The organism is Pandoraea sp. PE-S2T-3, assembly GCF_002179965.1.
Classification (GTDB): Bacteria; Pseudomonadota; Gammaproteobacteria; order Burkholderiales; family Burkholderiaceae; genus Pandoraea.
In genome coordinates this window covers 399,793-457,463 of record NZ_NGUQ01000014.1, presented here as the reverse complement: position 1 = coordinate 457,463, position 57,671 = coordinate 399,793, and the positions used below count along the sequence as shown (strand labels likewise).

Here is a 57,671-nt window from a genome sequence, read left to right as displayed (position 1 = left end):
AAGTCGTGGGGCGCGGAGGCGATCTGGTGGAGTTTCCCGCTGGGGTTTGGGGTGTCGCTGGTGATGGCGCTCATCTACTACAAGTGGGGCAACTGGCGTGGCGTGCGGATGTTGCCGCGCGCCGCGCCGCCAGCGGTGGCGCAATCGGCTGACGCCGCGAGTGCCGCCGCCGGGCCGTCACCTGTGCCGGTGCCGCCGGTCGGTGGCGGAAGTGGCGGTGGCAGCGGGCTGACGAAACCCGCCAGTCACGGTGAAAGCGAACGCGACCCTCGCGAGTGAGCTTCGGACTACGCTGCTTCGATTCACACGGCTTAGATCCACAATGCTGCGGACTCGGCCATCGCGCTTCGCAACCACGTCAACAACGCTTGCGTCGCGGGATTCGCATCGAACGATTCGCGCGCGAGCGCCACGTAGGCCGAGCCATCGCGTACGAAGCCGTGCGGTGCGATGAGGCGTCCGGCGCGCAGTTCGTCGCTCACCATGTACACCGAACCGATGGCCGCGCCCAAGCCCGCGCCTGCTGCCTGCAAACTCAAATAAAAGTGCTCGAAGGCCGGTATCGGACTACCGGATGCCCGCGCGCCGTAGCGCCCCGATGCCGGTGCATGGCCTTCGCCTTTCATCGCCCGCTGCCAGTCGTGCCATGCCTGCGGCCGGGTCCGCGTGTGTAACGGTGCCGGGTGTTCTGCCTCGAAGGCGGCTGGCAGACCGACCGGGCCGATCCACTCGTCGGCGAGCGGCTCGGCCACCAGCGAATGTCCCCAGAAGAAATCGTTGCGCCGGATCGCGACGTCCACGCCCGCGCTCGCCAGATCGATCAGTCCGCCGGCCGAATGCAGATGCAGCGCGATGTCGGGGTGCGCTTGCGCAAAAGCGCCCAGACGCGGAATCAGCCAGCGCATGGCCAGCGTCGGTTCACACGAGACCACCAACGTGCGCGAGGCCGCGACCGGTCGCAGGTTCGCCACCGTCTGTGCCAGTTGTTCGAACATCTGCCGCGTCGTGGCGTGCAGACGCTCACCCGCAGGCGTGAGAAAGACGGCGCGGTTGCGGCGTTCGAACAGCGGCAGACCGAGCGCATCTTCGAGCGTGCGTATCTGGCGGCTGACCGCGCCGTGCGTCACGAACAGCCGTTGCGCCGCCCGGGCAAAGCTCAACTCGGTGGCGGCGACATCGAAGACTTGCAGTGCATGAAGGGGCAGGGGACGGTCCATGCGTGAGAAATTATCACGTATCGGCGTGAGAAAGGATCGTTTTTCATAGCGCCTCATGTTCTGCAAAATTTCACTTGCTGGGCTTTGATGGCATCGCCGTGGGGGCGGTCTCCGGCCCGGATACGTGAGTTCTCATCATGCAAGAGTTATTGGCCGTCATGACAATCACCGTGCTGGCCGTGATCAGCCCGGGTGCCGATTTCGCCATGGTCACGCGCGCGAGCTGGCAGCACGGCCGCCGTGCCGGGTTATGGGCGGCACTCGGTATCGCAGCAGGCGTGCAGGTGCATGTCTTCTACACACTGGTCGGCGTCGGGCTACTGATGACGCGGCTGCCGTGGCTGTTCTCGGCCGTCAAATGGGTCGGAGCGGGCTATCTGATCTATATCGGCTGGCGCACCCTGCGAGATCGCTCGCCGGTGGCGGATGCCACGCAAGAAAGCAAGCAAGGCGAGACAGCGCAAGGGGACTCGTCGATATCAACCGCACACTCGCCAGAGGAAGGGCATTCTCACTGGCGCGCCTTCCGGACCGGTTTTTTCACCAACACGTTGAATCCGAAGACGACGCTGTTCGTCGTCAGCACGTTCACGCAGGTGGTGCACGCCGGCACGGGCTGGAAAGTGGGACTCGCCTACGGGGCGTTCATGTCGCTCGCGCACTGGGCTTGGTTCAGTCTGGTGGCGCTGGGCTTCTCGGCGGGGTGGATGCGTGCGGCCATGGTGCGCCGTCAGCACGCGGTTCGCCGTACGATCGGTGGCGCGTTGATGGCGCTGGGGGGATTGCTCGCGTTCGCCAATCGGTGATGGACGCCGGAAAATCGTGACATCGCGCGACATCCGGGCGCGGCGCGGGAATATCGCATCGGAAACACCGGCGCGGGGCGAAGAAAGTGGCAAAGAAGGGCCAAAGAAGCGACGAAAACTGTACATAAAACGTAAAAATCGCCCCGTTTTTCGTATAAGTCACAAATGGTCACAAATTAGTGACCCCGCTGAATCGGCGACGGCGCGGACGATTGGGGTAATGTGAGTGCCCGCTTCGAAGGTTTTGCCGGTGCGGCTTTGGTCAATCGGCAAATGAACGGGTAAAATTGCGCGTTCAGCGCACGCTGGCTACGGTCAGTACGCGCGTTACACGCTACCCCCACTGCCGATGGAATTCCTGCCAAATACGATTTCCCGCATGATTTCCCACCGTGCTCTGCGTCTGGCGCTCGCCGGCATGCTCAGTCTCTGCGCGCTGGTGTCGGGCGCGGCGCACGCTTTCTCGTTCGACGACGTGGCCAAGCAAGCCCGCGCGCTCGCGAATAGTCGCTACAAGCCGACCGATCAGAACCTGCCCAAGGATCTCCAGAACCTCACGTACGACCGCTATCGCGGCATCCGCTTCAAGCCCGAAAAGGCATTGTGGCGTGCACAGAAGCTGCCGTTCGAGCTGATGTTCTTCCACGAGGGCTCGTATTACGACCGGCCGGTCAAGATCAATGAACTCATCGGCAACAGCGTGCGCGAAGTGCGCTACATGCCCGATCAGTTCGATTTCGGCACGGTGAAGGTCGATCCGAAGCAATTGCGCGGGTTGGGCTACGCGGGCTTTCGCATTCACTATGCGGTAAACACCCCCAAGTACAAGGACGAGGTCATGGTGTTCCTCGGCGCGAGCTATTTCCGCGCCTTGGGCAAGAACCAGACCTATGGCCTGTCGGCGCGCGGACTGGCGCTGGACACGGCGCTCAATTCCGGCGAGGAATTTCCGCGCTTCACCGAGTTCTGGATTCAGCGTCCGGCACCGGGCGCCAAGGACCTGACGATCTTCGCGCTGCTCGATTCGCCGCGTGCGACGGGCGCGTATCGCTTCACGCTGCGCCCGGGCGTCGATACCACCGTGGATGTGAAGGCCGAGTTGTTCCTGCGCGAGAACGTGACCAAGCTGGGGTTGGCGCCGCTCACCAGCATGTATTTCTTCGGCGAGAACCAGCAACCGCCGGCGCCGGACTATCGTCCGGAAGTGCATGACTCCGATGGCCTGTCGATCCAGTCGGGCACGGGCGAATGGATCTGGCGTCCGCTCGTCAATCCGAAGCGTTTGCTGGTCTCGTCGTTCTCGCTGTCGAACCCGGCCGGCTTCGGCCTGTTGCAGCGTGATCGCGACTTCAGCAGCTATCAGGATCTGGAAGATCACTACGAGTCGCGCCCGAGCGCCTGGGTCGAGCCCAAGGGCAAGTGGGGACAGGGCCGCGTCGAGCTGGTGCAGATTCCGACGCCCGACGAAACGAACGATAATATCGTCGCCTATTGGGTGCCGGATGCGCCGCCCAAGCCCAAGCAGCCTTATGCGTTCGAGTACAAGCTGTCGTGGCAGAAAGATAACGACAAGCGCCCGCCGATGGCGTGGGTGACACAAAGCCGCCGGGGACATGGCTACCGGGGAAAACCAGACGATAGTCAGCTGTTCGCCATCGATTTCGAAGGACCGGCGTTCAAGAAACTGCCGGACGACGCCAAAGTCGAAGGCAATGTGACGACTGACGCGAACGGCAAGATCCTCGAAGTACAGACGCAGCGCAATGACGTCACGGGAGGCTATCGCGTCATGCTGCGCATGCGCCGCCTCGATTCCGAGAAACCCGTCGAAATGCGCGCTTATCTGCGCAACGGCAGCAATACCCTATCCGAAACGTGGAGCTACCTGTTACCCCCCGAGTGAGCGACCGCTCCGATATCCCGGTCGACGAGCTTTACGTCGACCGGCTGCCCCTGCCCGCCGAAAAGCGCCGCGCATTGCTGGCTCAGGCACAGCGTGACGGCGGCGATTCGCTCGACGTGCTGACCCGTATCCAGCGTCTGCTCACCGCTCGCATTGCGAATGGTGAGGAGGTCGCGGTGGTGCCGCCGAGCGATGTTGCCGCGGACGTTGAGGGCATGGAAGCCAACGATGCCGATGCGGGCGATGCCGCGACCGCGCCAGCGCCAGCGCAAGACGCTGCCGGAACGCAGGCGATTGCCTCGCCGGCAGGCGTGCTGTCGCCCGTTGCGCCGACGGCGTGGCACGCGCCCGATATCGCCGAAATCGAATCCGACAGCGACGCCGTGCTGGCGTCGCAACCGGCGCGTCTTTCGCTCACGGAAGGCGGTTCGCTCGCGGCCGCCGCAGGCCTGAACGAGGTGCGCGGTGTCGAGACGCTGCGCATTGCGCCGCCGGTGCGCCGCACGTCGCTCGTGCCGCGTCCGTGGTCGCTCAATCCGCTGGGACGTCTCTGGCGCGCCATCACGGGCCGTAAAGATCCCGATCCGCTGGTGCGTGACGCCCCCGATCCGAAAGGCCGCTGGTCGCAGGCGGGACGTCGCCGCCGCTGGACGCTGCTCGCGCTGATGATCGCGCAGACGGCGCTCGCCACGCACTTCATGGCGTCGGTGTTGCCGTATCACGGGGCCGATCCGCTCGAATTCGCCGTACTCGCGCTGTTCGTGCTGCTGTTCGGCTGGGTGTCGGCAGGCTTCTGGACCGCGATCTTCGGCTTCTTCGTTCTGCTGGTCGGTGGCGAGCGCCACATGATCTCGAAGATGGCGGCGGGCGACGCGCCGATTGCCGCCGATGCGCGCACCGCCATCGTGATGCCGATCTGTAACGAAGACGTCGGCCGCGTGTTCGCGGGCCTTCGCGCGACGTATGAGTCGCTCGCGAAGACCGATTCGCTGGAGCGGTTCGACTTCTTCATCCTGTCGGATTCGAACGAGGCCGATAACTGTACGGCCGAGGTCGATGCGTGGCAGGCACTGTGCCGCGAAGTCGGGGGGTTCGGCCGCATTTTCTATCGCCGGCGTCAGCGCCGCGTGAAGCGCAAGAGCGGCAACCTCGACGACTTCTGCCGTCGCTGGGGCAGCAACTACCGCTACATGATCGTGCTCGATGCCGACAGCGTGATGAGCGGTGAGTGCCTGACCAAACTCGTGCGCATGATGGAATCGCACCCGAGTGCCGGGTTGATCCAGACCGCACCGCTGGCCGCAGGGCGTGAGACGTTCTATGCGCGCTTGCAGCAGTTTGCCGGGCGCGTGTACGGTCCGCTCTTCACTGCCGGGCTGCATTACTGGCAGTTGGGCGAGTCGCACTACTGGGGCCACAACGCCATCATCCGTCTCAAGCCGTTCATGGAGCACTGCGCGCTCGCGCCGTTGCCGGGCAAGGGCGCATTGTCGGGCGCGATTCTCTCGCACGACTTCGTCGAGGCGGCGCTCATGCGCCGTGCCGGCTGGGGCGTATGGATTGCCTACGATCTGCCGGGCAGCTACGAAGAAATGCCGCCCAACCTGCTCGATGAACTCAAGCGCGACCGCCGCTGGTGTCAGGGCAACCTGATGAACTTCCGGCTGTTTCTCGCCGAGGGGATGCACCCGGTGCACCGCGCCGTGTTCGTGACGGGGGCGATGGCTTATGTCTCCGCGCCGTTGTGGTTCGTGTTCCTGATTCTGTCGACGTGCCTGCTGGCCAAGCACACGCTCGTCGTGCCGGAATACTTCACGGCACCGCGTCAGCTCTTCCCGGTCTGGCCGGAGTGGCATCCCGAGCGGGCGCTGGCGTTGTTCTCGGCGACGGCCACGCTGCTCTTCCTACCGAAGATTCTGGCGGTGCTGCTGATCTGGGTGAAGGGAGCGAAGCGTTTCGGCGGCTGGCTTGCGGTGACGGTGAGCATGTTCATCGAGCTCGTGTTTTCCGCCGTGCTGGCGCCGGTGCGCATGTTGTTCCACACGCAGTTCGTGCTGGCCGCGCTCACCGGGATCGCGATTCAATGGAAATCGCCGCCGCGTGAGGACGCCGAGACGCATTGGGGTGAAGCGATTCGCCGCCACGGTCTGCAAACGATCATCGGCATGGGCTGGGGCGCGTTGGTGTACTGGCTCAATCCCGATTTCATCTGGTGGCTCATGCCGATCGTCGGCTCGATGATGATTTCGATTCCGGTGTCGGTATTCTCCAGTCGCGTGTCGTTGGGACGCGGGCTGAAGCGGGCGCGCCTGTTCCTGATTCCGGAAGAATCGTGGCCGCCGAAAGAACTGCGCATGACGGAGAAGTACACCGATGAGGCGCGCTCGTACGTGAACTTCGTGGATGCGGTGGTCGACCCGATGGCCAATGCGCTGGTGGCCGCGAGCGTGGCGCCGACGCACGACGATCCGAAGCACGACACGATTCGGGCCGGACGCGTCGAAGCCGCGTTGCTCAAGGGACCGGCGAAGCTGACGAACACGCAGAAGTGGGAACTGCTCAACGATCCGCGCGGGCTGGCGGCGTTGCATCTGCTGGTATGGGCCGATCCGCGTGCGCATCGCGATTGGCGCGATGCACGGGCCAATGGGTTGTCGCAGGGGTTTCTGGCGTCGGCCTGAGCGGGCTGCGCTGGCCGATCTGAAGTGACGAGGTTAAGAACAAAGGGCTGAGTCCTGTCTTGCACAGGTCTCAGCCCTTTTGTTTTGTGGCGTGCGCGGTAAGCGCTTGTGACTCGTGATCAGCGCGACGGCAGGAAGTCGCGAGGATTGAACGGCGTGCCCTTCTGACGCACTTCGAAGTGCAGTTTGACGGTGCCGTGAGAGTCGGTGTCTCCCATCTCGGCAATCTTCTGGCCCTTGGTCACGGCCGCACCTTCCTTGACCAGAACGGCGCGGTTGTGGGCATAGGCCGTCAGATAACCGTTGTCGTGCTGCACCATCACCAGATTGCCGTACCCGCGCAAGCCGCTGCCGGCGTACACCACCTTGCCTGCGGCTGCCGCGTAGACCGGGTCACCCGACTTGCCGCCGATATCGACCCCCTTGTTGCTGCTGCCATTGAAATTCGACAGCACGGGGCCGTCGGCGGGCCAGATCATCGGAATTTTGTTGGTTGCCGTGCGCGGCGCGACCGGCGCCGGCGCTGCCTTGGGCGTGGGCTGAGCCTTCGGGCGCGGTTTGGCGGTGCTCCCCGATGATGCGCCACCCGATGCCGCCGCCGGGGCGCTGGACGAGCCGGCCGGTGGCACGACGCGTAGTACCTGACCGACTTCGATCTTGTCGGCGTCGGTCAGGCCGTTCCAGCGCACCAGATCGGCCGTGCTGGCGTTATTGGCGCGGGCAATGCCATAGAGGGTGTCGCCCGACGCCACGCGATAACTGCCTGCGGGGACCGGACCGTACGTCGGCGAGCCTGCGCAGGCGGCCAGCGTGGCGCAGACGGCCAGACTGACGGCGTGCGCACGCCAGCGCGACCAGCCGATGCGCCAATTCGATAATTTGCGAACCGCAGGGACATCGCGTTTGTTACACAAATCGATGGGGTGAGGCGACGCGGCAAGCGGCGTCGGTACTTCAGGTTGCAACCGGGGCGGTCGCACGAGGTGAGTAGGCTCCATCCGTTGGCAGGTTATGGGCCCAGAGGCGGTCGCGAAGCACAGCAGGCAAGGCTGAGCGGGGGTGGCCGAAAGTTGCCTGAAGATCACTTCTGGCAGCACGAAAGGCGGGTCCGAGTGCGCGGCGACGGCATGAGCACGGTGCAAAACGCCCATTGTACGGGCTGCGAGACCCTCTCTGATCGTTGATCAACGCGCAAATTCCCTGCTATATACGAGAAACTGTTACTTAATATGCAGCATATTCCCAGTTGACAAGCGTGCCTTTGCCACGTATAAAACCAATTGCAGATTGTCAAGCCGCGAAGTTGTTGTCAGACGTAGTTTTCCTGCTTCTCGCTGGTTTCTAGTCCTTCATTTTCCCTTGATTGTCAGCGCTGGAGGGGTCATGTCGACCCCAGGCATTATGTTTATTAGGAAAAACATGGAAACCGGTATTGTTAAGTGGTTCAACGACGCTAAGGGCTTCGGCTTCATCACCCCGGACGCCGGCGGTGAAGATCTCTTCGCCCACTTCTCGGAAATCAAGGCAGACGGCTTCAAGTCGCTGGCCGAGAACCAACGCGTTTCGTTCGAAGTGAAGACTGGCCCGAAGGGCAAGCAAGCTGCGAACATCAAGCCGCTGTAATAGCGCTTGATACGTATTCGTGAGCGCCCCCGGTAACGGGACGCTCCACGGAAAAAACAGGCTCGATGACGTAAGTCATCGGGCCTGTTTGTTTTTCCGGATCGTCGATAGTGCCGATAGCCACTGAAACGCGCAGGACGTGCACGCGAACGATGCCACCGCAGCGGTTCGACGCTACAATGCCTGATCGTAATGTGTGAAGCATTTTTCCGAGGCAATCATGAGCCTGCAAACGTGGTGGCTGTACGTGGTCACCGTCTTCTTCGTGTCGGCAACGCCGGGCCCGAACATGCTGCTCGTCATGACGCATGGCGCGCGCCACGGATTACGGCCTGCTGCGGGAACCATGGCCGGTTGCATGACCGCACTCATCGCCATGATGTCGATTTCGGCCGCCGGTCTCGGTGCGGTGCTCAAGGCCTGGCCGATGGTGTTCGACACCCTGCGCTACGCCGGCGCCGCCTATCTCATCTATCTCGGCTACAAAAGCTGGCGCTCGCCGGTCGATACCCGTGACGCTGCCAGTCTGAGCGCCCCCGCCGCTGCGGAGGATTCCAGCTTCGGCAAGCTTTTCAAATCCGGCTTTCTAGTCGCAGCAAGCAACCCGAAGGCGATTCTGTTCGCCGCGGCATTCCTGCCGCAGTTCATCGACCCGGTCGCGGCCAAGCTGCCGCAGTTCTCGATTCTGCTCGGCACGTTTGCCGTCATCGAGATGAGCTGGTATCTGGTGTACGCCACGGGCGGTCTGCGCATTGCACCGTATTTGCGCGAAGCGCGCGTGCTCAAGGCCTTCAACCGGATCAGCGGTGGCGTGTTCATGGGGTTTGGTGCGCTGATGGCTGCGGTACACCGCTAAGCCGATTCCGCAGCGTAATCGCGGAACAGCAAGGTAAGTGGGGTGAAGGTGCTTTCGGGCACCCAAGTGTGGCGTGTGGGTACGGGGAGCAGTTTGCTCACAAGCCGATGCACTCAATATTTCCGGGCGATGGCCGTTAATCACGTGGTGCCACGTAACGTGTCGTCGAGTGCCGTGGAGTTCGTCTCGTCGCCGTCAGGCAGAGTCGCCCGGCCAGTCCCAAGGCTTAATTCGTACGGCTTGTGCGGTCGTATCGGGGATAAATAGAAGATCAGGTATGGAAACGACAGAACCGCAGCTGACGCCGCCGCCCACCGACGACGAGTCCCAACTGCACGACTCGTATCGCATCAGCAATCCGCTTGAAATCGGGGGCGTGTTACGTCACCTGGCCACGCGCGGCGACTTCATGACGGTGTATTTCGCCAACGGGCAGCGTCAGCTCGTCACCCGGCTGCTCAAGGTCGAACCGCAAGCCCGTGGCTTCTATTTCGACTGGGGCGGTGTCGAGACGGAAAACCGCGCACTGCTCGCCAACAAGCGCGCGCTGTTCGTCGGGGTACCGGAAGGCATTCAAGTGCACTTTCCGATCGGCGACATCGAAGAGCGCGAGTACGAAGGCTACCCGGCGTTCTATGCGTCGTATCCGGAATCGCTCGTGCGCTTGCAGCGTCGCGACTATTTCCGCGTGAAGACGCCGATCCTCGATCCGTACCAATGCACGGTCAAGTTCCCGGAAGACGCACCGCTGCGTCTGAACGTCTTCGATCTGTCGCTCGGTGGTTTGGGGCTGCGCACGCGTGCTGAAGTGGCCGCAGAGATTCCGAAGGGCTCGATGCTCATGCACGCCGAGGTCGAACTGCGCGACTACGGTACGGTGCAGGTCGATCTTGAGGTGTGCAATCTGCGCACTGTCCCGCTGCCGAAGGACGTGGAATATCACATCGGCTGCCGCTATATCGCGCTCTCGCGCACGGCCGAATCGCGTCTGCAAAAGCTCATCACCCAACTCGAACTGAACCGCAAGGCGTTCGCACGCGCCTGATGGCGTGTTGTTCGTGTGAGTGACACCGACGAGGCCCGATCCGCGGCCTCGTCGTTCAAATTCCCTTTCGCTTTGCTCGTCGATGCTCGTTGATGCTGGTCATGCCGGCGCGTGAATCCGCAATGCCGGGATGGCATGCAGCAGCCGCAACAGGTCGGCTTGCCGCCGGCACCCCGTCTTGTCGAAGACGTGGCGCAATTGCGTTCTCGCCGTGTTGATGGCCACCTTCGCGTCCATCGCGTACTGCGTCAACTCCGTCCCCTCCGCTAACGCCAGCGCCAGACGTGCCTCGGCGGGCGACAACCCGAACAGCACCTTCAGCGTGTAAGGACTCAACGACACGCGCCGGTCCAGCTCGCCGATGGTCAGCATGGTCATCGGGCGTTGCCACGGCGCAGCGCACGCGTGAGACTCACGCAACGGCAGCGCGGTCACGACCCAGTGCCGCTGATTCTCGCCGTGCAGACGATGGCTGCCGGCCACCGGCATCGGTGCCGTAGCTTGCGTGATCAGGCGCCGCAGCGCCCGCTCGTCGTTCGGCAGCAAGGCACCGAACTTGCCACTGCGGATCGCGATGTTCCTCGTTTCTCCCAGCAACTGGTGCGCTGCCGCGTTCAGATAGTGGGCATGCGCCGTGTCGTCGGTGATGATGACGGCGAGTTCCAGCTGATCGAGCACGGCCATGCCCATCGCAGCCTGCGCTTGCAGGTGCCGTGTGCCCGCGCGCAAGCGAGCGGCACGCGCGAGATGCTGCGTCAGAATTTCGAGTTCGGGGTCGGCGTCCGCGTCTTCAAACGGGACATGATCCGGCGAGCGCAAGATCGCCAGCAACTCGCTGGTGCCGTCGGCGCCTTCAAGATGCAGGCCGTACGTGTAGCGCACGCCGTTGGGAATTAGAAATTCGTTGAACAGTTCGCTGCGCGCAACGTAGCGGTCGCTCAAGTGATGGTGGCAACGCATCGCGTGGCCGATGGGCTGGCGCAGCATCAGGCTCACGCGCGGATCGGACGGCGCAAGCTTTTCCAGAAACTCGCGGATGACTTCCGGCGAGGTTTCCAGTGTGTGAGAGTCGCGTGTCGCGCAGTGGCGTGAGCGGTCCCAGGTGACCGAGTGGAAGCCCATGCCCCCCACCCACCGGTTGATGCCGCGCAGTGCCTCGTCCCAGCGAGCTTCGTCGAGCACCCCGTCGTAGCAGGTGCCGATCAACGCGTCGAGCGTCAACTTCCCCGTGTTCCCCGTGTCGTCCACTTCGGGACTCCCCTGGCCGCAGCCCCAGCCGTACGGCTACGCTCGTCACACGCAAAACAAGCTTAACGAGCCTGACGTACGTAATACCCCCGCAACGCATGCCTTCCTCGATCGGGATTTGGCACTTATAGAGCGTAGTCTGTCGGGGGACATGGCGGGCATCAATCGGGCATCACCCGTCCGTTGTTGCACCGCCACATTCCGGGAAATCCTCAGGGGCTCAAGTAACGCCGGGTGACGTCAGGCGGCGTCGGAGGCCTTGCCACGGGCTTCACGCGTGTCACCGGGCTCGCCAGCTTCACGCACGCCGTCGGGATACACGCGCACGAGCACGATGCGCGGGCCCTGCATCTTCTTGACGACGACCGAGAAGCCGTCGAAGTCGATCTTCTGGCCTTCGCGCGGCAGATAGGCGAGGGCGTCCATGATCAGGCCGCCCACCGATTCAGCGTGCTCGCTGGGGATATCCAGTCCCAGCGCGCGCTCGAGTGTCAGGATCGGCAAGCTGCCGCGCCCGATGAGCGTGCCGTCTTCCATGCGCGTCCAGTCGTCTTCCGTTTGACGGAATTCGTCGCGAATCTTGCCGACGAGTGCCGAGAGCAGGTTGTCGAGCGTGAGAAAGCCGATCGGTTTCTGATCGGGCCATCCGACGATGGCAAAGTGCGGTGCACCCCGGCGAAAACGCTGGAACAGCTCGCGCGCGGGCATGTCCGGCTTCACGCGCTCGACCGGCCGCGCCATGCTGCCGAGGTCCGCAATCGACTGGCCATGGTGTTCTGCGAGGAACAGATCTTTCAGGTGAATCACGCCGAGCACGGTTTCGCCGTCGTTATCGAAGAACGGATAGCGGCTGTAGCGGTGACGGTACGCCGTGTCCATGTTCTCGGTGAACGTCGCGTCGCGTCGAAACGCTGCCACTTCGCTCATCGGACGCATCAGGTCGGACACGGTCAGATCGCTGAAATCGATGGCGTAGGCCACCACGTTCCAGTCGTCGCGCGAGAGTTTTTCACTCGCCGCACCCCCGCGCACGATCAGCTTGATTTCGTCCGCAGAGTAATGCGCTTCGGCGCCGTGCGACGGGTCGAGACCTGTCCAGCGCAGCAGGCGGTTGGCACTGTGGTTCAGCACCCAGATCGCCGGGTACATCATCCAGTAGAAGCCGTAGAGCGGCGCAGCGGTCCACACCGAGACGGCTTCCGGCATGCGCAGCGCCATCGATTTCGGCGCGAGTTCGCCCACGACGATGTGCAGATACGAGATCGTGAAGAACGCGATGAAGAACGCCAGCCCGTGAATCAGCTCGGGCGAGGTGACGCCAATGGCGGCGAACAACGGCGTGAGGACGCGCGCGAAAGCCGGCTCGCCAATCCAGCCCAGGCCGAGCGAGGCGAGGGTGATGCCGAGTTGGCACGCTGAGAGGTAGGTGTCGAGTTGGCCGTGAACCTTGGCCAGGACACGCCCGCGCCAACCGCGTTGGCGGGCAATGATGTGAACGCGCGTCTGGCGCAGTTTGACGAGGCCGAATTCCGCCGCCACGAAAAAGCCGTTAAGAAACACCAGCAGGATCGCAGCGACGATCAGTAAGAAGTTTTCCAAAATATCCGAGATTAGACGACAGGCCCGACAGTATAAGTGACATTTGCAATGGACAATAAATATCCACGGAGTTCCCGTGTTTTGCCGGGTGATTCTGTGCGATTCGTGGGGCTTTCGCAGGGGATGCAAGCAAGTTGCCGTGACCCCGGTCGGGGCCGCGTGCCGGGCGTCAGGGAGCGGTGGCGGGCGCCGCTCAGGGCTGGTCGATCGCGCGCCAGCCCGGCATGGCGAAGGCTTCGACGAGGAAGTCGATCAGCGCGCGCACTTTGGCACTCAGGTATTTGCGGGTCGGGTAGACGGCGTAGATGCCGGTCTCGCCCTGCGTGTACTCGGGCAGAAACTCGATGAGCCGGCCTTCGCGCAACGCATCCTGCACGAGGAAAGCCGGTTGCAGAATCACGCCAGCGCCCGCTTCGGCCGCTGCGAGGCAGGTGTCGCCGTTGTCGGCGATCAGCCGGGCATGGGTTCGCACGGAAACCGGTCCGTCGGGGCCGTCGAAGCGCCACTCGCGACGATGCGAAAAGTAGCTGTAGCCGACGGTTTCATGATGGGCGAGCGCACTCGGATGCTGCGGGGTGCCGTGCTGGGCGAGATAGCCCGGTGACGCGCAGAGCACCATGCGGGTGCCCGCCAGCCGGCGATGCACGAGCGACGAGTCAGGCAGCCGCGTGATGCGGATGGCCAGATCGTAGCCCTCTTCGACGATATCGATCAGACGGTCGCTGAGCGTGATATCGAGCGAAACCTGCGGGTGTTGGGCCAGAAACGTCGGCCAGAGCGGCGCCAGATGGAGCACGCCGAAGGTGTGCGGTGCGTTGATGCGCAGCGGACCGGCGGGCTGCCCATCCTGCTCGCCGGCCATGGCGTCGGCTTCGTCGAGTTCGGAGAGAATCTGGCGGCAGCGCTCCACGTAACGCTGTCCGGGCTCGGTGAGTGACAGGCGGCGTGTCGTGCGTTGCAGGAGCCGCGTGCCCAGCCGCGCTTCAAGATCGGCGACGTAACGCGAGATGGCCGTCTTCGAGATGCCGAGCGCGGCGGCCGCCTTCACGAAGCTGCCTGACTCGACCACGGCGATGAAACACTCGATCTCGCGCAGTTTGTTCATGCCGGGGCGGGGCTCCTGAAGGTGACGGACCGATCGGTGGATCGGTCGGCAAACGTTGACCGCTATTGTGCCAGTGCCGTGACCTCTGCGAGTGACGGGGCGGCATTGCCGAACGCGAAGGCGTCCATGCGCAGCGCGCCGTAGGTCGCTCCGGTATCGAAATGCGTTTGTTTCGCCGCGTTGTCGGCAGCACCCAGCGCCATGTAGAGCGGCAGCAGATGCTCGTCGGTCGGATGCGCGCGCTCGGCATGCGGGGCGCGCGCGCGATAGTCGAAGAGCGCGTCGAGATCCATGGCGGCGAGATGCTCGGTGAACCACGCGACGAATTCAGCCAGATACGGGGCTTCCGCCCGATCCTCGGAGGGTGCGCGAAACACTTCGTGCAGGTTATGCGTGAAGCTGCCGGAAGCGACGATCAGCGCGCCGTCTTGCGCGAGCGGGGCCAACAACTGGCCGACGCGGTAGTGGTACTCGGGACGCATCTGCCGTTGCAGCGACAACTGCGTGACGGGCACGTCGGCATCGGGAAACAGATAGCGCAACGGCACCCACGCGCCGTGATCGAGACCCCATTGATCGTCGGTCGTGGCGGGCAGGTCGGCGGCGCGCAACATCTGCACGGTGCGCTCGGCGAGGGCGGGTGCGCCAGCGGCCGGGTATTGGAGACCGTACAGTTCGCGCGGGAAGCCCCCGAAATCGTGGATGGTGCGTTGTTGCGCGAGATTCCCGACGCGCGGGGTCGGCGTCGACCAGTGCGGCGAGATCACGAGAATTTCACGCGGACGCGGGACTGCACGGCCCAGCGCCGTCAACAACGGGCCGGTGCGACCGGGTTCGAGCGCAAGCAGTGGCGAACCGTGGGAGACGAACAGCGTGGGCAGGGCAGACATGACGATTTCTCCAGCAAAGCATTACGAGCATTACGAGCATTACGAGCATTACGCGGTGCGGGTGCGAGCGGCCGAACGAACCGACCAGGCGCCGTCACCCAGCAGGGCCACCACGAGCAGCGCGACCAGCCAGAACGCGGGGAATTCCCAGCCGCCGCCCTTGTTGGTGAACGCCCAGCCGTTGTGACCGTGCACGCTCACGATGGTGCCGAGCATCAGTGCGGCGAGGGGCAGAGCCGCCCAGCGGGCATAAAAGCCGGTAATCAGCATCAGGCCGCCGACGAGTTCGAGTGCCATCGTGACATACGCCAGGAAGGGCGGCAGACCCAGCGAGCCGAAGAACCCGACAAACCCGGGGATCGTGAACACGAACACTTTCAGCGACAAGTGGGCGAGGAACAGAATGCCCAGCGACACGCGCAGCAACAGCGCGGCGTACGGGGCGGTTTTGGTATCGATCATGACAGGCTCCAGCGAGGGAATCGGTTGTTGTTCAGCGCAACGTTTGGCTTGTCAGCACGACGTTGTGCTGACTTAGCCCCGATTCTAGGGAGTGCGATCGTCCAGATAAACGGGCACGGCCGGGATTGATTGTCCCTGCTGTGGGGATAATCGGCGCTCGGCCGTATCAGTAGGGGTGAGGCCGCCGATCAGATCGGCAGCCTCAGGTCGACATCGTGGGGATGGGGTCAGGCGGGAATCACAACGCGAGCGTCGTCGGGATAGCGTCGTCAGACAGACGTCACTGGGCCGGCGTCATCAGCCGGTCGAGCAACTCGATCCAGTGCTGGACCGGCGCGTGATCACGCGAATGTTCGCCCTTGGCGGTCGCCTGCAAATGGCAGATGCAGCCCACGTTGGCCGATACCACCAGTTCCGGATCGAGAGCGTCGAGCGACTTCCACTTGGCGTCGCGCAGTTGATGCGAGAGCACCGGCTGCGTTACCGAATACGTCCCCGCCGAGCCGCAGCAAATGTGGCTGTCCTGCGGCAGCATCACGTTCACGCCAACCTGCGCGAGCAGCTTCTCCACCACGCCCTTGAGCTGCTGACCGTGCTGCAACGTGCAGGGCGGGTGATAGGCAATCTTGCCGGTCTTCCGGTTCGGCATGCGGCGCTGCAACGCTTCCACGTTATCGAGCATGACTTCCGAGAGATCGCGCGCCAACTCGGAGACACGCTGCGCCTTGCCCGCGTATTGCGCGTCGTGGCGCAGCAGATGGCCGTATTCCTTGATGGTCGCGCCGCAGCCCGACGCGTTGATCACGATGGCCTCGGCACCCGCTTCGATCTCGGGCCACCAGGCGTCGATGTTGCGGCGCGCATCGTCGAGCCCGTCGTCGTGATAGTTCAGATGCAGGCGAATCGCGCCACAACAGCCGGCCGACGACGGACGGACCATCTCGATGCCGAGCGCGTCGAGCACGCGCGCCGTCGCCTTGTTGACGTTCGGCAGCATGGCGGGTTGCACGCAGCCTTCGAGCATCAGCATGCGGCGCGCGTGTTTGCCCTGCGGCCAACTGCCCGAGCGCTGACGGTGCGGCACCTTCTCACGCAGCGATCGGGGCAGCAGCGTGCGGAATTGCTGACCCAGACGCAGCGCCGGTGAAAACAGCGCGCGATTGGGCAGCACGTGGGCGAGCGTCCAGCGCAGCGCGCGCTCACTGGCCGGGCGGCCGACTTTCGCGTCGACGTGGCGGCGGCCGATTTCGGCCAGACGTCCGTATTGCACGCCCGACGGGCAGGTCGATTCGCAACTGCGGCAGGTGAGGCAGCGGTCCAGATGGCGCTGCGTTTCGCGCGTCACGGGCTGGCCTTCGACCATCTGCTTAATGAGGTAGATGCGCCCGCGCGGGCCATCGAGTTCGTCGCCCAGCAACTGGTAAGTCGGGCACGTGGCCGTGCAAAAGCCGCAATGCACGCATTTGCGAAGAATGGCTTCGGCTTCGTCGCCATCCGGTGTGTGGCGGAGGAATTCTGCGAGGTTCGTTTGCATCGTCTTTTAGCAGTACAGCCGGTGGCGGTTGAAGATGCGGCTCGGATCGAAAGCTTGCTGCAAGCGCTCGCCGATGGCTTGTATTGCGGCCGGTTGTGCGGTGAACACACCGGCCGACTTGTCGCCGTGGCGGAACAGCGTAGCATGCCCGCCTGTCGCTGCGGCAATGGCGCGCACTTCGGCAGCGCTGCGCGGTGTAATCCACCACCGTTGCGCACCGCCCCATTCGATCAACTGCTCATCGCCGTGCGCGAGCGGCGGCGTGGTCGGCGGTACCGACAAACGCCAGAGCGCTTCGCCTTGTGCGCCAATCGGTGAGCGTGCGAAGAACGGGTGCGTCTGTTCGCGCAGCGATAGCCAGAACTGCTGCGCTTCGATCACGTCGATCAGTTCGCCGCCCATGGCGCTGCGCGCGGCATCGATGGCGGCCGCCGCGCCGCCCAGACGCACGCTGAGCACGCCGTCGTGCCACGCCGAACCCATCAGCGGCAGCGGCTGGCCGCCCCAGCGATTGAGCTGATCGATGGCCTGCGCTTGCGGCATGGCATAGCGCAACGTAGCTTCGGCGACCGGTTGCGGCAGCACCTTGATCGAGAGTTCGAGCAGCACGCCGAGGGTGCCGAGTGCACCGGCGAGCACGCGCGAAACATCGTAGCCGGCTACGTTCTTCATGACCTGTCCGCCGAAGTGCAACACCTGTCCTTGTCCGTTCATGACCACGGCGCCCAGCACGAAGTCGCGCGGTGCGCCCACGTGCGGGCGGCGAGGGCCGGCCAGACCGGCGGCGATGCAACCGCCCAGCGTCGCGCCCGGGCCGAAGTGCGGCGGCTCGAAGGGCAGGATCTGGCCCTTCTGCGCGAGTGCGGCTTCGATGTCGGCGAGCGGCGTACCGGCGCGCGCGGTGATGACGAGTTCAGCCGGATCGTACGAGACGATGCCCGCGTAGGCGCGCATGTCGAGCGGCTCGCCTGATGGCGGCTGACCGTACCAGCGCTTGGTATTGCCGCCGTGAATGTCGAGCGGTGTCCCCGCAGCGGTGGCCGCGAGCACGCGTGCGCGGATGACGTCGAGTGCCTGCGCTGCATGGCGAGCGGCTTGCGTGTCTTGCGCAATCGGTGCGGCCGTTGCGCCCAACGCTTCAGTGGCGAGAGGGGAAATCGTAGGGGCCTGTGACATCAGAACCTCGGCAAATCAGGGTGCGGCAACAGGCCGTTACGCACGTGCATCTTGCCGTACTCGGCGCAGCGCGCGCGCGTGGGGATCGCCTTGTCGGCGTTGAGCAACCCGGCAGGGTCGAAGGCGCGCTTGATCGCGAAGAACGCATCGCGCTCTTCCGGCGAGAACTGCACGCACATGGAGTTGATCTTTTCGATACCGACGCCGTGCTCGCCGGTGACGGTGCCACCCAGTTCGACACAGGCTTCGAGAATGTCGCTGCCGAACGCTTCGGCGCGATGCCATTCGTCGAGATCGTTGCCGTTGAACAGAATCAGCGGATGCATGTTGCCGTCGCCTGCGTGGAAGACGTTGATGCAGCGCAGGCCGTATTGCCCTTCCATCGCTTCGATCCGCTTGAGCAGCGTGCCGATCGTGCGGCGCGGAATCGTGCCGTCCATGCAGTAGTAGTCGGGCGAGATGCGGCCCGCCGCAGGGAAGGCATTCTTGCGTCCTGACCAGAACCGCAGGCGTTCGGCTTCGGACGTCGACACCTGAATGCGCGTGGCACCGGAGGCGCGCAGCACCGCCGAGACGCGGGCGATTTCTTCGGCGACTTCTTCCGCGGTGCCGTCGGATTCGCTTAGCAGGATGGCCGCAGCGTTCAGATCGTAGCCCGCGTGGACGAACTCTTCGACGGCCTGCGTTGCCGGCTTGTCCATCATTTCGAGACCCGCCGGGATGATGCCCGCGGCAATGATCGCGGCCACGGCGTTGCCGCCCGCTTCCACGTCGTCGAAGCTCGCCATGACGACTTGCGCCACTTGCGGTTTCGGCACGAGCTTGACCGTGATCTCGGTCACGACGCAGAACATGCCTTCACTGCCGATAAACACGGAGAGCAGATCGAGGCCCGGTGAATCGAGCGCATGCGAGCCGAATTCCACGACGTCGCCATCCATCGTCACGGCACGCACGCGCAACACGTTGTGCACGGTGAGGCCGTATTTCAGGCAGTGCACGCCGCCGGAGTTCTCGGAGACGTTTCCGCCAATCGTGCAGGCGATCTGCGAGGAGGGATCGGGGGCGTAGTACAAGCCGTAAGGCGCGGCGGCTTCCGACACGGCGAGGTTGCGCACGCCGGGTTGGACGGTGGCTGTTCGCGCGTACGCGTCGACGTCGAGAATGCGTTTGAACTTCGCCAGCGAGAGCACGATGCCGTCGGTAATCGGCATCGCACCGCCCGACAATCCGGTGCCCGCGCCCCGTGGCACGACCGGGACCTGATGCGCGCGGCAGGCACGCAGAATGCGGCACACCTGATCTTCGTCCGACGGCAGGACCACCGCCAGCGGCAAGCGGCGGTAGGCCGCCAGACCGTCGCACTCATACGGCGTGATCTGTTCGCGGTCGGTGAGCCACAGGGCGTCGGGGACGGCGGCGCGCAAGGCCGCAAGCCTGGCTGCGCGCTGGTGCTCGTCGACTGCCGGGAAGACAGGTTCGGCCGACACGATGGGCAAGCCAGCGGCGTTGGCGGCACCGGCAGTGCCGGTCGGGGGCGTGTCGTGGCGAAGCGTGTCCGGCGCCGCCGGTCCGGCCGAGGCGGGCGGACTGCGTGTCGGTTGAGGATTCGAAGCCATGGGCGTCTCGTGCTCGAAGGGTCGTTGACGGTTATTATGTTCTATCTGGTCTACTGGTAGACTGGTCGACCAGTTGTCCGATGACGTCATCCTAAAGGGAATGGTCTTATTTCGACTACCGGGTTAACCCTTGGTTTGAGGGCAATTCCCAGTCAACCGCTTAGTGAGGACGTCCGGGGCGGCGCTGGCCTGCCCCGGCGCGAGTGCCATCCTGTATCGTTGCGTCTCTGAGTATTTTTCGTCGAGAACCCCAGCCGACATGTCGTCTACCGAGCCGTCTCTGCCTATGTCCACTGTATCCACCAGCGATATTCCGGGTGCCGTCGCGAGCTTTGCGCCGGTCACGCCGCCGCCGCGTCTGCGGCTGTCCGACATGGTCTACGAGCAACTGGAGACGATGGTCGTCGAAGGGCGTCTGGCCCCCGGTTCGGCGCTGCCGTCGGAGCGCGATCTGGCCCAGCAGATGGGCGTATCGCGGCCCTCGTTGCGTGAGGCGTTGCTGCGGTTGGAGTCGCGCGGCCTGATCGTCGGACGCGCCGGCGGCGGGTATCTGGTCGCCAACGCCAGTCAGCCACTGCTCGCCGAACCGCTCTCGCAACTGATGTCGCGCCACAGCAAGACGGTCGACGACGTGCTGGAAATGCGGGAAGTGCTCGAAGCCAAGGCCGTCGAACTGGCGGCCGAGCGTGCCACGCCCGAGGACATTGCCCGGCTGGCGCAGGCGCTCGAGGCGCTGGAGGCGGCTTATGCGGCCGGGCGTGATGGACATGATGGACTCGATGGTCAAGACGGTGACGCCCGTGGCGCGTCGCTGCTGACCCGGGTGCCGGAACTCGACGCCCATTTCCATCTGGCGCTTGCGGAAGCTACGCACAACCTCGTGCTGGTTCACCTGATGCACGCCATCTTCGAATTGCTGCGCGGCTCGGTCGTGGACAACTACCGCGCCATCGTCGGTCACGGCGCCGATCTGGCCGAACTGATCGATCAGCATCGCCGCATCTTCAATGCCGTGGCGTCGCATGATGGCGCCAGCGCGCAGCGCTCGCTGCGCGAACACCTCGCTTTCATCCGCGACAACTCGGGCGACACCGGCGCCGTCTGACCGACTGGGCGGCGGGCGGCATCGCCAATGTCGTCCGCCATCGGCCGCAACTAGCCACCACCCGCCACGACTGACCACAGCGGGTCGCCTCGGGCGTCACCGGCCACGCCAAACGAGCGTCTTTCGAACGCTCGCATCACCTGTCAAAACGTCATCGTTTTCCCTGACCTTGTGCTGTGCGTCGCCACGCCGCGACGGCACGGGGACACGCGTCTCAGTCCACCTGTCACCCCATCCCCGTAAGGCTGCCGTGCGTTTCGCGGTTATCAAGTGCTCACGTCGCACGCCTACGCAAACCCTCGTTCACGCGCTGACCGACACCCGAAAGCGGGCGCACTCGGGTTGACAGTGCTTCAGGCATCGACTACTTTTGGAACCATAAAAAATACTTAATTCGATATATTGAATCTTGTATATCAGATTCAATTTGTCGGAGCGGCCACCAAAGTTTCGCAAAAATCCGGGGAAATCCGGATGCAGCGAGACCCTCCGGAGTGAACCGGAAGGCGTTTGGACAGGCCGCGGCACAAGTCGGAGACACAAGTTGGGTAAGCACACCTTTCCTTTCGGGCAGCCTCAGTGCGGCGTTTGCACCGCACTGGCTGGCCAGTCGTATCCGTCGCCCATGTCCTCACGATGGCCGTGGGGCACCCGGCGGTCCTCATCTCCCTGCCGCCCGTCGTGGGCAGGCGATTCGGCGATCACGCGTCCGCGAGGCGCGCCCGCCTGAGTGACGGGGGACGGCCTGTCAGGTGACTTCGGCAAACCGACAGCACCGCAGACCCGTGACCCGCACTCGAATTCTTCACCGTAGCCACCCTTCGGCAGTCGGCAACTTGCCGGCACGGGCCAAACGCCTGTGCCGCCGCGCCGAAGCGGGGGCCGGAAGTGTCCTTTGGCGCTTCCGCAAGTCAGTCAGCCGGGGCCCGAGCCCCGCGAGCGCGCCGCCAGGCGACGCTCCAGGATCAAGCGGCCAACCATGAGCCGCATGCAACGCCAGGAGGCGTGCCGTACGCGCTGTCACCCAAGCCGTGACGCGCGACGACACGCGATGACGGTGGTACCCCCTTCACTGCGCGCAGGTGCGTGCGATCGGGCGGGCCGCCGGCAATCGTCTGACAGGAACAGGAGGCAAGTCATGCAAGCAGCTGCGCAACCGGAGGAGAAAACCTCTTTTCTGGGAGGGCGCTGGTCACAACTGGTGATCGGCATCATCTGTATGGGCCTGGTGGCCAATCTGCAATATTCGTGGACGCTGTTCGTCGAGCCGATGGAGGCCAAGAATCATTGGGGCATCGCGGCGATTCAGGTCGCATTCTCGATCTTCATCGTGGTGGAAACCTGGCTCGTGCCGATCGAAGGCTGGCTCGTCGATCGCTTCGGGCCCCGTCCGGTCGTTGCGGGCGGCGCTATCTGCGTGGCGCTCTCGTGGATCATGTACTCGTACGCCACGACGCTGACCGTGCTTTATACGGCGGCCGTCATCGCCGGTATCGGTGCCGGTTGCGTGTACGGCACCTGCGTGGGTAACGCCCTCAAGTGGTTCCCGGACAAGCGCGGTCTCGCGGCTGGCCTCACGGCGGCCGGCTTCGGTGCGGGGGCGGCGCTGACGGTGATTCCGATTGCGAACATGATTCGCGAGTCGGGCTACGAAGCGGCGTTCTTCAACTTCGGCATCGTGCAGGGCGTGGCGATCTTCATCCTCGCGCTGCTGATGGTCAAGCCGCGTGCGCCGAAGGGTGTCACCGTGTCGCGCCGCAATCTGGCGACCAAGGTCGACTACACCTCGGGTCAGATGATTCGCACGCCGGTGTTTTGGGTGATCTATGTGTGCTTCGTGGCGGTGGCCGCAGGCGGCCTGATGGCCACGGCGCAGATCGGCCCGATTGCGAAGGACTACGGCATTGCTTCGATGCCGATGACGCTCTTCGGTGCGACCCTGCCGCTGCTCACGATGACGCTGTCGATCGACAACCTGTGCAACGGCTTTACGCGTCCGCTGTGTGGTTTCGTGTCGGACAAGATCGGTCGTGAAAACGCGATGTTCATCATCTTCCTCGGCGAAGGGGTGGCGATGCTGGGCCTGATGCACTTCGGTCAGAACCCGTACATGTTCGTGTTCTTCGCTGCGATGACGTTCCTGTGCTGGGGCGAGATCTTCTCGATCTTCCCGGCGCTGTGTGCCGACACGTTCGGTGGCAAGAATGCCGCGTCGAACGCCGGTACGCTGTACACCGCAAAGGGAACGGCAGCGCTGCTGGTGCCGCTCGCGTCGGTGCTCGCCGTGGGTGGTCACTGGGACCGTGTGTTCATCGCCGCAGCCGTGATCAGCATCGCGGCCGCCATTGCGGCGAAGTTCCTGCTCCAGCCGATGCGCCGTCGCTGGATCGAGAGCGTGAACAGTCCGGAAACGCTCAGTTCGCACGTGCCGCCGATCGGGGCACCCGCCAGCGAGTAAGTCCGTGCTGGTGTGACTGACAAGGACGGGGTACCGGAAACGGTGCCCCGTTTTTTTATTGGGTGTCGCGTTGGGGCGGCAGTATTGAGCGGACGAGCGACGGCGTTCGGTGGTGCTCGAGAGGGGAAAGCGGGGGAGGTGGCGAACGCGAATGTCGTTGCCGCAAACAAAAAAGCCTCGCCGATTGGCGAGGCTTTCTGCGTCTTTGGCTCCTCGACCTGGGTTCGAACCAGGGACCTACGGATTAACAGTCCGGCGCTCTACCAACTGAGCTATCGAGGATCAAACTGGGGTGTCATGCATCGCTGTAACGGTGCATCGACTAAAACAAAAGCCTCGCGTGCGCGAGGCCATCGCTTCGGTAATTCTTGGCTCCCCGACCTGGGCTCGAACCAGGGACCTACGGATTAACAGTCCGGCGCTCTACCAACTGAGCTATCGGGGATCAAAAGAGAAAGCGATTATAGTGGCGATTTTCAGACACTGTCAACACTCGAAATGCACTTTTTCTGCATCGAATGTGGCTGCCACCGCTGGAATCAGCGCTCCAGCAGCTTGAGCTTGTCGGCCACGTCTTTCCACTGATCGGCGTCGGCCAGCGGGGCCTTGGTCTTCGTGATGCTCGGCCACAGCGGCGAGAGTTCGGCGTTCAACGCGATGAATTCCTGTTGATCGCCCGGGACGTCCTCTTCGGCATAGATGGCGTTCGCCGGACACTCGGCCACACAGACCGCGCAATCGATGCACTCGTCCGGATCGATGGCCAGAAAGTTCGGGCCTTCGCGGAAGCAATCGACGGGACAAACGTCGACACAATCCGTGTATCGACACTTGATGCAGTTTTCGGTGACAACGTGGGTCATGCCAACTCCAGAACGTAGGGCGCAACGGCTTCGATCGGCCGTTAAAACGCGTATTGTAGCGCAGCCCGGGGTCGTGGGTGAGGCTGCCCGGCGACTTGTGACAGGTGTTGCCGGCGTCATATGGGCCGCGGCTTTGCGGTACCATCGAGCGTGCCCTTGCTAGGCCGGTGACGTCTCATCTGCCTTGCAAGGACGGAAATTCGCTCGCGTGCGGTGCGCGATGTGGGAGATGACTCCCATGCGTCGTGCACCCATCGCCGATATGCAGCGTTCGCTGCTTCTGTGCGTGCTCCCGCCGGGGCCTGTCGTCATGATCATCACGTCGCTGCTCGATACCGATCTCTACAAATTCACGATGATGCAGGTAGTGCTGCATCACTTTCCTGCGGCGCAGGTGGAATATCGCTTCAAATGCCGCACGGAAGGCGTCGATCTCACGCCCTACGTCGACGAGATTCGCGACGAAATCCGGCTGCTGTGCGGCCTGCGGTTCACGGAGTCGGAGCTGAGCTATCTCGGCGCCATGCGCTTCATCAAGAGCGACTTCATCGACTTCCTCGATCTCTTCCATCTCAACGAGAAGTACGTCACTGTGCAGCCCTCGTCCAAGGGCAACGGTGAGATCGACATCACGATTCAGGGGCCGTGGCTGCACACGATCCTGTTTGAAATTCCGGTGCTCGCGATCGTCAACGAGGTGTATTTCCGCAATACCCAGCGCGTGCCTGCCTATGAAGAAGGGCGTCAGCGGCTGCGCGACAAGATTCGTATGCTGGCCGAGCCGGTGGACTATCGCGATTGCAAAATCGCCGATTACGGCACGCGCCGCCGCTTCTCCAAGGAGTGGCACGAGGAAGTCATTCTCACGTTGCGCGAGGAATTGGGCGAACAGTTCGCGGGCACGAGCAACGTCTACTACGCATCGAAACTGGGGCTGACCCCGTTGGGCACGATGGCGCACGAGTATCTTCAGGCGTGTCAGGCATTGGGGCCGCGCCTGCGCGATTCGCAGATATTCGGCTTCGAGACGTGGGCCAAGGAATATCGCGGCGACCTTGGGATTGCGCTCTCCGACGTGTACGGCATGTCGGCGTTTCTGCGCGATTTCGACATGTACTTTTGCAAGCTTTTCGACGGCGCACGCCACGATTCTGGCGATCCGTTCGCCTGGGGCGAGCGCCTGTTGCAGCACTACAGCGAGAACCGTGTCGACGCGCATACCAAGACGATGATCTTCTCGGACGGACTCGACATCCCCAAGGTGCTGCAACTGTTCGAGCGCTTTCGCGATCGCTGCAAGCTGGCGTTTGGTGTCGGCACGAATCTCACCAACGACCTCGGTTATCAGCCGTTGCAGATCGTCATCAAGATGGTGCGCTGCAATGGCCAGCCGGTGGCCAAACTGTCGGATTCGCCGGGCAAGAATATGTGCGACGACGATGCGTATCTGGCCTATCTGCGCCAGGTGTTCGAGATTGCACCGGAGCCGGCGCCCAGCCGGGGCTGAATCGCGTGGCGAGTGGCGCATCGGCGTTGATTTGGGCCTCGTCCGAGCGCGGGGACAGACCATTCCGATAGTGCGCGAATGCCCGGTGCGCGGGCATCGCGTGCCGCTATAATTGCGCATCGCCCGCTGGACTCGTGCCAGCGGCCACACGACACCCACGAAACAAACGACACGACGCCGGCCATGTACCGGTGTGCCGGCCTCTCAGGACGCAGCCATGGATACCACCGACGCCCGCAATCGCATCTTCGCCCGCATTCGCAACGCCCAGCATCGCCCTGATGCGGCGCGCGAGAACGAGCAGGCGGCGGCCGAGGACTATCTGGCGCGTCATCCGCAAGGACCGCGCCCGGCGATGCCGGACGATCTCGTGGCCACGTTCATCGGCAAGGCCGAAGCGCTCTCGACCACGATTGCCCGCGTGCCGGCGATGCAGGATGTGCCGGCCGCTGCCGCGCAGTACCTGCAAGCGAACGGGCTCGTGACGCAAGCGGTGGCGTGGCCGACGTTGCGAGCACTGGATTGGGCGGGCGTCGGTTGCCACGTCGAATATCGCAAGCCGCTCGGCGAAGATCTCGTCGGCATTACCGGCTGCTTCTGCGCAGTGGCGGAAACGGGCGCACTGATGATGATGTCCGGTCCCGAGACGTTTGCTTCGGCGACGTTGCTGCCCGAGACGCACATCGCTGTCGTACCGGCCTCGCGCATCGTCGCGGGGCATGAAGATGCCTTCGGGCTGATGCGCACCGAACGCGGACAACTCTCGCGTGCGACCAATTTCATCGCCGGGCCGTCGCGGACGGCCGACATCGAACAGACGCTGGTGCTGGGTGCCCACGGGCCCTACCGCGTTCACGTCATCATCGTCGACGGCGCCTGAATGGGGCGCTGACTGAGGCACCCGCCGAGACCACGCTTTCCGATCTCGTTTTTTCGTACAAGGGGTGTGAGACAACAGTCGAATTGCTCACGAAGGCCGCTTCAGGCTTGTCGTATTGGGCCTTTCGAGCGGTTGTTTCGGATCCAAATAGGAAATATCCCAAGCTTTTGCCGCTTCGGGCACTCCTTCGAGAGGGGCGACTCGTAATAGATCGTCCATCAAACAACAGGAACCAGAAACCATGCAGAAGGGCATTTGGGGAGTAGTCGCCGCCGTGGGGCTGACGTTGATCAGTCCTGCCGCGCTTGCCGCAGGAGGCGGCCCGGACGGTGCACAACTCGTCGCGTGGTGGGGCTTGCCGTTCGCAGGCTTGCTGCTGTCGATCGCGCTCGGCCCGTTGATCGCACCAGCGTTCTGGCATCACCACTTCGGCAAGATCGCGGCGTTCTGGGGCGCAGCATTTCTGCTGCCGTTTGCGCTGGTGTATGGCGCAGGTGCGGCCTGGCACGGCGCGGTACACGCGCTGATCGCCGAATACATTCCCTTTGTCGTACTGCTGACGGCACTCTTCACGACCGCCGGTGGTATTTGCCTGCACGGCAACCTGCGTGGCGGGCCGTGGCTCAACACGGGGCTGCTGGGGCTTGGCACGGTGCTCGCCAGCATCATGGGCACGACCGGGGCGGCCATGCTACTCATCCGCCCGCTGATTCGCGCAAACGACAACCGCAAGCACAACGTTCACGTGGTGGTGTTCTTCATCTTCCTGGTGGCGAACGCGGGCGGCTCACTCACGCCGCTGGGCGATCCGCCGTTGTTCCTCGGTTTTCTGCAAGGCGTCGAGTTTTTCTGGACGACGCGCCACCTCTGGCCCGAAACGCTGATGGCCTGCGCCATCCTGCTGGTGCTTTTCTTCCTGATCGATTCGTACTACTTCCGCCAGAAGGTGGAGGCAAAGATCGAGGAACTCGATCCGACGCCGCATGCCGCGCCGCTTCGTCTCGAAGGCAAGCGCAACTTCGTGCTGCTCGCGGTCGCCGTGGGCCTGGTGCTGATGAGCGGCATCTGGAAGCCGGGCGTTGTGTTCGACGTATTCGGCACACCGCTGACGCTCGAGAATCTGGCGCGGGATGTGGGACTTCTCGTCGTGACGGTGATTTCGCTCGTCATCACGCCGCGCACGGCGCGCGTCGGCAACGACTTCAACTGGGAGCCGATGAAAGAGGTCGGTAAGCTCTTCGCGGGCATCTTCCTGACGATTATTCCGGTGGTGGCGATTCTGCGTGCCGGTGAAGCCGGAGCGCTCGGCTGGGTGATCCGGCTGGTGACCGGTCCGGGCGGTGCACCGGACAACGTCATGTACTTCTGGGCGACGGGCATCCTGTCGTCGTTCCTCGACAATGCGCCGACATACCTCGTGTTCTTCAATACGGCGGGTGGCGACGCCGCAACGCTCATGACGTCGGGGGCGGCCACACTGGCGGCCATTTCCGCGGGTGCCGTATTCATGGGGGCGAACACGTACATCGGCAATGCGCCCAACTTCATGGTCAAGGCCATTGCAGAGCAACGCGGCATTCGCATGCCAAGCTTCTTTGGTTATATGCTGTGGTCGGGCGCGATTTTGCTGCCGCTGTTCGTACTGATGACCTTGATTTTCTTCTGAGCCGCAACGCAATAACGCTATGGCGCCAAGGCGCCGTAGCGTTGTCATGTGATGAGCGGCCAACTCCTGCGAGACGATAGGTGAAACCGAAGATTCTGGTGGCCCGCGCCATTTTTCCGGACGTGATCGAACGGTTGGCGCAGTACTTTGAGGTCGAGCGCAACGACGCCGACACCGTGTATTCAAGCGACGAGTTGCGCGCGCGCCTGGCCGACAAGGCGGGCGCGATCACGACCGCGAGCGAGCGTATCGATGCGTCGGTGCTCGCGGGGGCACCGCATTTGCGGGTGGTCGCCAATATGGCGGTGGGTTACAACAACTTCGACATCGAAGCGATGACCGCCGCTGGCGTGATGGCGACCAATACGCCCGACGTGCTCAACGAGACGACGGCGGACTTCGGTTGGGCGCTGTTGATGGCCACCGCTCGGCGTGTCACGGAGTCGGAGCGCTGGCTGCGTGAGGGCCACTGGAACAAGTGGGCCTACGACATGTTTCTGGGGGCCGACCTGCACGGCAGCACGCTCGGGATCATTGGCATGGGACGCATCGGACAGGCGATTGCGCGTCGTGCCATGGGCTTCAATATGCGGGTGGTGTATCACAACCGCTCGCGTCTCGATGCCGCCACCGAGGCCGCGTGCAAGGCGTCATACGTCGACAAGAACACGCTGCTGGCGACGGCGGATCACGTCATTCTCGTGCTGCCCTATTCAGCGGCAACGCACCACACGATCGGCGCGGCGGAGCTCGCCGCCATGAAACCGACGGCCACGCTGGTGAATCTGGCGCGGGGCGGCATCGTCGACGATGCGGCACTGGCGCAGGCACTGGCCAGCAAGCGAATTGCGGCGGCAGGGCTCGACGTGTTCGAAGGCGAGCCGAGTGTGCATCCCGAGTTGCTCAACGTACCGAATGTCGTGCTGACGCCGCATATCGCGAGCGCTTCGGCCGCAACCCGCCGTGGAATGGCGAGTCTGGCAGCAGATAACCTGATTGCTGCGTTGGGGTTCGGATCGGCGCCGGGCAAACCGCCCTGCCTGCTCAACCCCGCCGCGCGTAAGGCCTAAGGAGGTAAGTGTGGAGATGGTGTTGGTAGCGCTGGCAGCGCTAAATCTGCTGGTGATGATCGTGATCGCCGTGAAGGTGTGGCAACGCAATGGCGATGCCGGCCTGCGCGCGACGCTCGTCGATTCGCTCACGAACGCGCGTGATGACATTCTGCGCGCGGCCGAACGTAGTGAGCGCGGCCTGCGTCAGGAGTTTGCGGAGACGGCACGTGCCGGGCGAGGCGAGCAGAGCGCGCAGATGGCGCAGTTTCAGCAGACGCTTGCCGCGCAGATGACGAGCGTGGCGACGGTGCAGAACAATCAGATCGATGGCTTTGCGCAGCAGTTGGCGAAGTTGACCGAATCGAACGCAGCCCAACTCGACGCGGTGCGCCAGAGCCTTGTGCTCAATGGCCAGCAGATGCGCGAAGAACAGACCTCGGCGCTGCGTCGCTTTGGCGAGGCACAGCATCAGCAACTGACGCAACTTGCCGAGGGTAACGAGCGGCGTCTTGGTGAAGTGCGCGCGACGCTCGAACAAAAGCTCAAGGACATCGAGGTCAACAATTCGACGAAGCTCGAAGAGATGCGCCGCACGGTGGACGAGAAGCTGCACGCGACGCTGGAGCAGCGGCTTGGCGAGTCGTTCAAGCTGGTGTCGGATCGACTGGAACAGGTGCACCGCGGACTCGGCGAGATGCAGACGCTCGCGGCCGGTGTGGGCGATCTCAAGCGCGTGCTGACGAACGTGAAGACGCGCGGTATCTGGGGCGAAGTGCAGTTGCAGGCGCTGCTTGAACAGTTGCTGACGGCGGATCAGTTTGCCAAAAACGTGGCCACGAAACCGGGCAGCAGCGAGCGCGTGGAATTCGCCATCGCGCTGCCGGGCCAAAACGGCGACAGCGGCACGCCGGTGTACCTGCCGATCGATGCCAAGTTTCCGCGCGAGGACTACGAGCGTCTGCTCGACGCACAGGAACGGGCAGATCCGGTCGCGGTGGAAGAAGCGTCCAAGGCCCTTGAGACGCGCATTCGTCTGGAGGCCAAGACCATTGCCGAGAAGTATCTGGCGCCGCCGCACACGACGGACTTCGCGTTGCTGTTCCTGCCGACCGAAGGACTCTACGCAGAAGTCTTGCGCCGTCCGGGGCTGTCGGACCTGCTCCAGCGCGAGTATCGCGTAACGGTCGCGGGACCGACCACGCTGACGGCGTTGCTCAATAGCTTGCAGATGGGTTTCCGCACGCTCGCCATCGAGCGACGTTCGAGCGAGGTCTGGCAGGTATTGGGCGCGGTGAAGACCGAATTCACCAAGTTCGGTGATGTGCTGGCCAGAACCAAGTCACAGCTGGAGACGGTGACGCGTTCGATCGATCAGGCGGAAGTGCGTACGCGTCAGATGGCGCGCAAGCTCAAGACCGTCGAAGCGTTACCGGGTGAAGAGGCGACGCAGTTGCTGGGTGTGGAGATCGGGGCTGACGAGGAGTGAGCTTCTGGGCCGTAAGCCCATCAGCTCACATCAGCCCACATCAAGCCCATAGGTTCGAAAGCCCCGGGCCGGAGGCGCGTCAGGCGTCGCCTTCGGCAAACTGCGTGAGCGAGTCACCCGCCATGCGAACGACACGCCATTCCGGCAGTACCGTCGCGCCCTGCGCGGTATAGAAATCAATCGCCGGCTGGTTCCAGTCGAGCACCGTCCATTCGAAGCGTCCACAGCCGCGCTGCACCGCGATGCGGGCCAGGCGTCGAAGCAAGGCTTGTCCGACACCCTTGCCGCGCATCGTCGGCTGCACGTAGACATCTTCCAGATACAGACCACGGCGTCCGAGAAACGTCGAGAAGTTGTGGAAGAACAGCGCATAGCCAACCGGCTTGCCATCCCATTCCGCCATCAGACATTCCGCCGCCGGCGTGGCGCCGAACAAGGCGTCATGCACGCTGGCCGGTGTCGCTTCGAAAATATCGAGCAGTTTCTCGAAGACGGCCAATTCCCGCATCAAGCCGTGAATGGCATCGACGTCGTTCGGGGTGGCCGCACGCAGGTTCAAGGACATGGTGGGAATCTCGTCAGTCGGAATGTTCGGGGATTTCGGCGTGCGCAGGACGTCACTCGTCTTCTTCGTCGGGCACGTCGCCGAGCGCGATCTCAATGCCGCCGAAACGCTCGGCCACCCAGTTGTAAGCATGGCAGGCGATCCAGAGCAGCACGAAGCCGAGGATGGCGTTCAGGACCAAGGCGGAAATGAACGCGAGGCCCGGCAGATCGCCGTAGCGCAGGAATGCCGCCAGAAACGCGAGCAGCACCAGCGGAATACTGAAGGTGAGGTAGACCAGTACCAGCGCTTTGGCCGTCTGACCGGGACTGATGTAAGTGATCTGTTTGCGGATTGTCATTGCGCGTGTGTGTTTGCAGGTTTGTTGTGTAAAGCAGGCTGTCGATGTGCAGCCTGCGGGTATTTCGGTGTGTTGTCTTTCGAAACTCGCGTCGACCCGGACCCTAGACCAGTCCGTCGAACACGATCACGTCGACCAGTTCGCCCGCTGCGACATTGCCGCGTGACGTGTCTAACGTGACGAAGCAGTTGGCTTCGCTCATCGTGCGCAGGATGCCGGCGCTTTGCGCGTCGGCCACCGTGACCTGCCAGCGGCCTTGCGCATCGGCGGCCAGAATGCCGCGCAGGAATTCGGTGCGGCCCGGGCGCTTGGCAATGGCGCTTGTCGTCGGCACGGGCAGGCGCGGCGTGGCTTGCGGCTCGGCACCCATCAGGCTGAAGAGTCCGTCGCGCACCAGGTGGTAGAACGACGCCATCACGGCTGCGGGGTTGCCCGGCAGCCCGAAAAGCAGGGCGCGATGACCGTCGCTTTCCAGTTCGCCAAACGCAAACGGACGGCCCGGGCGCATGGCCATCTTCCAGAAAACGACATTGCCCAGACGCGTCATCATTTCGCGCGTGTAGTCGGCCTCACCGACGGACACGCCGCCCGAGGTGATCACCGCGTCGGCGTCACGGCAAGCGGTGCGCAACGTGTCTTCAATGGCTTGCGGATCGTCCCGCACCACGCCCAGATCGAGAATCTCGATACCGAGGCGCTGGAGCATGCCGTACAGCGTGTAGCGATTGCTGTCGTAGAGATTGCCCGGCACGAGCGGTTCGCCGACCGAGCGCAGTTCGTCGCCGGTCGAGAAGAACGCGACACGAATGCGTCGACGTACCGGTACTTCGGCGATGCCGAGCGAGGCGAGCAAACCGAGCGCGGCAGGGCGCAGGCGCTTGCCCGCGAGCAATGCCGGTTGACCGGTCGCAAGATCTTCCCCGATATGGCGGACATGGCGGCCCGGCGTGACGGCGTCGGCCGCGAAAGTCACGATTTCCGTGTCGCCTTCGCGTTGCACCAGTTCTTGAGGAATGACGGTGTCGCAACCGGCGGGCAGCAGCGCACCCGTCATGATGCGCACGCATTCGCCCGGGCCTGCGACGCCGTCGAACGGGCGTCCGGCAAACGATCGGCCTGCCACGCGCAAACGCACCTTGCCGCCCGCGGCCAGCGCGGTGCCGGAGAAGGCGTAGCCATCCATCGCGGCATTTTCGAAAGCGGGAACGTCGAGCGGGGAGATGACATCGCGGCCGAGCACGCGACCCAGTGCGCTGCGTACGGCAATTTGTTCGATAGCGGCGACGGGCTGGGCGGTACGCGCAATGATCGTGCGCGCCAACTCGACTGTCATGTCGTCAGGGTCGTACGCCGGCAAGCCGGCCAGGGCTTCGTTCAGTGTTGTCATCGGTATGGCGTCGTCATCGGACATCGGGCGATGGCGGCGGGTCGGGCCGCATCTGTGCCCGTCAGTCAGTGCCCGGAATCCCGGGGGGCGCGCGGCGTATCGGTATGGAGCTCATCAAGCGTGTTCACATTGTAAAACGGACGCTCATCACCGAAGTGAACTTGTACGGCCTTGTGGCGTGCCAGCCACGCTCTCACGCGATGCTCGCCCGCGGCCAGTGTCGCGGCCAGATCGTCGGCCAGCGAACGATGCAATAACGCGAAAACCGGATGCGGACCTTCCGAGGTGACGGCGTAGGCGGCAAGGGCAAGCGGTGAGGATACGGGTGCTGACGAGGTTTGCGATGGCGCCGCTTGGGGCGGAATGTCCTCTGCGGATGGCGAATCGACGGCCGGATCGGCAGAGGCGGGGATGTCGGGAGCACCGGGAGCAACAAGCGCTGCGGCAAGGCGTGCCGCCAGATCGTCCGGCAACAGCGGTGAATCGCACGGCGCTGTCAGCACGTACTCAGTTTTGGCGGCGCGCAGCCCGGCGAGCATGCCGGCCAGCGGCCCCGCGAAATCCTGCGTCTCGTCGGAGACGACGTCGGCCCCCAGCGCTGCATACGCCGCGTGATTCCGATTGGCACTGATCAGCAGCGTGCCGACTTGCGGCTGCAATCGCGCAAGCACATGCGCTGCCAACGGCTGTCCGTCGAAAAGCTGCAACCCTTTATCTCGTCCGCCCATGCGCTGCCCACGCCCGCCCGCGAGAATCAGGCCGGTAATGGCGTCGCGGGCAATGGGCGGGTTAGGCATGAGATTTCCGTTATGAACGGTTGAGTGCGATGACGCGTCCGGTGGCGTCAAACCAGACGGCGCCGTCGCCGAGCATCACACCTTGGTCGCGCGCAAACATCAGGCGCGGCACGGCGGCGCCGATGGCGCGCACGTAGCTGTCGGTGAAGATTTCGTTGTAACGCGCCAGCAGCGACTTCGGATTACGCAGAATCAGCGTCTTGCCGCGCAGCGACACGCGCACGGGATAGCGAATCGATTGAGCAACGACATCGCGTCGATCGTCGAGCACGCCCTTGCGGAACATGCCCGCCGCGCGATTGATCGTCTCGTCGTCGTTGGCACCGGCCGCGCCGTACAGGTGATCGATCTTGCCGGTCTGAATGTTCGACATCGCCAGCTCGAAAGGCACCGTACGCCCGTTGCGCAGGTCTTTCCATTGGCCGGAGATCACTTCGCAGCTGCCCGAGGCGCCACCGCGCTGGCGGTTGATGTCGTCGTGCGAGGCGAATTCGCCCTCGAACGTGGCACGCGGCATGCCGCCCGCGTCGAATTCCGTCAGGTGCAGGCGCGACTTGTTCTCGAGCTTGCCGGTAAGCACGGTGTCGCTCTGCGACGAGGCGTTCGCGTAACGGCCTTCGAGCTTGCCGCCCGAGGACGTACGCAGCACAAGCCGCAGTGGATTGCGCTCGCCGAGTTGACCGCTATAGGTGATGAGATGGTTCGCGATCTCGCGCTCCGACGGGTCGCAATCGGCATGGGCCAACGATGGCATCCATGCCACGCAAAGCATCGCCAGCGTGGCGAGTCCGATGGCCACCGCGCGCAGGCGAAGGCGGCGTGGGCGTGTCGCCGGGGGTGTCGTCGTACGGCGCGACGTTGCGCCCACACGTTCAGGCAAAGCGAAAGAGTCTCGGGCGCAACTAGCGTCCGGGGCAGCAGCAATCATGAGTTGAGTTCAGGAATTCGGATTCGGGCAGCGTGGCGAGGTGTCTCGGGGTATCTCGTGGTGCCGGGGGCATTCGACGCATGTTGCGCATCGGGGGCACCACACCCGCTGCCGGTGATCATCCGCCGATATAGGACATTTCCACTTTCGGCGGCGCATCTTCGGGCAAGCCCGTCGCGGCCGTGCGCAAGGCCGAGTAGCGGTCGGTACGATCGTGCCAGATATCGCCGATGGCGGTCGAAATCTGCGCGTCGCTCGCGCCGTTGCGCAACAGCGTGCGCAGGTCGTAACCCGAACTCGCGAACAGGCACAGGTACAACTTGCCTTCCGTAGACAGTCGCGCACGCGAACAAGTGCCGCAAAACGCACGCGTCACTGACGAAATGACGCCGACTTCGCCGCCACCATCGCGATATTGCCAACGTTGGGCGGTTTCGCCGGGATAGTTCGCTTCGAGCGGTTCGACCGGTAAGGCTTCGTTCAGGCGGGCAATCACTTCGGCCGACGGCAGCACTTCATCCATGCGCCAGCCGTTCGAGGTGCCCACGTCCATGTATTCGATAAAGCGCAGTACGACGCCGCTGCCGTGGAAATGGCGCGCCATCGGCACGATATCGCCGTCGTTAGTGCCGCGTTTGACGACCATGTTGACCTTCACCGGCCCCAAACCGACGTGCTGCGCTTCGGCAATGCCTTCGAGCACATTGACGACCGGGAAGTCGACGTCGTTCATCTGGCGGAAGATCGTGTCGTCAAGGCTGTCCAGACTGACCGTCACACGCGTCAGCCCCGCATCCTTGAGCGACTGGGCCCGGCGCTTGAGCAACGAGCCGTTGGTCGTGAGCGTGATGTCGAGCGGCTTGCCCGAGGGCGTGCGCAGGCGGGCGAGCATCTCGATGAGACGCTCCAGATGCTTGCGCAGCAGCGGCTCGCCGCCCGTCAGACGCAGCTTTTCCACGCCATGTTCGACGAACAGGCGCGCAGCACGCTCGATTTCTTCAAAGGAAAGCAGGGAGGATTGCGGCAGGAAGGTGTAGTCCTTGTCGAACACGTCCTTCGGCATGCAATACACACAGCGGAAGTTGCAACGATCGGTCACCGAAATCCGCAGATCGTGCAGCGGCCTGGCCAGCGCATCCTGAAGATGGCCGGTGGCTGCGCGCACTTGTGCGGGGATCTGCGGCGTATGCGTCGCATATCGCGCGTCGGTGCGCAGATCGGTGAGTCGGATAATCGTTTCGGTCATGGTGGGGCCTTGGCTTGCGTCTCCATTCTAGCGAATTGGCATGTTCGCCGCCGAAACCGGGATTTTTGGACGGAATTACCGTCGCGCCGGCATTCGGGCAGCAACCAGTTCGATGCGGGACATCAAGCCAGTGTCAGGCATCACGATACGGGCAGTGCGTCGCACGCACAAGTCGGGACAACACGAGGATGTCCCGATATTCGCGTGAGTCGCTGCCACGCTATGTCTTTGCGTTTATGGGCGTCACCAATGGAAAAGGGGGCCGAAGCCCCCTTTTTTGGCGTCACGGCAGTTGCCTGACGTTGGCCGATATTGCTTCCGTTACCCGATGCAGTATCGCCCTCTTCAGGACAACGTCATGCGATCTCAGGCACCGTGATCCGACGAAGTCTGCGTTTCCACTTGCTCCATCGGGCCGGTGTTGACCGGTGCTGCCGTACGACGCTGACGTTGCACGCGCGGTGCCGGTGCGGCTTGCGCCGCGGCTTCCTTGGCTGCGCGATGCTTGTCGGCGTCGGTGTGGACCCACACCAGACCCACGCTCTGGAGCGTGCTTTCCAACGCACCTTGCTCCACAACCGGCGTCGCGCTGACCGACACAGGCTTCTGCGTCACGACTTCCGTGACCGCAGCGGCCGCTTCCGGCTGTGCCGGGGCGGTCGGTGCCACGTAGGCGGGCGCTTGCGTGGTGACTTCTACCGGCTTGGCAGTTTCCACCGGGGCCACTTGCACCGGCACCGGTTCCACCGGCGCGCTGGCGCTGGCGGCCGTTGCGGCGATTTCGGTCAGTGCTTCGGCCGGTACCGTCGGTTGTGCCGGGGCCGGCGTTGCTGCCGGCAGCGGCGTGCTGACCGGCGGCACGATCGGTGCGGCAGCTTCCACGGCGGGCAGCGGCGCAACGTTCACGGGCACGACGGGGGCGGCCGGAGCGACCGGCGTGACCGGTTGCGCCACGACTTGCACCGGCACTTCCGGCGTTGCCACCGGGGCGGCTTCGCTCACCGTTGCGACGGCCACTGCCGGCGCTGCGGGGGCGACCGGGGCCGCTTGGGTTTGCACCTGCTCCAGCGTCGGCGTTGCGACGGCGGGTTTGGTTTCAACCGGTTGGAACGTCTGAGCGGGTGCCTGCGCAGGTTCGGCGTGAACCTGTGCGGCAGCAACCGTGGCGGCGGCTACGACTGCCGGTGCAACGGCTTGCGGTGCCACATGCTCGGCGCGCTCTTCCGTCACTGCCGGCGTCGCAGCGTATTCCGATGCTGCGCTGCCTGCATGACCTGCATCACCAGCATTGCCCACGTTTTCCGAACCTTCGCCTTGCTCGCCGTCAGCATGCAGTTGCTGCTCACCGGCTTCGCGTTCACGACGGCCACCACGACGACCACGACGACGGCTGCGGCGACGCTCTTCGTTCGCCTGTTCGCTCTCGTCACCGGCCACGCCTTGGGCGCCTTCGGCTTGCGCACCTTGTGCTGCCAAACGGTCGTGCTGATCGTACTCGGCGTCTTCACCAGCGCTCAGCGGGGCAGCCACTTGCGCCGCGCGTTGCGGAGCCGCTGCTTGTTGACCCTCGGCACCTTCGGTCTGACGGCGGTTGCGATCGCGGCGGTTGCCACGTTCGCGGCCTTCACGCGGTTCGCGACCGTCTTCAGCGCGCACTTCCTGCGCCGGTTGACGTTGTGCATCGTCGCGCTCGCGCTTGTCGCGGCCTTCTTGACGCTCGTTACGATCGCCACGCTCATTGCGGTCATTACGTTCGGTGCGCTCATTGCGCTCCGTACGGTCGCCGCGTTCGTTGCGATCATTGCGCTCGTTGCGGTCATTACGATCGGCACGTTGCTCGTTACGGTCCGTGCGCTCGGCACGTTCCGGACGCGCTGCACGGCCTTCGCGTGCCGGTTGGCCCGCGTTGTCCTTGCCGGTCTTGTTCTCGTCACGGGCGTTGCCGCGGCGATTACGGTTTTGCTGATGCGGACGATCATGACGCTCGCGCGGCGGACGTGCTGCCGGCTTGGCCGGGGCTTCGTCCTTCACCGGTGCCGGTGCGGCAGGCTCAAGGCCCAGCAAGCGCTTCACGAAACCGATGAAACCACCGCTGCGCACCGGGGCTGCCGGGGCAGGCGTTGCGGCGACCGGTTCCGGGCGCGGCTGCGCTGCCGGGGCCGGCTGCTCGGGCGTGATGCCCTTGACGGCGGCTTCCTGACGCGGACGCACGTCTTCCTTCTTCTTGCTGTAACCGGCCGGATCGTCTTCCGATGCGCGGGCGGCTTCCTCGGCGAGCGCGTAGCTGGCCTTGGGCGCGTCCAGACGCGGGTCGTCGAAGCGCAGGCGCTCCAGCTTGTAATGCGGCGTCTCGAGGTGCTTGTTCGGGATCAGCAGCACGCCAACCTTGAAGCGCGCTTCGATCTTGTTGATTTCCTGACGCTTTTCATTGAGCAGGAAGGCGGCGACTTCGACCGGCACCTGGCAGTGAATCGCTGCCGTGTGCTCCTTCATCGCTTCTTCCTGGATGATGCGCAGGACTTGCAGTGCCGACGATTCGGCGTCGCGGATGTGGCCGGTGCCGTTGCAACGCGGGCAGGTCACGTGCGTGCCTTCCGAGAGCGACGGACGCAGGCGCTGACGCGAGAGTTCCATCAGGCCGAAACGCGAGATCTTGCCCATCTGGACGCGGGCACGGTCGTGCTTGAGCGCATCCTTCACACGTTGTTCGACTTCACGCTGGCTCTTGGCCGACTCCATGTCGATGAAGTCGATCACGATCAGGCCGCCGAGGTCACGCAGACGCAACTGGCGCGCGACTTCGTCGGCAGCTTCCAGGTTGGTGCGCAGGGCGGTTTCTTCGATGTCCGCACCCTTCGTGGCGCGTGCCGAGTTCACGTCGATCGACACCAGTGCTTCGGTGTGGTCGATCACGATGGCGCCACCCGAGGGCAGCGGCACCTGACGCGAGTAAGCCGTTTCGATCTGGTGTTCGATCTGGAAACGCGAGAACAGGGGCACGTCGTCGCGGTACTGCTTCACGCGATTGAGATGGTCGGGCATGACCACCTGCATGAAGTTGCGGGCCTGTTCGGAAATTTCTTCCGTATCGATGAGAATTTCACCGATATCCGGTTGGAAATAGTCACGGATGGCGCGGATGACCAGGCTCGATTCGAGATAGATCAGCGCCGAGTCGCGCGGCAGTTCGATGGTGTTGGCGGCGCCTTCGACGGCGTGCCACAGTTGCAGCAGGTAGTTCAGGTCCCACTGGAGCTCTTCGGCCGAGCGGCCGATACCGGCCGTGCGGGCGATGATGCTCATGCCTTCGGGCAGTTCGAGCTGCCCCATCGTCTCGCGCAGTTCCTGACGATCTTCACCCTCGATGCGGCGCGACACGCCACCGCCACGGGGGTTGTTCGGCATCAGCACGAGGTAACGGCCGGCCAGCGAGATGAACGTGGTCAGGGCTGCGCCCTTGTTACCGCGCTCTTCCTTTTCCACCTGAACGATGAGTTCCTGACCTTCGGACAGGGCATCCTGAATGCGCGCATTGCGCACATCGGCGCCGTCGCGGAAGTACGCGCGAGCGACTTCCTTGAACGGCAGGAAGCCGTGGCGGCCTTCGCCGTAATTGACGAAGCAGGCTTCGAGGGAGGGTTCGATACGGGTGATGACACCCTTGTAGATGTTGCCTTTACGCTGTTCGCGTCCGGCCGTCTCGATATCGATGTCGATGAGTTTTTGCCCATCGACAATGGCCACGCGCAGTTCTTCCTGCTGCGTGGCGTTGAACAACATGCGTTTCATGAAAACGACTCCCACCCGCCGCTAATGCGAATGCGCAGAGCGTCGGGCACGTATCACTCGAGTTATCCAACACGCGAGGTTCGAGCCGGAGGTGGAAGAATTGCCGGGGAGGTCCGGGCGATGAGGCCCACGGACGCAAAGGCGCCTGCGAATACGCTAACGCGCTCGCCCGGAACCGCCGAAGTGCCATATAACGCCGGCACAGCGCGGATTACTTCGGGTTTGCAGTCCGTAACACGAGAAACTTCATCAGCATTTTCTCGGGGCGCCTGCCGACACTTATTCTTATTGTGGCGGCGCCTCAATCTCGACTTTTGCGCGAACGATATTCACAAAGCGATCAGCCTGAAAGAATGGACTCCAGTCTGACCGCCAAAAAATTCTATAACCACCAACTCTATCCGCGTCATGCGCGCTGCGACCGAAGCGGCCTATGGGCCAGACTTCCTGCCGACGCTGCGTGACGTGCGTGCGCTCGCTGCTCCAGGGTCACCGGACGAGCAGCCTGCCCGGGGTGCAAGTAAAATACCGTTTTGGGGTATGCACCAGCAGAGGTGTGGATTTGGCACGATTCCCGCTACCGCCACCTCTGTCGGACAAATTATATTCATAATGAATGAGTTAGGCAAAAGTCGGCACAAAATGGTTGCGCCGGCACCCGCACCACAGGTGCGGTTGGTCGAAGTCGATGACGGCTCGGCCGGTCAGCGGATCGATAATTTCCTCCTGCGTGAGTGCAAAGGGGTACCGAAAAGTCACGTTTATCGGATTCTTCGCAGCGGCGAAGTCCGCGTAAACAAAGGGCGAGTAGACGCAGCCTATCGACTTGTCCTGGGCGATATCATCCGTATCCCCCCGGTCCGCGTGGCCGCTGGTTCCAACGAACCCCAGACCCACGTTCCCGCCGCCACATTCCCCGTCCTGTTCGAAGACGACTACCTGCTGGCCATCAACAAACCGTCCGGCGTGGCCGTGCACGGTGGCAGCGGCGTGTCGTTCGGTGTGATCGAGCAATTGCGCCGCGCCATGCCGCAACTGAAGTTTCTCGAGCTGGTGCACCGCCTCGACCGGGATACCTCGGGCATTCTGCTGCTTGCCAAGAAGCGCGCCGCGTTGGTCGGCATGCACGAGCAGATTCGCCACAACCGGATGGACAAGCGTTATCTGGCTTGTGTCACCGGCGAATGGCGCGACAAGCTGCGGGCGGTCAAGGCGCCGCTATATAAATACGTCACGTCCGAGGGGGAGCGCCGCGTCCGGGTGCAGGAAGACGGCCAGCAGTCGCACACCGTATTTCGCATGGTGGAATCATTTCCGCCTTATACCTTGCTGGAAGCGGAACTGAAAACGGGACGAACCCATCAGATACGCGTTCATCTGGCACACTGCGGCACCCCGATCGTGGGAGACGACAAGTACGGCGACTTCACGCTGAACAAGAATCTCGCCCGTCCCGGCGCCAAGCCCGGTATCAAACGCATGTTCCTGCACGCCTGGCGGTTGAAGTTCACGCATCCCGTGCTCGATACGCCGATTGCACTGGAAGCGGCGTTGCCGCCAGAATGTGAGCAATTCCTGAATCAACTTCGAGGCGCTCCCGCCGATGCCAAGCCCTGAGTTCGACCTGGTCGTTTTCGACTGGGACGGGACGTTGATGGATTCGACGCCCACTATTACCCGCTGTATCCAGGCGGCTTGCCGCGATCTTGGGTTGCCTGTGCCGACCGACGAGCTGGCCAGCCATGTCATCGGTCTGGGGCTGCGTGACGCCCTGCAAATGGCGGTTCCGACGCTCGACCCTGCGCACTATCCGCGTCTTTCTGAACGCTATCGCTTTCATTACTTGATAGGCGATAAAGCCACCGTGTTGTTTCCCGGCGTACGAGAATTGCTGGAAGAACTGCGCTCGCGCGGTCGATTCCTGGCAGTGGCGACCGGTAAGTCGCGCGTTGGCCTGAACCGCGCGCTCGAATCGGCAGGCCTGATGCGCACGTTCGACGCGACACGTTGCGCGGATGAGACATTCTCGAAGCCCCATCCGGCCATGCTCCAGGAACTCACCCGTGAGCTTGGGCAAGACCTGCGCCGCACGGTCATGATCGGCGACACCACGCACGACTTGCAGATGGCGCACAGCGCCGGGGCCGCGAGCGTGGCCGTGGCCTATGGTGGCGCGCATCCGCGTGATCAGCTTGAGGCGCTTGCGCCTGCGTTCTGTGCGGGCAGCGTGGCGGAGTTGCGCGAGTGGCTGCTGGAGCGGGTGTGAGCGAAACCGTCGCGCCGCAGCCGATCTGTGCCGGTACCGCGCTGGTGGACGGCGGACTCGGCGTGCGCTTCGAGGTGCTAGTCGGCGGACATCGCACGCCAGCCTTCGTGATTCGCTACGACGGGCAGGTGTATGGCTACCTCAATCAGTGCGCCCACGTGCCCATGGAGCTGGACTGGTCCGAGGGGCAGTTCTTCGAGACGTCCGGCTTATACTTGATGTGCGCTACGCATGGCGCGACGTATGAGCCCAATACGGGTCATTGCGTCGGCGGCCCATGCCGTGGCGGTGCATTGCAGCCGGTGCGGGTCGAGGAACAGTTGGCCCTGACTGACGGGGCGCCGTCGGGTGGCGCTGCTGCCGCGACGACGGTTGTGTGGTGGCCGGACGCCTATATACAAGTGCCCGATGCGCCGGCGTCGGCCGCGTGACGAGATCTGCGAATGACCGACGCGACCTGAACGCGACGACAGCCGAACTTCTACCGCCTTTTCCTAAAGCTTCTCTGGACAACGTATGGCCGACGCCCTCCCGCCCGATTCGCCCCGCACCGAACCCGGTTTTCCGCCACCCGGCGGGCGTCCCCCTTCGGGAGGTGGTGGGAGTCCGCGTGACCCTCGCGAAGTGAAGCCGTGGGAGCGCGAGATGCTCGAAAAGGTGCTGATGGCCGGCATCAAGGAGCAGCGGGCTGCGCGCCGCTGGAAAATCTTCTTTCGCCTGCTGATGCTCGCGATCGTTGCGCTCGTCGTGTGGTCGATTTTCGATATCGATGGGAGCAGCAGCACATCGTCCGCTGGCGGTTCCGGCAAGCACACGGCACTCGTGACGCTGAGCGGCGAAATTGCCCCGGATGGTCAGGCCAGTGCTGAAAAGATCAACTCGGCACTCGAATCGGCGTTCGAGGATTCCTCGGCTGCGGGGGTGATCCTGCGGATCAACAGCCCGGGCGGCAGTCCGGTGCAGGCCGGTATGATCTATGACGATATCGCCCGTTTGCGCGCGAAATATCCGAAGAAGCCGTTGTACGTCGTGGTCGAGGAAATTTGTGCGTCCGGCGGCTATTACGTGGCGGCGGCTGCCGACAAGATTTACGTCGACAAGGCGAGCATCGTCGGGTCCATCGGCGTGTTGATGGACGGTTTCGGTTTCACGGGGCTCATGGACAAGCTCGGCGTCGAGCGGCGTTTGCTGACGGCCGGGCGCAACAAGGGCTTCCTCGATCCGTTCTCGCCGCAGACCGATCAGCAAAAGACGTACGCGCTCGACATGCTTGAGCAGGTACATCAGCAGTTCATCGGTGCGGTCAAGAAGGGGCGCGGCAATCGCCTGAAGGACGACCCGGATCTGTTCAGTGGGCTGTTCTGGACGGGCCAGCGTGCCATCGAATTGGGGTTGGCCGACGGCACGGGCACGGTGGATTCAGTCGCCCGCGATGTGCTGAAAGCGCCTGATCTGGTTGACTACACCGTCAAGGAAAACCTGCCCGAGCGCATGGCGCGCCGATTCGGTGCGGCGGTCGGCACTGCGGCCATGAAGACGATGATGATGGGCTCGTCGCTGTCGTTGAAGTAAAACTGGATTTTCGATGCGAAATCGATGAAAAACCCCACGGAAACGGCCGTTTTCGTGGGGTTTTCGTTTTACTGCGCGAGGAACAGGAAAATCGCGGGGCGCTTGTGTAGCTCCACGGTGTTCTGCGGCCAGCCTTTCACGCGATGCGCGACGATCTGCTCCGCATCCTGCGTCACATCGACGGCCACGCACAGCAGCGTCGATGCGTCGCAATTTTGCAGCAGCGCATCGAGCATGGCCTTGTTGCGGTAGGGTGTCTCGATGAAGATCTGCGTCTGCTTTTCCTTACGCGAGCGCTGTTCGAGTTCGCGCAGCCGTTTGGCGCGCTCGCCCGCATCCGTCGGCAAGTAGCCGTGAAACGCGAAACTCTGGCCGTTCAGACCGCTGGCCATCAGAGCAAGCAGAATCGAGCTCGGACCGACGAAAGGCACCACGCGGACGCCTTTCTCGTGGGCGCGCCGCACCAGCAGGGCCCCCGGATCGGCCACCGCCGGGCAGCCCGCCTCCGATACGAGGCCGCCGTCGGCACCCGCCAGAATCGGTGCCAGCAGAGCATCAATGGCGGCTGGCGGCGTGTTGACGTTCAACTCGCGGATTTCGATTTCCTGAATCGGCGTGCTCACTCCGACCAGTTTCAGAAAGGCGCGCGTGCTCTTGGCCTGTTCGCCGACGAAGTACGTCAGGCCGGCCGTCACCGTGCGGACCTCTTCGGGCAGCACGGCGGGCAAGCCGCCACGCGTGTCGGTGCCGAGGGTGTTCGGAATCAGGTACAGCGTGCCGCTCATGCCTTGGCTCCCGAAGCACCTTGTTGATGTACGGTCTGCGGCACGATTGATACGCCCGCCTGCATCAACATGGTCGTGAGCGCGATCATCGGCAGGCCGATGAGGGCGGTGGGATCGTCGTTCTCGATGGTTTCGAGCAGCATGATGCCCAGCCCCTCGGACTTGGCGCTCCCGGCGCAGTCATAGGGCGTTTCGGCGTGAAGATAGGCGGCGAGCACGTCATCGGGCAAGTCACGGAACTTCACACGGGTTACCACGTCTGTGGCTTGGCTGCGGTCGTGGCGAGCATCGTGCAGACAGAGTGCGGAGTGAAATTCCACGACTTTGCCGCGCATGTCGCGCAACTGCGCCATGGCGTTCTCGAAATTGCCGGGCTTGCCGATCTGGCGGCCTTCGAAGGTGGCGACCTGATCGGAGCCGATGATGAGGGCGTCGGGGTGAAGGGCGGCGACAGCCTGCGCTTTCTCGCGCGACAGGCGCAGGGAGGTGTCGTGCGGGGTTTCGCCAGGTGCCGGGGTTTCGTCGATGTTCGGGACGACGACCGTGAACGGCAGGCGCAGGCGCTCAAGCAGTTCACGGCGATAGCGCGATCCGGAGGCCAGGATCAACGGTGGCAGGGGCTGTGCGGTCATCGGGTTTAAGTGTTTGACGAGAAACGAAAAACTATTTAGAATTCACGGCTTTTGCAATCTGGCGCTCGGTCCCGCCAGTCTGCGCGATCAGGGTTCGAACACCGGAAAACGGCGTCGGATCAAGGCGCTGCGAGGGCAAGGGACGTTGAAAAGCAGTCAGATGCGCCAAGGCAAGGATGAGCGTGATGAACGAATATATCGTCGATCTGTTCGAATTCGCGCGTACCGGCCGGGTGGCGGAAGGTGACGTGCAACTTGCGGCTTTGCCGCGCATGGTAACCGAAGTGCCTCCTGAAGTCTCGGAGGCCGCCCGTACGAAAGGCGTGTTCCATTGGCGTGCCGAGGGCAGCGAAAAGCAGGTGTTGCGTGCGGATGGCAAGCCCACCGTTGCGCAGTTTCTGACGCTGTCGGTCGAAGGCCCGATGTGGCTGGAGTGCCAACGCTGCCTGACGCCGTACCAGGAGCCGCTGGACTCGGAGACGACGTTTGAAGTCGTGCGCGACGATGCGGCTGCTGAAGCCCGTCCGCTCGACGAAGACGAGCTCGAAGCGCTGGTCGGCTCGAAGCATTTCGATCTGCGCGAGCTGGTCGAGGAAGAATTGTTGTTGGCTTTGCCGATTGTGCCCAAACACGAGGTTTGTCCGAGTGTGCACGACGCGCTGGCCACGGGCAGCGACGGGTTGACCGAACCGGAACCCGAGCCCGAAGAAGAGGATAAGCCGTCTCCGTTCGCGGCGCTGGCAGCGCTCAAGCGCTCGCCGGACAAGGACGGAAAGTAAAGTGCGGCCGGGTTTCCGGCTCACCAAAGTACATGTTTGCGTTAGTCGCACAGGTCGGGCCGACAGGCCGACACCGTAGGGCGGCGCTCGAACTGTGTTAAAATTTCGCGATATTTTGAGGAGTTATCATGGCCGTTCAACAGAACAAGAAGTCGCCGTCGAAGCGCGGCATGCACCGTTCGCACGATTTCCTGACCGCACCGTCGACCGCCGTCGAACCGACGTCGGGTGAGACGCATCTGCGTCACCACATTTCGCCGAACGGTTTCTACCGTGGTCGTAAGGTCATCAAGACCAAGAACGACTAATTCGGCCCGACAGACGACACGCGCCCATCATGGCGCTGTTTGATCGTCCGATGTGGCAAAAGCGGCACTTATCCTGCCGCTTTTTTTGTTACCTGTACCGCAAGCCAATCACGTCGACATGACAGTCACCCTGACGATCGATTGTATGGGCGGTGACCATGGCCCATCGGTGACGGTGCCGGCCGCGGTTCACTTCGTACAATCCACCGACGATGTCGAGCTCGTGCTGGTCGGGCAGCAGGACGCCATCAATGCGCAGCTCGCAAAGTTGCGCATGACGGATCACCCGCGCCTGTCCGTCGTCAATGCGACCGAAGTTGTCGCCATGGACGACTCGGTCGAGACCGCGCTTCGCAAGAAGAAAGACTCTTCGATGCGTGTGGCGTTGAATCTGGTCAAGGAAGCGCGCGCGCAGGCTTGCGTGTCCGCCGGGAATACCGGTGCGCTGATGGCCGTTTCGCGCTACGTGCTCAAGACGTTGCCGGGTATCGAACGTCCCGCCATTGCCACGGTGCTGCCTAATCAGAAGGCCGGCTACACCACGATGCTCGATCTGGGCGCCAACGTGGACTGCGAGCCGACCCACCTGCTGCAATTCGCCGAAATGGGCCACGCGCTCGTCGCGGCGGTCGACGGGAAGGACCATCCGTCGATCGGTCTGCTCAACATCGGCGAAGAAGTTATCAAGGGCAACGACGTCATCAAGCAGGCAGGCGAGCTGTTGCGCGCCTCCACGCTGAACTTCTACGGCAACGTGGAAGGCAACGATATCTATCGCGGCACCACCGACATCGTGGTCTGCGACGGTTTCGTCGGTAACGTCGCGCTCAAGACCTCCGAAGGCCTGGCGCAAATGCTCGGCGACATGATCAGAGAGGAATTCACCCGTACGTGGTGGGCCAAAGTGATCGCTGTTGTCGCGCTGCCGATTCTCACCCGCTTCAAGAACCGCGTCGATCACCGTCGTTATAACGGTGCGGCGTTGCTCGGGTTGCGTGCACTTGTCATCAAGAGCCACGGCTCGGCCGACGCCTACTCGTTTGAATGGGCTATCAAACGCGGCTATGATGCAGTTCGCAATGGTGTGCTCGACCGCTTGTCGCACGCCATGCAGGAGAATCAAACCAAGCTCCAGGACAACAAGCCGGCGAGCGCCATTCCGGCGCTTTGATGCCGACGGCCTGCCCTGGCGCGCTAACTGATCTTAAGATGACCCAGTCCGCGATTCATTCCCGTGTCATCGGTACCGGCAGCTATCTGCCGGCACGACGCGTGACCAACCAGCAGCTGGCCGACGAGCTTGCCACGCGCGGCATCGAGACGAGCGACGAGTGGATCGTCGCGCGCACCGGTATCAAGGCCCGGCATTTCGCGGCGCCTGATCAGAGCAGCAGCGACATGGCCACCGAGGCCGCGAAGCGCGCGCTCGACATGGCCGGACTCGACGCCAACCAGCTCGATCTGATCATCGTTGCCACCTCCACACCCGACTTCGTGTTTCCGAGCACTGCCTGCCTCGTGCAGAACAAGCTCGGCATCACCAATGGATGTGCGGCGTTCGATGTGCAGGCTGTTTGCTCGGGCTTCGCTTACGCGATGGCCACGGCGCATAACTTCATTCGCGCCGGCGCCCACCGCAATGTGCTGGTGATCGGTGCCGAGACGTTCTCGCGGATTCTCGATTTCAACGATCGCACCACCTGCGTGCTGTTCGGCGATGGTGCCGGCGCGGTCGTGCTGCAAGCCTCCGACGAGCCGGGCATTCTGTCGAGTGCGCTGCACGCCGACGGCAGCCACTCGAACATTTTGTGCGTGCCGGGCAATGTGAATGCCGGTGCGGTGCAGGGTGAGGCGTTCCTCTATATGGATGGCCAGGCGGTGTTCAAGCTGGCCGTCAAGGTGCTGGAGAAAGTGGCCCACGAGGCCCTGGAGAAGGCCGGACTGGAGCAGTCGGCGATCGACTGGCTGATTCCGCATCAGGCCAACCTGCGCATCATGACGAGCACGGCCCGCAAGCTGGGTCTGCCCGAAGAAAAAATGGTCGTCACCGTCGACCAGCATGGCAATACCTCGGCCGCCTCGATTCCGCTCGCGCTTGACGTGGCGGTTCGCGATGGCCGCATCAAGCCCGGCCAGAACGTCATGATCGAAGGCGTTGGCGGCGGCTTTACCTGGGGCGCGGTGCTGTTCCGCATGTAAAAGCCCTCCGGCGCAGTGGCGTCGCGCGCGTGTCGGTTATTCCGTCGAGGAATGCCGCTCACGCAGCGATGCCGCCTCGCGCGTCACGACGACGCGCGACAATGCGCCGCGTTATTTCCTGAATCTGACTGCAAACCCAAGCGCCATGACATTCGCTTTCGTTTTCCCGGGACAAGGATCCCAATCGGTGGGCATGCTGGACGCCTTCGGTGACAACACCGTTGTGCGCGAGACGCTCGCCGAAGCTTCGGACGCCCTCGGGCAGGATATGGCCAAGCTGATCGCCGCTGGCCCCGCCGAAGATCTGAACCTCACCACCAATACCCAGCCGGTCATGCTCAGTGCCGCCTACGCGATGTACCGCGCGTGGCTGGCCGAGGGCGGTGCCGTGCCGGCGTTCGTGGCAGGCCACAGCCTTGGTGAATACACCGCGCTTGTGGCTGCCGGTGTGATCGCCTTCAAGGATGCCGTGCCGCTCGTGCGTTTCCGCGCGCAAGCCATGCAGGAAGCCGTGCCGGTCGGTCAGGGTGGCATGGCCGCCATTCTGGGTCTGGACGACGACACCGTGCGCAACGTTTGCGCCGAAGCGTCGGCCGCCGGCGTGGTCGAGGCGGTCAATTTCAACGCCCCGGCGCAAGTGGTCATCGCGGGTGCCAAGGCCGGCGTCGAAAAGGCGTGCGAACTGGCCAAGGCCGCGGGCGCCAAGCGCGCACTCGTGCTGCCGGTGTCGGCACCGTTCCACTCGTCGCTGCTCAAGCCGGCGTCGGATCGCCTGCGCGAGTATCTGGCGGGCGTGACGTTCAATGCACCGCAAATCCCGCTGGTCAATAACGTGGATGTGGCCGTCGAGACCGACGTCGCCCGCATCAAGGACGCGCTGGTCCGTCAGGCTGCTGCCCCGGTGCGATGGGTCGAGTCGGTCAAGTGGCTCGCCGGTCAAGGTGTGACGCAAGTGGTCGAGTGCGGTCCGGGCAAGGTGCTCACCGGTCTGACCAAGCGTATCGACGGCAACCTCACGGGACTGGCGATCACCGATCCGGCATCGCTCGCCGACGTGCGCGGCCAGCTCTCGTAAGCACTCAGCCAAGAACAGGCAAAGGTATTCCTCTCATGAGCAAGCAACTCGACAATCACGTGGCGCTGGTGACTGGTGCCTCGCGCGGCATCGGCCGTGCCATCGCTCTCGAACTGGCCCGTCAGGGCGCGACCGTCGTCGGTACCGCCACGAGCGAAGCCGGCGCGAAGGGCATTGACGCGTATTTCGCCGAAGCCGGTATTTCGGGAAAAGGCATCGTTCTGAACGTGACCGACGCTGAAGGCGTGGCCGCGGCGCTCGACGACATTCTCAAGCAATACGGAAAGCTCGACATCCTCGTCAACAATGCCGGCATCACGCGCGACAACCTCGCGATGCGCATGAAGGACGACGAGTGGGACGACGTCATCGACACGAATCTGAAGGCGATCTTCCGTCTGTCGCGTGCCGTAATCAAGCCGATGATGAAGGCCCGCAACGGCCGCATCATCAACGTGACCTCGGTGGTCGGCTCGGCCGGCAATCCGGGGCAGGCCAACTACGCCGCTGCCAAGGCGGGTGTGGCAGGCATGTCGCGTTCGTTGGCCGCTGAGATCGGCAGCCGAAACATCACGGTCAATTGCGTGGCGCCGGGTTTCATCGATACCGATATGACCAAGGCGTTGGGCGAAGCCCAGCACGAAGCCCTGAAGTCGCGAATTCCGTTGGGCCGTCTGGGCGCGCCGGAAGATATCGCGAATGCCGTAGCGTTCCTCGCGTCGCCGCAGGCCGGTTACATCACCGGCACCACGCTGCACGTGAATGGCGGCATGTTCATGAATTAACGGCAGGTCGCGTAAAAAGCGGTGGAATTACGTGATTTTGCGCGACATTGAACATTATTTGGCGCATGGTAACTTTGCTTGGCAAACCTGTTAAAATGCGCGCACTTGTCTGAACTAACTACCCCGGAGAGTTTGCATGGAAAACATTGATCAACGCGTCAAGAAGATCGTCGCGGAACAACTTGGCGTTGCCGAAGCAGAAATCAAGAACGAATCGAGCTTCGTGAATGACCTGGGTGCCGACTCGCTCGATACGGTCGAGCTGGTGATGGCCCTGGAAGAAGAGTTCGGCATGGAAATTCCGGACGAAGAAGCCGAAAAGATCACCACCGTGCAGCAAGCGATCGATTACGCAAGCGCGCACGTCAAGGCCTAAACAGGGCCTACGGATCGCCTGGCCGGCCGGAGTGCCGACCGGTTCCCGGCGCCAGGGATGCCTGTCAGCCGCAGGGAGCACGGGGTCGGACCCTGTCGCCTCTGTGGCTTTTGTTTTGTATGACCCAGCAGAAGAAGGGGAGTATCGTGAGTCGTCGTCGCGTCGTCATTACTGGTCTGGGCCTGATCTCGCCGGTCGGCAATACTGTTGCTGAAGGTTGGGAAAATCTGGTCGCCGGCCGCTCGGGCATCGCCAACATCACGAAGTTCGATTCGACCAACCATCGGGTGCACTTCGCGGGCGAAGTCAAGAACTTCGAGACCGAGAAGTACATTTCCGCGAAGGAAGCCCGCCGTATGGATACGTTTATCCATTACGGGCTTGCTGCCGGCATTCAAGCGTTCGAAGACAGTGGCCTCGCAGTGACCGAAGCCAATGCCGAGCGTATTGGTGTGCTGGTCGGTTCGGGCATCGGCGGTCTGCCGATGATCGAGGACACCGATAAGTCGCTTATCGAAGGCGGTCCGCGCAAGATTTCCCCGTTCTTCGTGCCGGGTTCGATCATCAACATGATCTCGGGTCACCTGTCGATCAAGTTCGGCCTGAAAGGCCCGAACCTTGCCATCGTCACGGCCTGCACGACGGGTCTGCACTGTATTGGTCAAGCCGCGCGCATGATCCAGTACGGCGATGCGGACGCCGTGCTCGCCGGTGGTGCCGAGTCGACCGTTTCGCCGCTGGGCATCGGTGGCTTTGCCGCCATGAAGGCCCTGTCGGAGCGTAACGACGATCCGGCGACGGCGAGCCGTCCGTGGGACCGCGATCGTGACGGCTTCGTGCTGGGCGAAGGCGCCGGCGTGATGATGGTCGAAGAGTACGAGCACGCCAAGGCGCGCGGCGCGAAGATCTACGCCGAGCTGACTGGCTTCGGCATGAGCGCCGACGCGTACCACATGACCGCACCGTGCGAAGACGGCGACGGCGCACTGCGTTCGATGAAGAACGCCTTGCGCGACGCCGGTATCAACGCCGACGTGGTGAACTACGTCAACGCACACGGCACGTCGACGCCGCTGGGCGATATCGCCGAAACGGTCGCTGTGAAGCGCCTGATGGGCGATGCGGCCAAGCAAGTCGTGGTGAATTCGACCAAATCGATGACCGGTCACCTTTTGGGTGGCGCCGGTGGTCTGGAGTCGGTGTTTACCGTGTTGGCCGTGCACCATCAAAAGTCGCCGCCGACGATCAATATCTTCAATCAGGACCCCGCTTGCGATCTGGATTACTGCGCAAACGTGGCCCGAGACATGAAAATTGACGTCGCATTGAAGAACTCTTTCGGTTTTGGCGGGACTAACGGCACGCTGGTCTTCCAGCGAGTCTAAGTTCGCGGGACGCCGCGCAGGCGTCCCGTTCCGCTACCCACGCGCCGGTGAGTGTGCCCGGGCGTGCGGCGTACAAGACACATCCAACTGTGGCGGCAAGTGCCGCCATGGTGCAATCAGATCCGACCGGATCTGGCAGCCAGAGAAAAAACGGATCCATATCAGGTGAGTGAACGAGAAATCGACCAGGCGCTCGTCGAGCGCGTGCAAAAAGGCGACAAAGCCGCCTTCGAGCTGCTGGTTGCGAAATATCACCGCAAGATCATCCGCCTCGTATCGCGGCTCGTGCGCGATCACGCTGAGGTCGAGGATGTGACGCAGGAGGCCTTTATCAAGGCCTACCGCGCCTTGCCGCAGTTTCGCGGCGAGTCGGCGTTCTATACCTGGCTGTATCGTATTGCTGTCAACACGGCGAAGAACCACCTGGCCACGCAGGGGCGCCGTGCACCGACTTCGACTGAAGCAAACGCTGAAGAAGCGGAAACTTTTGCCGAGGCCGATCAACTAAGGGATATCAACACGCCTGAGTCGATGCTGATGAGCAAGCAGATTGCTCAAACGGTCAACGCGGCGATGGAGGCTTTGCCCGATGAACTTCGGACGGCAATTACCCTGCGAGAAATCGAGGGTTTGAGCTACGAAGAGATCGCCGAAGCCATGGGGTGCCCGATCGGAACGGTCCGTTCGCGAATTTTCCGGGCGCGTGAAGCGATTGCCAGCCGGCTTAGGCCGCTGCTGGACACGCCTGACGGTAAGCGCTGGTGAGCGCGCCGCCGGGGAAGTTATTTTCGTTGGGGGATATCATGGGATCAGCGACGGTGCAAACGCAGCGGGGGCTGCAAGCCGAGCGGATTTCCGCGTTGGTTGACGGGGAATTCGATGCGGACGAGTTGGCAGCCCTGCTGGATGAGGCTGACACTTCGGGCCGGCCTCTGTGGGACGACTACCACCTGATCGGGGACGCACTGCGTTCCGATGAATTGGCACTACCGCGTTCGGAATCGGCCTTCATGGCCTCGTTCGCCGCACGCCTCGAAGCCGAGCCGCATCTGCTCGCACCGGCCGCTCTGGCCGATGTGCAGGCAAGCACCGCGCAAGCGGCACGCACTGCCGGCTCGCGCATTACCCGAATCAATCCGTTCCTGCGTGTGCGTCGCGTTCTGCCGACGGCCGCTGCCGCCGCGGCGGTCGCTGCGCTGTCGTGGGTCGTGGTGCCGCGTTTGCAGGATCACCCGGCCGGCGGTGCACAACCGCAGGTGCTGGCACAGACGGCGGCGCCGTCGGCTGCCACGGGTGGTGCGAACCTGACCCGTGTGACGCTCACGCAGCAGCCGCAAGCCGCTGTGGCCGCGGCCGCCAACGGCGCAGGTCCGAACGATCTGATCGTGCTGCGCGATGCGCGCCTGGACCAGTACCTGGCCGCGCATCAGCAATACGCTCCGGCGCCGATCGGCCAGAGCGTGTCTCCTTATATGCGAGCCTCGGCGCAAGCGGATGAATAAATGCAGCGCCTGAGTATCGAATCCTTGCCGCGTGCGCCCTTGGGGCGCACTTTCTTCCTCTTTGCCTTCCTGCTGGTCTCCACGCTGCAATCGCAGGCGTGGGCACAGGCGTCGGCACCGTCCGCCGACCCATTGGTCGAGCGGCGCGAAGTCAGCGCGTGGCTCAACAAGATCCACCGCGCCGCGCAGACCCAGAATTACGTCGGCACCTTCGTCTATCAGCGTGGTTCGACCATGCGATCGTCGAAGATCAGTCACTTTGCCGACAAGGGTAACGAGTACGAAGAACTCGAAACCCTCGATGGGCGCCAGCGCCGCATTCTCCGGCAGAACGAAGACGTCTACACGCTGATTCCTGAACAGAAGACCGTCTTCCAGGAAAAGCGCGAGAGCAAGGATTCGTTCCCGGCATTGCTCGCAACGCCCAATCGCGACGTTCTCGATTTCTACACGCCGAAGCTGCTGCCGAACGAGCGCATGGCCGGGTTCGATTGCGTGGTGATCGAGCTCACGCCGAAGGACGAGTACCGTTTCGGCTACCGGCTGTGGGCAGATCGCAACACGGGGTTGCTGTTGCGTGCGCAGACCATCGATGCGGACGGCCACATGCTCGAGCAGGCTGCGTTCTCGCAAATCTCGATTGCTGTGCCGAGCGAGAAGGCGCGCATCGTGCATGCCATTCAGGCAACGCACGGCTGGCACGTCATCAAGCCGCAAATTGCACCGACGCATCTGTCCGATGCGGGCTGGAGCATCGACGTCGACAAGAAGGTGCCGGGCTTCAAGGCCGTGCGCGAAGTGCGTCGCACGATGCGTTCGACGGCCGATGGCAAACCGCTGGATGTCCAGCAGGTGGTATATTCCGACGGCATGGCAGGACTTTCGGTGTTTATCGAGCCGGCCACGCGTGACCGCAAGGAAGGCCACGGCAGCGCTGGGGCGACCAACATCCTCATCAAGCGCCACGGCGACTATTGGCTGACCTTGCTCGGCGAAGTGCCGCAGGCCACCCTGCAACAGTTCGCTGCAAGTATCGAATTCAAGCAGCCGGCGAAGTAAGCGGCTGCCGGGCGGGCCGCCACCGGTGACGGAGCGGCCCGGGCAGCGAGGTGCGCATGGCAGCGATAGCCGTGTGCATGACAGCGTTGCCCTCAGGGATTCCCAGACTATCGCGCACTACGATCTTCCAATGAAGAAGACTCTCCTGCTTCGTGTCATGCTCGGCGGCGTTATGACCGCCTCGTTGGCGGGAGCTCCCGCCGCCTTTGCCGCGCCGGCCTCAGCACCCGCCAGCGGACCGGCAGCGCCGGCCGCCCTCGCGCCGCTGACCAACCTCCCCGATTTCACTCAGCTTGTCGATCGCGTCGGCCCTGCCGTCGTGAACATTCGTACGACCGAGCGCGTCAGCCGCAGTCAGCGCGGCATGCCGCCGGGCATGGACGACGACATGGCCGAGCTGTTCCGGCGCTTCTTCGGTGTGCCGATGCCGCAGCCGGGCCCGAAGGGCGGTGCGCCCAAGCGGGGTCAGCCGCAGCCGGACGAAGAGCAGAACAGCGGCGTGGGTTCGGGTTTCATCGTGTCCGCCGACGGCTACATCATGACCAACGCGCACGTGGTCGATGGTGCCGACAGCATTTACGTCACGCTGACCGACAAGCGCGAATTCAAGGCCAAGCTGGTCGGGGCCGACAAACGCACCGATGTTGCGGTGGTCAAGGTCGAAGCCAAGGATCTGCCGACGGTACCGATCGGCGACTCGAACAAGTTGCGCGTCGGTGAATGGGTCGTGGCCATCGGTTCGCCGTTCGGGCTGGAAAACACCGTGACGGCCGGGATCGTCTCGGCGAAAGGCCGCGACACCGGCGACTACCTGCCGTTCATCCAGACCGACGTGGCCGTGAACCCCGGTAACTCGGGTGGTCCGCTGATCAATATGCGCGGTGAGGTCGTCGGTATCAATTCGATGATCTACAGCCAGACGGGCGGCTTCATGGGCATTTCGTTCGCGATTCCGATCGACGAAGTGATGCGCGTGGCCGACCAGCTCAAGAAGACCGGCAAGGTCGTGCGCGGCCGTATCGGCGTGGCGATCAGCGAGGTCAGCAAGGATGTGGCGGATTCGCTGGGCTTGCCGCGTGCACAGGGCGCGCTGGTGCGCAGCATCGAACCGGGCAGCCCGGCCGAAAAGGCGGGTGTGCAGCCGGGCGACATCATCATGAAGTTCGATGGCCGCCCTGTCGATCACGCGACGGACTTGCCGCGGATGGTGGGTGACACCAAGCCGGGCGCGAGTGCGACGCTGCAAGTGCTGCGCAAGGGCAAGAACCAGGATCTGCGTATTACGATCGCCGAGGCCGATGTCGACACGCCGAAGGCGTCGAAAGCACAAAGCGGCAGCGCCGATACCCCGCACCCCAATGCCTTGGGTCTGGTGGTGTCCGATCTGAGCGATGCGCAGAAGAAGGACTTGAAGTTGCGCGGCGGCGTGCAAGTCGAGTTGTCGGAAGGTCCGGCCGGCCGCGCCGGTCTGCAACAGGGGGACATCATCCTGCGTGTGGGCGATACCGACGTGACGAGCGCGAAGCAGTTCGAAGAGGTGGTCAAGGCGCTGGATCCGAAGCGTCTGGTGCCGATTCTCGTGCGCCGTGGCGATGCTACACAGTTCGTGCCGTTGCGCCCGCGCGCACCGGCCACCGGCAAGTAATCCGGTCGCGATTGACGGATTTGACGGCAATGACCGCGCCGGCGCTGACCCTCTATGGCCGCAAATGGTGTCATCTGTGCGATGACATGCTTGCGGCACTGGAGGCCATGCGCCCGGCGTGGGACTTCTCCGTAACGGTCGTGGACGTCGACAGCGATCCGGCGCTGGAAGCGAAATACGACGAAATCGTGCCAGTACTGGCGTTAGGCGAGCGCGAATTGTGCCGTTATCGTTTTGACGCTGCCGCCGTGCAAGCGGCGTTGCGCGCACCGTAGGTCAACGATCCGCAGAGCCACCCCGACGATATGGGGGCAGCTCCCCCAACCTCACCGATGAAACGCCGCGATGCACGCGATTTCGGCCGGAATGACCGCGCTTTCGGCTAAAATGTCGTGTTAGCCGATTCTCTCGAAAGCCGCTGCCGAGCCGAATCTTCATGGCACCGACTTTTCTCTAGCCCCGCCTCATGGACCATATCCGCAATTTTTCGATCATCGCCCACATCGACCATGGGAAATCGACCCTGGCCGATCGCATCATCCAGCTGAGCGGCGGTTTGTCCGATCGTGAAATGGAATCCCGAGTTCTCGACTCGATGGACCTTGAGCGCGAGCGTGGCATCACCATCAAGGCACAGACCGCAGCGCTGCAATACAAGGCGCGCGACGGCAAAATCTACAACCTGAACCTGATCGACACGCCGGGACACGTCGACTTTTCGTATGAAGTAAGCCGCTCGCTGTCCGCTTGCGAAGGCGCGCTGCTCGTGGTCGACGCCTCGCAAGGCGTGGAAGCGCAAACGGTTGCCAACTGCTACACCGCCATTGAACTGGGCGTGGAAGTGGTGCCGGTGCTCAACAAGATCGATTTGCCGTCGGCCGAACCCGAGAACGCGATTCAGGAAATCGAAGACGTCATCGGCATCGAAGCGACCGACGCCGTGCGCTGCTCGGCCAAGACGGGCCTGGGTGTGGAAGAGGTGCTCGAAGCCCTCATCGCCAAGGTGCCGCCGCCCAAGGGCGACGCGACGGCCGCGCTGCAAGCATTGATCATCGACTCGTGGTTCGACAACTACGTGGGCGTCGTGATGCTGGTGCGCGTGGTCAACGGCACGCTCAAGCCGAAGGAAAAGATTCAACTGATGGCCACCGGCGCGACCTATCCGGTCGAGCAGGTCGGTGTGTTCACACCGCGTTCGCAGCAGCGCGAGTCGCTGTCGGCCGGTCAAGTGGGCTTCATCATCTCGGGCATCAAGGAGCTGGACGCGGCCAAGGTCGGCGACACCGTCACGCACGCCGTGACCACGACGACCAAGCCGGCGGCCGAACCGCTGCCGGGCTTCAAGGAAGTGAAGCCGCAGGTGTTCGCGGGTCTGTATCCGGTGGAAGCCAACCAGTACGACGCACTGCGCGAATCGCTCGAGAAGCTCAAGCTCAATGACGCCTCGCTGCAATACGAGCCGGAAGTTTC

The 57,671-nt window shown here is 63.3% G+C and carries 52 protein-coding genes and 2 tRNA genes (2 of these 54 only partly in view); 32 read left to right on the top strand and 22 right to left on the bottom strand.

Features of this window, described 5'->3' with window-relative positions; genetic code table 11:
* A protein-coding gene (locus CDV46_RS11810; protein ID WP_087691230.1) for an MATE family efflux transporter crosses the window boundary here: on the top strand, window positions 1–279 show its 3' portion. It extends 1,242 nt beyond the left edge of the window; only the last 279 of its 1,521 coding nucleotides appear in the window; its start codon lies off the left edge, out of view; the stop codon is at window positions 277–279.
* 32 nt (window positions 280–311) lie between these two features.
* Here CDV46_RS11810 and CDV46_RS11805 read toward each other — a convergent pair whose 3' ends face one another.
* Window positions 312–1,217, bottom strand: a complete 906-nt coding sequence (locus CDV46_RS11805; protein ID WP_087722628.1) for a LysR substrate-binding domain-containing protein — start codon at window positions 1,215–1,217, stop codon at window positions 312–314.
* A 137-nt stretch (window positions 1,218–1,354) separates the two neighbouring features.
* Here CDV46_RS11805 and CDV46_RS11800 point away from each other — a divergent pair, with 137 nt between their 5' ends.
* The 3 genes from CDV46_RS11800 to mdoH all read left to right on the top strand — a co-directional run bounded on the left by CDV46_RS11800 (window position 1,355) and on the right by mdoH (window position 6,607).
* Window positions 1,355–2,023, top strand: a complete 669-nt coding sequence (locus CDV46_RS11800; protein WP_087691232.1) for a LysE family translocator — start codon at window positions 1,355–1,357, stop codon at window positions 2,021–2,023.
* 379 nt (window positions 2,024–2,402) lie between these two features.
* Window positions 2,403–3,926, top strand: coding sequence for a glucan biosynthesis protein G (locus tag CDV46_RS11795; protein ID WP_087722626.1), 1,524 nt, complete (start codon window positions 2,403–2,405; stop codon window positions 3,924–3,926).
* 215 nt (window positions 3,927–4,141) lie between these two features.
* Window positions 4,142–6,607 (top strand): glucans biosynthesis glucosyltransferase MdoH, encoded by a 2,466-nt coding sequence (gene mdoH / locus CDV46_RS11790; RefSeq protein WP_087722776.1) that lies wholly within the window; start codon window positions 4,142–4,144, stop codon window positions 6,605–6,607.
* Window positions 6,608–6,726: 119 nt separating this feature from the next.
* Here the strand turns inward: mdoH and CDV46_RS11785 are convergent, their stop codons facing one another.
* Window positions 6,727–7,470, bottom strand: coding sequence for a peptidoglycan DD-metalloendopeptidase family protein (locus CDV46_RS11785; RefSeq protein ID WP_369597106.1), 744 nt, complete (start codon window positions 7,468–7,470; stop codon window positions 6,727–6,729).
* Window positions 7,471–8,026: 556 nt separating this feature from the next.
* Between CDV46_RS11785 and CDV46_RS11780 the strand changes: the two genes are divergently transcribed.
* From CDV46_RS11780 to CDV46_RS11770, 3 genes are all read left to right on the top strand, one after another.
* Window positions 8,027–8,230, top strand: coding sequence for a cold-shock protein (locus tag CDV46_RS11780; RefSeq protein ID WP_087691235.1), 204 nt, complete (start codon window positions 8,027–8,029; stop codon window positions 8,228–8,230).
* 220 nt (window positions 8,231–8,450) lie between these two features.
* Complete coding sequence (locus CDV46_RS11775; protein WP_087691236.1) at window positions 8,451–9,086, top strand: LysE family translocator; 636 nt, start codon at window positions 8,451–8,453, stop codon at window positions 9,084–9,086.
* Window positions 9,087–9,363: 277 nt separating this feature from the next.
* Window positions 9,364–10,131, top strand: coding sequence for a flagellar brake protein (locus CDV46_RS11770; protein WP_058375975.1), 768 nt, complete (start codon window positions 9,364–9,366; stop codon window positions 10,129–10,131).
* 99 nt (window positions 10,132–10,230) lie between these two features.
* Here the strand turns inward: CDV46_RS11770 and CDV46_RS11765 are convergent, their stop codons facing one another.
* The 8 genes from CDV46_RS11765 to CDV46_RS11730 form a co-directional block, all read right to left on the bottom strand.
* The gene (locus CDV46_RS11765; protein ID WP_087691237.1) at window positions 10,231–11,379 is read right to left on the bottom strand and encodes a hypothetical protein; all 1,149 of its coding nucleotides are present in this window, start codon (window positions 11,377–11,379) and stop codon (window positions 10,231–10,233) included.
* A gap of 240 nt (window positions 11,380–11,619) precedes the next feature.
* Window positions 11,620–12,978 (bottom strand): hemolysin family protein, encoded by a 1,359-nt coding sequence (locus CDV46_RS11760; protein ID WP_087722624.1) that lies wholly within the window; start codon window positions 12,976–12,978, stop codon window positions 11,620–11,622.
* 193 nt (window positions 12,979–13,171) lie between these two features.
* Window positions 13,172–14,083, bottom strand: a complete 912-nt coding sequence (locus tag CDV46_RS11755) for a LysR family transcriptional regulator (RefSeq protein ID WP_087722622.1) — start codon at window positions 14,081–14,083, stop codon at window positions 13,172–13,174.
* A 62-nt stretch (window positions 14,084–14,145) separates the two neighbouring features.
* On the bottom strand, window positions 14,146–14,973 hold the full coding sequence (locus tag CDV46_RS11750) for a dioxygenase family protein (RefSeq protein WP_087722620.1): 828 nt from the start codon (window positions 14,971–14,973) through the stop codon (window positions 14,146–14,148).
* 48 nt (window positions 14,974–15,021) lie between these two features.
* Window positions 15,022–15,435, bottom strand: coding sequence for a DoxX family protein (locus CDV46_RS11745; RefSeq protein ID WP_087722618.1), 414 nt, complete (start codon window positions 15,433–15,435; stop codon window positions 15,022–15,024).
* A 280-nt stretch (window positions 15,436–15,715) separates the two neighbouring features.
* Entirely contained in the window at window positions 15,716–16,969 is a 1,254-nt protein-coding gene (gene glcF / locus CDV46_RS11740; protein WP_087691242.1) for a glycolate oxidase subunit GlcF, read from the bottom strand.
* A 6-nt stretch (window positions 16,970–16,975) separates the two neighbouring features.
* Window positions 16,976–18,145, bottom strand: coding sequence for a glycolate oxidase subunit GlcE (glcE, locus tag CDV46_RS11735; RefSeq protein ID WP_087722616.1), 1,170 nt, complete (start codon window positions 18,143–18,145; stop codon window positions 16,976–16,978).
* The gene (locus CDV46_RS11730) at window positions 18,145–19,764 is read right to left on the bottom strand and encodes an FAD-linked oxidase C-terminal domain-containing protein (protein ID WP_254916020.1); all 1,620 of its coding nucleotides are present in this window, start codon (window positions 19,762–19,764) and stop codon (window positions 18,145–18,147) included. Before CDV46_RS11730 ends, glcE begins: the two co-directional genes overlap by 1 nt.
* Window positions 19,765–20,050: 286 nt before the next feature.
* Here CDV46_RS11730 and CDV46_RS11725 point away from each other — a divergent pair, with 286 nt between their 5' ends.
* Together CDV46_RS11725 and oxlT are read left to right on the top strand one after the other, a co-directional pair.
* Complete coding sequence (locus CDV46_RS11725) at window positions 20,051–20,869, top strand: FadR/GntR family transcriptional regulator (RefSeq protein WP_176399061.1); 819 nt, start codon at window positions 20,051–20,053, stop codon at window positions 20,867–20,869.
* 1,138 nt (window positions 20,870–22,007) lie between these two features.
* The gene (oxlT, locus tag CDV46_RS11720; protein WP_058375968.1) at window positions 22,008–23,327 is read left to right on the top strand and encodes an oxalate/formate MFS antiporter; all 1,320 of its coding nucleotides are present in this window, start codon (window positions 22,008–22,010) and stop codon (window positions 23,325–23,327) included.
* Between the two features lie 206 nt (window positions 23,328–23,533).
* Here oxlT and CDV46_RS11715 read toward each other — a convergent pair.
* From CDV46_RS11715 to fdxA, 3 genes are all read right to left on the bottom strand, one after another.
* Window positions 23,534–23,609: transfer RNA gene (locus CDV46_RS11715), tRNA-Asn, on the bottom strand.
* 87 nt (window positions 23,610–23,696) lie between these two features.
* A tRNA-Asn gene (locus CDV46_RS11710) sits at window positions 23,697–23,772 on the bottom strand.
* Window positions 23,773–23,866: 94 nt separating this feature from the next.
* The gene (gene fdxA, locus CDV46_RS11705) at window positions 23,867–24,190 is read right to left on the bottom strand and encodes a ferredoxin FdxA (protein WP_058375967.1); all 324 of its coding nucleotides are present in this window, start codon (window positions 24,188–24,190) and stop codon (window positions 23,867–23,869) included.
* A gap of 310 nt (window positions 24,191–24,500) precedes the next feature.
* On the opposite strand from fdxA, the gene pncB reads away from it, so the two are divergent.
* The 5 genes from pncB to rmuC all read left to right on the top strand — a co-directional run bounded on the left by pncB (window position 24,501) and on the right by rmuC (window position 30,781).
* On the top strand, window positions 24,501–25,697 hold the full coding sequence (gene pncB, locus CDV46_RS11700) for a nicotinate phosphoribosyltransferase (protein WP_087691512.1): 1,197 nt from the start codon (window positions 24,501–24,503) through the stop codon (window positions 25,695–25,697).
* A 217-nt stretch (window positions 25,698–25,914) separates the two neighbouring features.
* Entirely contained in the window at window positions 25,915–26,577 is a 663-nt protein-coding gene (locus CDV46_RS11695; protein WP_087722602.1) for a LutC/YkgG family protein, read from the top strand.
* A 241-nt stretch (window positions 26,578–26,818) separates the two neighbouring features.
* A complete protein-coding gene (locus CDV46_RS11690) occupies window positions 26,819–28,243 on the top strand; it encodes a sodium:proton antiporter (protein ID WP_087691246.1) in 1,425 nt (474 codons plus the stop codon).
* 80 nt (window positions 28,244–28,323) lie between these two features.
* Window positions 28,324–29,313 carry a 2-hydroxyacid dehydrogenase gene (locus tag CDV46_RS11685; RefSeq protein WP_087691247.1) on the top strand — a complete coding sequence of 330 codons (990 nt, stop codon included), beginning with the start codon at window positions 28,324–28,326 and terminating at the stop codon, window positions 29,311–29,313.
* Between the two features lie 16 nt (window positions 29,314–29,329).
* Window positions 29,330–30,781: a DNA recombination protein RmuC gene (gene rmuC / locus CDV46_RS11680; protein ID WP_087691248.1), complete on the top strand. Its 1,452-nt coding sequence runs from the start codon at window positions 29,330–29,332 to the stop codon at window positions 30,779–30,781.
* Window positions 30,782–30,860: 79 nt separating this feature from the next.
* Here rmuC and CDV46_RS11675 read toward each other — a convergent pair whose 3' ends face one another.
* The 7 genes from CDV46_RS11675 to CDV46_RS11645 form a co-directional block, all read right to left on the bottom strand.
* Complete coding sequence (locus CDV46_RS11675) at window positions 30,861–31,346, bottom strand: GNAT family N-acetyltransferase (protein WP_087691249.1); 486 nt, start codon at window positions 31,344–31,346, stop codon at window positions 30,861–30,863.
* 52 nt (window positions 31,347–31,398) lie between these two features.
* On the bottom strand, window positions 31,399–31,680 hold the full coding sequence (locus CDV46_RS11670; protein ID WP_170936111.1) for a hypothetical protein: 282 nt from the start codon (window positions 31,678–31,680) through the stop codon (window positions 31,399–31,401).
* A gap of 109 nt (window positions 31,681–31,789) precedes the next feature.
* Window positions 31,790–33,073 carry a molybdopterin molybdotransferase MoeA gene (gene moeA / locus CDV46_RS11665; RefSeq protein ID WP_087722600.1) on the bottom strand — a complete coding sequence of 428 codons (1,284 nt, stop codon included), beginning with the start codon at window positions 33,071–33,073 and terminating at the stop codon, window positions 31,790–31,792.
* A gap of 65 nt (window positions 33,074–33,138) precedes the next feature.
* Complete coding sequence (gene mobA / locus CDV46_RS11660; RefSeq protein WP_087722598.1) at window positions 33,139–33,870, bottom strand: molybdenum cofactor guanylyltransferase MobA; 732 nt, start codon at window positions 33,868–33,870, stop codon at window positions 33,139–33,141.
* Window positions 33,871–33,880: 10 nt separating this feature from the next.
* The gene (locus CDV46_RS11655) at window positions 33,881–34,750 is read right to left on the bottom strand and encodes a hypothetical protein (protein WP_140413348.1); all 870 of its coding nucleotides are present in this window, start codon (window positions 34,748–34,750) and stop codon (window positions 33,881–33,883) included.
* A 166-nt stretch (window positions 34,751–34,916) separates the two neighbouring features.
* A complete protein-coding gene (gene moaA, locus CDV46_RS11650; RefSeq protein ID WP_087722594.1) occupies window positions 34,917–36,044 on the bottom strand; it encodes a GTP 3',8-cyclase MoaA in 1,128 nt (375 codons plus the stop codon).
* 366 nt (window positions 36,045–36,410) lie between these two features.
* The gene (locus CDV46_RS11645) at window positions 36,411–39,833 is read right to left on the bottom strand and encodes an Rne/Rng family ribonuclease (RefSeq protein WP_087722592.1); all 3,423 of its coding nucleotides are present in this window, start codon (window positions 39,831–39,833) and stop codon (window positions 36,411–36,413) included.
* Between the two features lie 612 nt (window positions 39,834–40,445).
* Between CDV46_RS11645 and CDV46_RS11640 the strand changes: the two genes are divergently transcribed.
* From CDV46_RS11640 to CDV46_RS11625, 4 genes are all read left to right on the top strand, one after another.
* Entirely contained in the window at window positions 40,446–41,450 is a 1,005-nt protein-coding gene (locus CDV46_RS11640) for an RluA family pseudouridine synthase (protein ID WP_087691256.1), read from the top strand.
* Window positions 41,437–42,099, top strand: coding sequence for an HAD-IA family hydrolase (locus CDV46_RS11635; protein ID WP_058375956.1), 663 nt, complete (start codon window positions 41,437–41,439; stop codon window positions 42,097–42,099). Before CDV46_RS11640 ends, CDV46_RS11635 begins: the two co-directional genes overlap by 14 nt.
* Window positions 42,096–42,530, top strand: coding sequence for a Rieske (2Fe-2S) protein (locus CDV46_RS11630; RefSeq protein ID WP_087722590.1), 435 nt, complete (start codon window positions 42,096–42,098; stop codon window positions 42,528–42,530). Before CDV46_RS11635 ends, CDV46_RS11630 begins: the two co-directional genes overlap by 4 nt.
* Window positions 42,531–42,615: 85 nt before the next feature.
* Complete coding sequence (locus CDV46_RS11625) at window positions 42,616–43,671, top strand: S49 family peptidase (RefSeq protein WP_087691258.1); 1,056 nt, start codon at window positions 42,616–42,618, stop codon at window positions 43,669–43,671.
* 68 nt (window positions 43,672–43,739) lie between these two features.
* Here the strand turns inward: CDV46_RS11625 and CDV46_RS11620 are convergent, their stop codons facing one another.
* Window positions 43,740–44,456, bottom strand: coding sequence for an SAM-dependent methyltransferase (locus CDV46_RS11620; protein ID WP_087691259.1), 717 nt, complete (start codon window positions 44,454–44,456; stop codon window positions 43,740–43,742).
* Window positions 44,453–45,088 (bottom strand): Maf-like protein, encoded by a 636-nt coding sequence (locus tag CDV46_RS11615; RefSeq protein ID WP_087691260.1) that lies wholly within the window; start codon window positions 45,086–45,088, stop codon window positions 44,453–44,455. Before CDV46_RS11615 ends, CDV46_RS11620 begins: the two co-directional genes overlap by 4 nt.
* A 176-nt stretch (window positions 45,089–45,264) precedes the next feature.
* Between CDV46_RS11615 and CDV46_RS11610 the strand changes: the two genes are divergently transcribed.
* From CDV46_RS11610 to lepA, 14 genes are all read left to right on the top strand, one after another.
* On the top strand, window positions 45,265–45,867 hold the full coding sequence (locus CDV46_RS11610; protein ID WP_087722588.1) for a YceD family protein: 603 nt from the start codon (window positions 45,265–45,267) through the stop codon (window positions 45,865–45,867).
* 128 nt (window positions 45,868–45,995) lie between these two features.
* Window positions 45,996–46,175: a 50S ribosomal protein L32 gene (rpmF, locus tag CDV46_RS11605; RefSeq protein WP_023594409.1), complete on the top strand. Its 180-nt coding sequence runs from the start codon at window positions 45,996–45,998 to the stop codon at window positions 46,173–46,175.
* 118 nt (window positions 46,176–46,293) lie between these two features.
* The gene (gene plsX, locus CDV46_RS11600) at window positions 46,294–47,346 is read left to right on the top strand and encodes a phosphate acyltransferase PlsX (protein WP_087722586.1); all 1,053 of its coding nucleotides are present in this window, start codon (window positions 46,294–46,296) and stop codon (window positions 47,344–47,346) included.
* A 38-nt stretch (window positions 47,347–47,384) separates the two neighbouring features.
* Window positions 47,385–48,374 (top strand): beta-ketoacyl-ACP synthase III, encoded by a 990-nt coding sequence (locus CDV46_RS11595; protein ID WP_058375949.1) that lies wholly within the window; start codon window positions 47,385–47,387, stop codon window positions 48,372–48,374.
* Between the two features lie 145 nt (window positions 48,375–48,519).
* Window positions 48,520–49,449, top strand: a complete 930-nt coding sequence (fabD, locus tag CDV46_RS11590; RefSeq protein ID WP_087722584.1) for an ACP S-malonyltransferase — start codon at window positions 48,520–48,522, stop codon at window positions 49,447–49,449.
* Between the two features lie 35 nt (window positions 49,450–49,484).
* Complete coding sequence (gene fabG, locus CDV46_RS11585; RefSeq protein ID WP_058375948.1) at window positions 49,485–50,234, top strand: 3-oxoacyl-ACP reductase FabG; 750 nt, start codon at window positions 49,485–49,487, stop codon at window positions 50,232–50,234.
* A 136-nt stretch (window positions 50,235–50,370) separates the two neighbouring features.
* The gene (acpP, locus tag CDV46_RS11580; protein ID WP_058375947.1) at window positions 50,371–50,610 is read left to right on the top strand and encodes an acyl carrier protein; all 240 of its coding nucleotides are present in this window, start codon (window positions 50,371–50,373) and stop codon (window positions 50,608–50,610) included.
* A 146-nt stretch (window positions 50,611–50,756) separates the two neighbouring features.
* Entirely contained in the window at window positions 50,757–51,995 is a 1,239-nt protein-coding gene (fabF, locus tag CDV46_RS11575) for a beta-ketoacyl-ACP synthase II (RefSeq protein ID WP_087691513.1), read from the top strand.
* Window positions 51,996–52,160: 165 nt separating this feature from the next.
* A complete protein-coding gene (gene rpoE, locus CDV46_RS11570) occupies window positions 52,161–52,760 on the top strand; it encodes an RNA polymerase sigma factor RpoE (protein WP_058375946.1) in 600 nt (199 codons plus the stop codon).
* Between the two features lie 38 nt (window positions 52,761–52,798).
* Window positions 52,799–53,497, top strand: coding sequence for a sigma-E factor negative regulatory protein (locus CDV46_RS11565; protein ID WP_087691264.1), 699 nt, complete (start codon window positions 52,799–52,801; stop codon window positions 53,495–53,497).
* Window positions 53,498–54,556, top strand: a complete 1,059-nt coding sequence (locus CDV46_RS11560) for a MucB/RseB C-terminal domain-containing protein (RefSeq protein WP_087722582.1) — start codon at window positions 53,498–53,500, stop codon at window positions 54,554–54,556.
* 157 nt (window positions 54,557–54,713) lie between these two features.
* Window positions 54,714–56,201 (top strand): DegQ family serine endoprotease, encoded by a 1,488-nt coding sequence (locus CDV46_RS11555; RefSeq protein WP_371328817.1) that lies wholly within the window; start codon window positions 54,714–54,716, stop codon window positions 56,199–56,201.
* Between the two features lie 29 nt (window positions 56,202–56,230).
* A complete protein-coding gene (locus CDV46_RS11550) occupies window positions 56,231–56,476 on the top strand; it encodes a glutaredoxin family protein (protein ID WP_087691266.1) in 246 nt (81 codons plus the stop codon).
* A gap of 191 nt (window positions 56,477–56,667) precedes the next feature.
* A protein-coding gene (gene lepA, locus CDV46_RS11545; protein WP_058375942.1) for a translation elongation factor 4 crosses the window boundary here: on the top strand, window positions 56,668–57,671 show its 5' portion. It continues 802 nt past the right edge of the window; 1,004 of the gene's 1,806 nt are visible here — the first part of the coding sequence; the start codon lies at window positions 56,668–56,670; the stop codon falls past the right edge of the window.

Bases quoted from the DNA above. Each gene is read 5' to 3' on its own strand.
- CDV46_RS11805 (WP_087722628.1), bottom strand. From the start codon at position 1,217: ATGGACCGTCCCCTGCCCCTTCATGCACTGCAAGTCTTCGATGTCGCC.
- CDV46_RS11800 (WP_087691232.1), top strand. From the start codon at position 1,355: ATGCAAGAGTTATTGGCCGTCATGACAATCACCGTGCTGGCCGTGATC.
- CDV46_RS11795 (WP_087722626.1), top strand. From the start codon at position 2,403: ATGATTTCCCACCGTGCTCTGCGTCTGGCGCTCGCCGGCATGCTCAGT.
- mdoH (WP_087722776.1), top strand. From the start codon at position 4,142: ATGGAAGCCAACGATGCCGATGCGGGCGATGCCGCGACCGCGCCAGCG.
- CDV46_RS11780 (WP_087691235.1), top strand. From the start codon at position 8,027: ATGGAAACCGGTATTGTTAAGTGGTTCAACGACGCTAAGGGCTTCGGC.
- CDV46_RS11775 (WP_087691236.1), top strand. From the start codon at position 8,451: ATGAGCCTGCAAACGTGGTGGCTGTACGTGGTCACCGTCTTCTTCGTG.
- CDV46_RS11770 (WP_058375975.1), top strand. From the start codon at position 9,364: ATGGAAACGACAGAACCGCAGCTGACGCCGCCGCCCACCGACGACGAG.
- CDV46_RS11755 (WP_087722622.1), bottom strand. From the start codon at position 14,083: ATGAACAAACTGCGCGAGATCGAGTGTTTCATCGCCGTGGTCGAGTCA.
- CDV46_RS11750 (WP_087722620.1), bottom strand. From the start codon at position 14,973: ATGTCTGCCCTGCCCACGCTGTTCGTCTCCCACGGTTCGCCACTGCTT.
- CDV46_RS11745 (WP_087722618.1), bottom strand. From the start codon at position 15,435: ATGATCGATACCAAAACCGCCCCGTACGCCGCGCTGTTGCTGCGCGTG.
- glcF (WP_087691242.1), bottom strand. From the start codon at position 16,969: ATGCAAACGAACCTCGCAGAATTCCTCCGCCACACACCGGATGGCGAC.
- glcE (WP_087722616.1), bottom strand. From the start codon at position 18,145: ATGTCACAGGCCCCTACGATTTCCCCTCTCGCCACTGAAGCGTTGGGC.
- CDV46_RS11730 (WP_254916020.1), bottom strand. From the start codon at position 19,764: ATGGCTTCGAATCCTCAACCGACACGCAGTCCGCCCGCCTCGGCCGGA.
- CDV46_RS11725 (WP_176399061.1), top strand. From the start codon at position 20,051: ATGTCCACTGTATCCACCAGCGATATTCCGGGTGCCGTCGCGAGCTTT.
- oxlT (WP_058375968.1), top strand. From the start codon at position 22,008: ATGCAAGCAGCTGCGCAACCGGAGGAGAAAACCTCTTTTCTGGGAGGG.
- fdxA (WP_058375967.1), bottom strand. From the start codon at position 24,190: ATGACCCACGTTGTCACCGAAAACTGCATCAAGTGTCGATACACGGAT.
- pncB (WP_087691512.1), top strand. From the start codon at position 24,501: ATGATCATCACGTCGCTGCTCGATACCGATCTCTACAAATTCACGATG.
- CDV46_RS11695 (WP_087722602.1), top strand. From the start codon at position 25,915: ATGGATACCACCGACGCCCGCAATCGCATCTTCGCCCGCATTCGCAAC.
- CDV46_RS11690 (WP_087691246.1), top strand. From the start codon at position 26,819: ATGCAGAAGGGCATTTGGGGAGTAGTCGCCGCCGTGGGGCTGACGTTG.
- rmuC (WP_087691248.1), top strand. From the start codon at position 29,330: ATGGTGTTGGTAGCGCTGGCAGCGCTAAATCTGCTGGTGATGATCGTG.
- CDV46_RS11675 (WP_087691249.1), bottom strand. From the start codon at position 31,346: ATGTCCTTGAACCTGCGTGCGGCCACCCCGAACGACGTCGATGCCATT.
- moeA (WP_087722600.1), bottom strand. From the start codon at position 33,073: ATGACAACACTGAACGAAGCCCTGGCCGGCTTGCCGGCGTACGACCCT.
- mobA (WP_087722598.1), bottom strand. From the start codon at position 33,870: ATGCCTAACCCGCCCATTGCCCGCGACGCCATTACCGGCCTGATTCTC.
- moaA (WP_087722594.1), bottom strand. From the start codon at position 36,044: ATGACCGAAACGATTATCCGACTCACCGATCTGCGCACCGACGCGCGA.
- CDV46_RS11645 (WP_087722592.1), bottom strand. From the start codon at position 39,833: ATGAAACGCATGTTGTTCAACGCCACGCAGCAGGAAGAACTGCGCGTG.
- CDV46_RS11640 (WP_087691256.1), top strand. From the start codon at position 40,446: ATGAATGAGTTAGGCAAAAGTCGGCACAAAATGGTTGCGCCGGCACCC.
- CDV46_RS11635 (WP_058375956.1), top strand. From the start codon at position 41,437: ATGCCAAGCCCTGAGTTCGACCTGGTCGTTTTCGACTGGGACGGGACG.
- CDV46_RS11625 (WP_087691258.1), top strand. From the start codon at position 42,616: ATGGCCGACGCCCTCCCGCCCGATTCGCCCCGCACCGAACCCGGTTTT.
- CDV46_RS11620 (WP_087691259.1), bottom strand. From the start codon at position 44,456: ATGAGCGGCACGCTGTACCTGATTCCGAACACCCTCGGCACCGACACG.
- CDV46_RS11615 (WP_087691260.1), bottom strand. From the start codon at position 45,088: ATGACCGCACAGCCCCTGCCACCGTTGATCCTGGCCTCCGGATCGCGC.
- CDV46_RS11610 (WP_087722588.1), top strand. From the start codon at position 45,265: ATGAGCGTGATGAACGAATATATCGTCGATCTGTTCGAATTCGCGCGT.
- rpmF (WP_023594409.1), top strand. From the start codon at position 45,996: ATGGCCGTTCAACAGAACAAGAAGTCGCCGTCGAAGCGCGGCATGCAC.
- plsX (WP_087722586.1), top strand. From the start codon at position 46,294: ATGACAGTCACCCTGACGATCGATTGTATGGGCGGTGACCATGGCCCA.
- CDV46_RS11595 (WP_058375949.1), top strand. From the start codon at position 47,385: ATGACCCAGTCCGCGATTCATTCCCGTGTCATCGGTACCGGCAGCTAT.
- fabD (WP_087722584.1), top strand. From the start codon at position 48,520: ATGACATTCGCTTTCGTTTTCCCGGGACAAGGATCCCAATCGGTGGGC.
- fabG (WP_058375948.1), top strand. From the start codon at position 49,485: ATGAGCAAGCAACTCGACAATCACGTGGCGCTGGTGACTGGTGCCTCG.
- acpP (WP_058375947.1), top strand. From the start codon at position 50,371: ATGGAAAACATTGATCAACGCGTCAAGAAGATCGTCGCGGAACAACTT.
- CDV46_RS11565 (WP_087691264.1), top strand. From the start codon at position 52,799: ATGGGATCAGCGACGGTGCAAACGCAGCGGGGGCTGCAAGCCGAGCGG.
- CDV46_RS11560 (WP_087722582.1), top strand. From the start codon at position 53,498: ATGCAGCGCCTGAGTATCGAATCCTTGCCGCGTGCGCCCTTGGGGCGC.
- CDV46_RS11555 (WP_371328817.1), top strand. From the start codon at position 54,714: ATGCTCGGCGGCGTTATGACCGCCTCGTTGGCGGGAGCTCCCGCCGCC.
- CDV46_RS11550 (WP_087691266.1), top strand. From the start codon at position 56,231: ATGACCGCGCCGGCGCTGACCCTCTATGGCCGCAAATGGTGTCATCTG.